Source organism: Kribbella sp. NPDC000426, from assembly GCF_040300265.1.
GTDB lineage: Bacteria > Actinomycetota > Actinomycetes > Propionibacteriales > Kribbellaceae > Kribbella.
On record NZ_JBEPDK010000006.1, the window covers coordinates 560,827 to 605,046 of the forward strand.

The following is a 44,220-nucleotide window of genomic DNA, read 5'->3' on the forward strand; positions in this document are numbered from 1 at the left end:
CGGTACGGCGATCGTGCCGGGGACGCTGAAGCAGACCCTGGTCGGCGGCGGCTGGGACGAGCTGCACAAGTACGTCGAGTTCAGCCACGCCGCTCCCGGCGGCATCGAGCGGTCGAACGTCTACTCGTTGATCAATCAGTTCACCGACGGCCTGATCGCTCGCTGGACGGTCACTCCGAGCGGCTGGAAGTACTACACGACGTTCGGCGGCTTCAAGGCGGTCAAGACGATGGCGCTGATCGGCCAGGGCAGCACGTACGACACGTTCCTGGCCACCACGAACGGCGGCGCGCTCTACACCGTCAAGGTGCCGACGGGCTCCGGGAAGCCGGTGGTGACCAAGGTGCGCACGTCGACCTGGCAGGGCTTCGAGACCCTGATCGCCGAGAAGTGCGGCAACTACGGCACCCTCCTGCTCGGTATCGACAAGGACACGGGCACCGGCTACCTGTACGCCGTCGGCCACGCCAACGGCACCGCCACCGTCATCAAGGGCCTCGGCAAGGTCCCGACGACCTTCCCCGCCACCGACTCGTACTTCCGCTACTACAACGCCGGCACCGTCCTGACTGGAGCGTGATCTGTGACAAGACTTCGGATTGCTGCCGGTGTGCTCGGCGCGGCGATGGCAGCGGCCGCGCTGGTGCCCGGGCCGGCTCAGGCCGGGCCTGCCCGGGCCAGTGCGGCCTGCAAGCTCACACTGGGCGCGGTGACGGTGCAGGGTGACCACAAGTTCCAGACGATCACTGCGACGTCACCCGTGACCGCCGGTACGCCGGTCGTCCGGCCGAAGGGGCTGTTCCCGGTGGACCAGGTGCGCCTGGCGAGCTCGCTGGGGTGGGAGCCGGATCCGCCGTCGGCCATGGTCAGCCGCGGGTACGCGACGATCGGGACCGACCTCTACCGGTTCAGCTACGCCATCGACAACACGACGGGCGAGCTGGACCCGACGTCGTACGTGAAGTCCAAGGTGGGTGGCGGGTGGATCCACCAGACGTACCTGGACCAGTCCACCTTCTTCACGGTCAACGGCCCGCGCACGCACACCTACGCCCTGCGGGACGACGTGATCACGCGCTGGACCGTGGAGGGATCGGCCTGGCGCAACAAAGCGACGTACGGCGGGTTCTCGGCGGTGAAGACGATGACGCTGATCAGCCAGACCGCGACGTACGACAGCTTCCTGGCCAACACCCGGGGCGGCGCGCTCTACACGATCCGGATCCCGCTGAGCGGCGCTCCGGTGGTCAAGAAGGTGCGTACGTCGACCTGGCAGGCCTTCGACACGCTCATCGCCGAGCGGTGCGGCAAGCAGAGCACTCTGCTGCTGGGCATCGACAAGGACACGCGTACCGCCTACCTGTACGCCGTCAGCCACGCCAACGGAGCCGCGACGGTCATCAACGGACTGGGCAGGGTGGGCAACCAGCTCGTCGCGCCCGAGGACAAGACGTACTTCCGATACTTCGCCGGCAGCTCTGAGGCCGACGACCTTCTCTACGGGGAGTGAGCAAGATGAAGAAACGTGCAGCTGGGCTGCTGGGGGTAGTGATGGCTGCCGGGGCGCTGGTCCAGGCCGCACCGGCCGGTGCGAGTACGACGGCGCCGCCGCCGTTCTGCCAGTTGGCTCTCGGCTCGACGACGAGCGGTGGAGACCTCATCCTGCGAGGCCTCTACGGGACCGTCCCGCCGAGCGCCAGCGCGAGCACCTGGGGCGGCAAGGACCTCCTGCCGGACGACGCGATCAAGGTAGCCGGCGGGCTCGGTCTGCAGGTCAACGCAGACCAGACCGGAGTCAGCCGGCGTCAGTACGTCGTACTGGACTCCACGCTCAACCTGCTGACGTACGACGTGAAGGGCTTCGGCGGCGAGGTCGATCCGGGCTCGGTGACGCGGACCCCGGTCGGCGGCGGCTGGAGCGCTGCCCGGTACATCGAGAACTCCCGCTACAACGTCGGCAGCAAGCTCGTCCGGAACAGCGCGTACGCCCTGATCGGCGACACCATCTCGCGCTGGAGCGTCAACGGCACGGCCTTCACGCACAAGGCGACGTACGCCGGGTACAGCGCGGTCAAGACGATGACGCTGATCAGCCAGACCGCCACCTACGACACGTTCCTCGCCAACACGTTCGCCGGAGCGCTCTACACGATCCGGATCCCGGTCTCCGGCAAGCCGGTGGTGAAGGTCGTACGGCGGACCACCTGGCAGGGCTTCGAGGCGCTCGTCGCCTCCAAGTGCGGCACCGGCACGATGCTGCTCGGCGTCGACAAGGAGACCGGAGCGCCGTACCTCTACACGATCGGGCACGCCAACGGGACCGCGACCGTGATCAAGGGCTTGGGCAAGGTGCCGCGCACGTTCGGTGAGGTCGCCTACTCGCGGTACTACGACGACACCCAGGACTACGACCAGCTGTCCGGCGAGTGAGGCCGATTGTCTGGTGAGTTTCCGGTGCCACACTGGAACTCACCAGACGATCGAAAGGCAAGACGTGACCCCCACCCGAGTGGCTGTCGCAGACGACGACGTGCTGCTGCGCGAAGGGCTGGCCAGTCTGCTGGAGCGCTCCGGCTTCGCTGTCCTCGGTACTGCGGGTAACGCCGAACAGCTCCTCGACCTGGTACGACGTGAGCGGCCGGAGCTCGTCATCGTCGATATCCGGATGCCACCGGGGCTCTCGACGGAGGGCCTCGACGCGGCCGACATCATCCGCCGGGAGCACCCGGAGACCGCCGTACTGCTGCTGTCTGCGCACGTGGAGGTCGATCACGCGCTTCAGCTGATGGCTGCGGGGCAGGGGGTCGGCTACCTGCTCAAGAGCCGGGTGACGGACGTCGACGAGTTCCTCGACAGTCTGCGGCGGGTCGCCCGCGGCGGCTCGGTGGTCGACCCCGCAGTGGTCCGGGAGCTGGTCGACACCCGGCGCCGGCACGACCCGCTGGCAGCGCTCACCGAGCGAGAGCGTGAGGTCCTGTCCCTGGTGGCAGAGGGCCGTTCGAACGCCGGTGTCGCGCGGCGGCTGTGGGTCGCCGAAGGGACTGTGGAGAAGCACGTCCGCAGCATCCTGACCAAGCTCGACCTGCCCGAGACCGACGACGACCATCGCCGCGTTCTGGCCGTCCTGACCTATCTGGACGGTGTCCGGCGCCCGGCGACGTGACCAGCCACGGGGGGACCAGCCGCGGCGGGACCGGGCGGGTGATCGGCGGGGTGGCCCGTCGGGTACTGGTCGCGAGCGGGCTGTTGATGGTGCTGGTCGGCTCCGGGTTCGTGGTGCTGCTGATCTCGGTGCAGGGACTGCGTGCGTCCGAGCACCAGGCCCGCCACACCGCCGCCGTACTGACCAGTGCTCATCAGGTGGAACGACTGGTGGCCGACCTCGCCTCCGGTCAGCGCGACTTCGTCATCACCGGTCAGGAGAAGTTCCTGCAGCCGTGGCAGACAGCACAGGAGCAGTTGCCTGCGCAGACCGCCGCCCTGCAGCAGTTGGTTGCCGGCAGCCCCGATGAGCTCGCCCGGGCGCAGGAGCTGAGCCGGAGCGTCACGTCGTACCTGCAGGACTACTCGATGCCGGAGATCGAGGCCGCGCGGCTCGACCCGGACGCTGCCCGCACCGAGGCGGCTACCGCGGAAGGTGCGCAGCGGGTCGCCCACATCCGCTCGGTGCTCGACCAGCTGATCGCTTCGGAGCAGCAGTTGTCGGTGGCCGAGCAGCGGCACTCGGACTCGGTGACCAACCAGGCGGTGGTTGCCGCGACGGTCGGGCTGGCCGGTTCCGTCGTACTCATCCTGGGCTTCACGATCTACCTCACGCGGGCGATCGTCCGGCCGGTGCGGGTCACGGCGGAGATGGCGAACCAGCTGGCCGCGGGCGATCTCGGCGTACGCGTGCCGGAGACAGGGGTCGGCGAGATCGGCACGCTGGAACGCACGTTCAACTCGATGGCGACCTCGCTCGGTGCGGCCAGCGCCGACGTCGCCGCGTCCCGGGCCCGGATCGTGCGGTCGGCGGACGAGACCCGGCGGCAGATCGAGCGCGATCTGCACGACGGGATCCAGCAACGACTCGTCTCGCTGACCCTCGACGTCCGGGCGATCCAGGCCGGCGCCCCGTTGGCCGAGCTCGACAACGTCGCCGACGGACTGTCGTCGACGCTGGACGAACTGCGAGAGATTGCCCGCGGCATCCATCCGGCGATCCTGTCCGAGGGCGGTATCGGCCCGGCGCTGCGGATGCTCGCCCGCCGCTCCAAGGTCCCGGCCGAAGTCACCGTCGGCTTCACCACCAGGCTCCCGGCGCCCATCGAAGCAGCCACGTACTACGTCGTGTCCGAAGCGCTCACGAATGCCGCGAAGCACGCCGACGCGTCCGTCGTACTGATCGATGCCGACCTCACGAACGATCGACTGGTACTCGTTGTCCGCGACGACGGTCGCGGCGGCGCGGACCCCGCGAACGGCTCCGGACTGATCGGGCTCGACGACCGCGTCCAGGCTCTCGGCGGCACGCTGGTGGTCGAAAGCCCAACAGGAGCAGGAACTACGCTCTCGGTCGCGCTGCCCGTCACGTCGTAGTACAGGCAGCAGGAATGCCACCAGGTTGCGTGCCTGCGATGCTTGATCCATGCGGTGCCTGATCGTCGACGACAGCCGGCACTTCCTCGATGCGGCGCGCGGCCTGCTGGTGCGCGAAGGCGTCACAGTCGTCGGTACGGCGACGTCGGCCGCCGAGGCCGGTGAGCTGGTCGACGACCTGCGCCCGGACGTCGTACTGGTCGACATCGACCTCGGCGGCGAGAGCGGCTTCGACCTCGTCGTACAGCTGCGGTCCGCCGGCTCGCCGCCGATGATCCTGATCTCCACACATGCCGAGCAGGACTACGCGGACCTGATTGCCGCGAGCCCTGCGATCGGCTTCGTGCCCAAGACGAGCCTGTCGGCCGCCGCGATCCAGAGGTTGCTGGACCGGGTCTAGGAGGAACGGCCGCGGCGTACGACGGCGTCGAATCCCGCAGCCAGCAAGAGGACTGCGCCCGTGACCACCCATTCGTAGCCCGACGAGTTCGAGCCCTGGATCAGGTCACTCATACCGTTGATGATGACGGCAACGACCAGGCCGCCGAGAACGGCATCGATCATCCGCCCGCGCCCGCCGAACAACGACGTACCGCCGATGACGGCTGCACCGACTGCGAGCAGCAGGGTGTTTCCGGCGCCTGCGTTCGACTGCACCGATTGCAGAAGCGACGCCGCGACGACGCCCGATACGGCCGCCATGCCGGAGCAGATCACGAACACGGAGATCCGGATCCGCGACACCACGACACCGGCGCGACGAGCAGCCTCCTCGTTGCCGCCAACGGCGTACACGTGCCTGCCGTAGCGGGTGCGGCTCAGGGTGAAGTGCCAGACCACGAACAGCAGCACCAGCAGTACGACGGCCCACGGCTCGCCCTGGGCCTTGTTGCTGAAGAACGCGTTGGTGATCAGGTTGCGGTTGATGCCCATCTCGTACGTGAAAGCGCTGCCCAGCAACGCGACCACGATCACCTTCGCCACGATCACGACGACCGGTGTCGCGGGGAGACCGCTCTGGCGGCGTCCGCGCGCATCAACCAGCTTGATCGCGGCGTACCCGAGGACGAAGATCCCCAGCAGGGTCCAGCCCAGCCAGATCGGGACGAAGCTGTTCTCCAACGAGATCAGCGGCGAACCGGTCGGAAGGATCACCGAGCCCTGACCGCCGATCAGGATCAGCGTCAGCCCTTGGAAGGCCAGGAACGTCGCCAGGGTGATCACGAACGACGGAATGCCGGCCCGCGCCCGCAACCACCCCATCACGAACCCGATGACCAGCCCGACCGCGAGACCCGCGAGTACGCCGATCCACCACGGCTGCCCGTGCCGCAACAACAGCACCGCCATGATCGCGGAACACAGCCCGCCGGTCGTCCCCGCGGAGAGGTCGATCTCCCCGAGCAGCAGAACGAAGACCAGCCCCATCGCCATCACGATGATCGGAGCGGCCTGGATCACCAGCGCCTCGAGGTTGTAGGCACTCAGGAAGCCCTGGTGCACGATCGCGAAGAACGCGGTGATCACGACCAGGCCGACGATCGCCGGAGCCGATCCGAGTTCACCGCCACGCAGTCTGGCGAAGTAGTCGCGGACGTAGCCGTTCAGCGGCCCCTGGACGCGTTTGTGCTGGGGTTTCTCGTCGGCGACCACCGGTTCGGCGTGCACGTTCACTGGGTCGCTCCCCTCGACTCGGCCGGCAGCCCGAGGTCCCCGGACCGGCCGCTGGTGATCAGCTCGACGACCTGCGTCTGGCTGACGTCCTTACGTCGTACCTGCGTGGCCATCCGGCCCAGGAACAGGACCGCGATCGAGTCGGCGACCTGCATGACGTCGTTCATGTTGTGCGAGACCAGTACGACGGCGACGCCGCGATCGGCCAGCCGCCGTACCAGCTCCAGCACCTGCTCGGTCTGGGCGACGCCGAGGGCCGCGGTCGGCTCGTCGAGGATGACGATCTTCGAGCTCCAGAGCACGGACTTCGCGATCGCGACGGTCTGCCGCTGGCCGCCGGACAGGCTCGCGACCCGTTGCCGGACCGACCTGACCGTCCGGACCCCCAACGAGGCAAGGGTTTGCGAGGCCAGCTGCTCCATCGTGTTCTCGTCGAGCGTGTGCAGCCGGCCGACCCGTTCGCGGCCCAGGAACATGTTGCCGACGACATCGAGGTTGTCGGCCAGGGCCAGGTCCTGGTGGACGATCTCGATGCCCAGCCGGGCCGCGTCCCGCGGCTCGTGCAGCTGCTGCGGCGTACCGTCGACGAGGATCTCACCGCTGTCGATGCGGTGGATGCCGCCGATGCACTTGACCAGCGTCGACTTGCCCGCCCCGTTGTCCCCGACCAGGGCGGTCACGTCGCCGGCCTCGGCGCTGAAGTCGACTCCCGACAGCGCCACGACCGGACCGAACGACTTGCCGACGTCTCGTAGTTCGAGTGTTTTCACGGGTTGGGGATACCGTTCTCGCCGCAGAGCTTCACCAGCGCGGGAGTCGGGCACACCGACGCCGCGGTCTCGTAGCCGTCCGTCACCGGCAGCGCCACGTTCTTCTTGGTGATCACCGTCGGGTCGGCCAGGTACGACGGGACCTCGCGACCGTCGGTCGGGTCCTTGACCGTCGCCGGGGCGGTCGGCTTCTGGCCGGACAGGATCTGGCCCGCGAGCTTGATCGCCACATCGGCCTCACCGGCGACCGGCTTGTAGATCGTGAAGCATTGGGTACCTGCCATCACGTTGTCCAGACCGCCGGCGGTGGCATCCTGTCCGGACACCGCGACCTTGCCGGCCAGACCTTGCGACTTCAGCACGTTGATGACCGATTGGGCCATGGTGTCGTTGGCAACCATCACCGCGTTCAGGTTCGGGTGCTGGCCCAGCATCGTGGTGAACACGGTCTGCGCGGTGGCCGGGTCCCAGTTGCCGGTCTGCTCGGCGAGCTTGGTCCAGCCGGCCTTCTTCGACAGCACCGAGTTGTAGCCCTGGGCAAACAACGTGGCGTTGTTGTCGGTCGGCGCGCCGTCGATGTCGACGTACCCGACGGCGCTCTTGCCGGCGACCTGCGGGCACGCGGTCAGCGCCGTACCCTGGTCCTCGCCGACCTTCACGTTGTCGTAGGACACGTAGTACTCCGCCGTACCGCCCGTGGTCAGACGGTCGTAGTCGATCGTCACCACGTTGTGCTGCTTGGCCAGCGACTCGATCGCCTTGCCGGACCCCGAGTCGAGGTTCGTCACCAGCAGGACGCCGACGCCCTGGTTGATCAGCGCCTGGGCCTGGGACTCCATCGTCGTCGCGCTGTTGTTCGCGTTGTCGATGTAGCAGGTGAGCTTGTTGTCCGCACACTGCTTGCGCAGCTCGTTCGGGTCGGCCGAGACCCAGCGGGGCGACGATGCGGTGTCGGGAAGCAGCACCCCGACCTTGGTGTTCGGCGGCGGCGTACTGCTGCTCCCGGACGAATTATTGTTGTTATTGCCGCAGGCAACCAGACCCGCCATCAGTGTTAGCGTGAGTCCGGCCAGTGCGACAGCTCTCGGTGGTGTTCGCATCTCGCGTCCTTCGTGATCGCCGCAGGTTCTCTCCTGCCCAGCATGCGATCGGCGCCGCGTCCCGTCGTCGCAGCAGGCACCCAACTCCGCTGCCCGGTCAGTTGGTACGGCGGATACCGGCTGGCAGGGGGCCGGGACGGCGGACAGCCTTACTGACCCGGCGGACCGGAGCGGGCCATGGTTCTGGGTATGGCCACATCTGCAGCAGTACCTTCCGCTCGGCAGAGCCGGCCGGGCCTGAAGCGTGACATCGGCTTCGTCGGCCTGATCTGGGCCTCCGAAGGATCGATCATCGGCTCCGGCTGGTTGTTCGGCGCCCAAGGTGCCCTGTCCACCGCCGGCCCCGCGGCGATCATCTCCTGGGTCATCGGCGGTGCGGCGATCCTGATCCTGGCGCTCGTGCACGCTGAGCTCGGCGGCATGTACCCGGTCTCCGGCGGTACGGCGCGCTTCCCGCACTACGCATTCGGCGGCGCAGCTGGTGCGTCGTTCGGCTGGTTCTCCTGGTTGCAGGCGGCCACCGTGGCGCCGATCGAAGTACTGGCGATGATCACCTACGGCCAGCACTACTCGTTCGCTTATGGGTGGCTCAAGACTGTCAACGGGCAGCACGTCCTGACGGGGTCGGGGATCGTCGTCGCCGTCCTCCTGATGGCCGCGGTCACCGCGATCAACTTCCTCAGCATCCGGCTGCTCGCGCGCACCAACAGCATCGCGACCTGGTGGAAGGTCGGCATCCCGCTGCTGACGATCTTCGCGCTCGCCGTGGTCCAGTTCCACGGCAGCAACTTCACCGCCGCGGACGGCTTCAACCCCTACGGCGCCAAGGGCATCCTGTCCGCGGTGTCGACCAGCGGCATCATCTTCGCGCTGCTCGGCTTCGAGCAGGCCGACCAGCTCGCCGGTGAGAGCACCAACCCGCGGCGCGACATCCCGCGCGCGGTGATCGGGTCGATCGTGATCGGCGCGGTCATCTACATCCTGCTGCAGGTTGTGTTCATCGCGGCGCTGCCGTCCGACCAGATCCAGGGGACCTGGGCGCACGCGGCGTTCACCACGATGACCGGGCCGTTCGCACAGGTCGCGACGCTGCTGAGTATGGGGTGGCTGGCAACGATCCTGTACATCGACGCGGTGGTTTCGCCTGGTGGCACAGGGCTGATCTACATCACCGGCAGCTCGCGGGTCTCGTACGGGCTGAGCCGGAACGGGTACGTCCCGTCGGTGTTCGAGCGGACCAACCGGCGCGGCGTACCGTGGGTCGGGCTGATCACCGCGTTCATCATCGGGTGCATCTGCTTCCTGCCGTTCCCGAGCTGGCGCTCACTGGTCGGCCTGATCACGAGCGCGAGCGTCTTGATGTACGCCGGTGCGCCGTTGTCGCTCGGGGTGTTCCGTCGACGGCTGCCGTCCGCGCACCGCCCGTACCGGTTGCCTGGGGCAACCTGGCTGTCGCCGGCGGCGTTCGTGGTCGCGAACCTGCTCATCCTGTGGTCCGGGTGGATGACCGACTGGAAGCTGGGCGTGGCGATCCTGCTCGGCTACGTGATCCTGATCGCCAACCGGGTCTTCAAACTCAACCCGATCATGCCGCAGCTCGACCTACGGGCCGCGCAGTGGCTGCCGGCGTACCTGGTCGGCATGGGACTGATCGTCTACCTGAGCGACTTCGGCCCACTGAAGCACCCCTGGTTCCCACTCTGGTGGGACATGCTCGCGGTCGCGGTCTTCAGCCTGATCATCTACTTCTGGGCAATGGCAGTCGCACTACCGGCCGAGCGCATCCAGCAAATGGTCGACCAGGTCGTCGTCCCCGAAGAAGCCAACCTGGGCTAGTGGGTCGCCACCGGCTGATCCGAGGGATCGTGGCGTTCGCCGTCACGGGCGGTCCAGCCGGTGGCGTCGGACTCCGCACCGACCTCAGAGACGTGCCAGACGACACTGCGAATGCCCGGGCGGTCGACTGCGCCCTGATCGAGCATCGCCTGGTGATAGCTGCGCGCGCTCGCCTCGTCCTCGTACACCTGGATCATGTGGCCGTCCTGCGTCCAGGTCCCGTGGACGAACCCCGGCAAGGCGATCTTGCTCGCCGCCATCAGCGGCACCTGGTCACGAAGCCCGTCGATCAGCTCCGGATCGATGTCCCACACCCCGATGACTGCCCACACGACTGTCTCCCCTCGTCGGGAACAGTCTGGGGCTGGAGGTCGATGAGGTCGAGGAGTTGACCCAGTCCTGTCTGGTCGACGCCGCGGAGCTCGCCGGTACGGAGGTCGCCACGGCGGGCGGCCACCGCCGCGGCGCCCGATTCGAGGGGTTGACCCCTCGGGTTGTGGGTTATCTCGCTGCATGCGAGGGGCGAACCCACCATCTGAGGGGTCGACCCCTGAGATTGCCCAGGGCGGTGGGACCTACAGTTCGACGAGGTCGAGGAGTTGGCCTAGTTCTTTCGGGTTGAGGTCGCGGAGCTCGCCGGTGTGGAGGTTGCCGCGGCGTACCGGGCCGATGGCGGTGCGGGTGAGGCGCTTGACCGGGTGGCCGACCGCGTCGAACATGCGGCGGACGATGCGGTTGCGGCCCTCGTGCAGGCTCATCTCGACGAGGGTGCGGCCGGGGACGGTGGAGACGATCTTGACCGTGTCCGCGCGGGCCGGGCCGTCGTCGAGTTCGATGCCGTCGAGCAGCGTCCGCAGTACTCCGGGTTTGACGTTGCCGTCGACCTCGGCGACGTACGTCTTGGACACCTCGTACGACGGATGCGCGAGCCGATGCGCGAACTCACCGTGGTTGGTGAGCAGCAGGAGCCCCTCGGTATCGGTGTCGAGCCGGCCGATGTGGAACAGCCGCTCGGGCCGATCCTGTACGTAGTCGGTGATGCACGGCCGCCCTTGCGGGTCGGACATCGTGCTGACGACGCCGCGTGGTTTGTTGAACACGAGGTAGACGTTCGCACTCACCGGCGGGATCCGCTCCCCGTCGACCCGGATGACCGCGGACTCCGGATCCACCCGTACCCCGAACTCCGTCACCACCCGCCCGTCGACCTCGACCCGCCCCTCCTCGATCAACAACTCCGCATTCCGCCGCGAAGCCACCCCCGCCCGAGCCAAAACCTTCTGCAGCCGAACCCCGCCCTCATCCCCCATCCCGCACACCTTCCCCAAACCTCACAACCCCACCCTGCCGCTCTCCCACACCGTCGCGGTCCTCGCCGCCCATGCCGCCCTCGCGGTCTTCGCGGTCCCCGCGGTCGCGGTCTTCGCGGTCCCCGCGGTCGCGGTCCTCGCGGTCCTCGCGGTCGCGGTCCTCGGCGTCCCCGCCTTCCGCGTCTCCCGAGTCTTCCGCGCCCTGACGCTCTTCCGCGTCCCCACGGTCTTCGGCGTGCTCGCCGTCCCGGCGGTCTTCCACATTCTCGTGGTCCTCGCCGTCCTCCGCCTGCTCGCCGTCCTCGGACGTCGCGGCGTCTGCCACCGACTCCGGGCGCTCGACCGACGCCGGGTACTCCGTCATCCCTACGTGCGCATCGGTTTCCGCATCCCCGACGTGCTCCTCGGCATCGTCTGCCGCGTCCTCCGCCTCACCAGCGGATCCCGCAGCTTCCTCGCCGCCGGCGTGCTCCCCGGCATCCGCGGACTCGAACGACGAGTCCTCCGCAGGGGTCCCGGGCTCGTCGGTGTCATCCGCAGAGCCGGCGTACTCAGCCTCGTCGGCGGTCTCCGCAGACACGGGGTACTCCGCGTCCTCGCGATCTCCGCCGGACTCCGCAGGCTCGCGGTCATCCAGGTAATCCGCCGCCTCGTCCGACTCGGTCGACTCCAGTTCGACGTCCTCCGCGTCCCCTGCGGAGACTGCAGTTTCGTCGCCCGCGGCGAACTCCCCGGCGGCCGTGCCCTCAGCCTCGTCGGCGTACTCCGCATCCTCCGTGGAGACTGCAGGTTCGTCGCCCGCGGCGTACACCCCGGCCTCCGCGGGCTCGGCCCCGGCGGCGGCGCCCGCATCCTCCGCGGAGACTGCAAGTTCGTCGCCCGCGGCGTACACCCCGGCCTCCGCAAGCTCGAGCTCGGCGGCGGCGTCCGGATCCTCTACGGAGACTGGAGATTCGTCGCTCGCGGCGTACTCGCCGGCCTCCGCGGGCTCGGGCTCGGCGGCGTTGTTCGTATTCTCCGCGGAGGCAGCGTCTTCGGCGTCTGCAGCGGGAGCGGCCGGTGCCGTCGCCTCGGTGGAGTCTGTTGGTTCTTCGGAGGTGGGGGTGGGTGGGAGGGTTTGGGCGGCTAGTTCCTCCTCGATGTCGTCCATGTCGGGGAGGTACGGGGCGAGTTCCGGGAGGTCGTCGAGGGACTGCATGCCCATGCGTTCCAGGAAGTATGTGGTCGTGCGGTACAGGGTGGCTTGGGACTCTGTGTCGGCGCCGGCTTCCTCGACCAGGCCTCGGGCTACCAGGGTGCGCATGACGCCGTCGACGTTCACCCCACGGATGGCGGACACGCGCGCTCGGCTGACCGGTTGCTTGTATGCGACCACCGAGAGAGTCTCCAGCGCGGCCTGTGTGAGACGTGCTTGCTGGCCGTCCAGTACGAAGCGTTCGACGTACGGCGCTGCCTCGGCTCGCGTGTAGTACCGCCAGCCGCCGCCGACCTCGCGCAGGTCGAACCCACGCCCTTGGTCGGTGTACTCCTCGGCCAGCGCCGCCAGCGCATCCGCGACATCACCCGTCGGCCGTCCGACCGCCCGCGCCAACGTGAGCACCGGCAACGGCTCGTCCGTCACCATCAGAATCGCCTCGAGCGCCCGCCGCATGGTGTCGTCATCAACAACAACCTCATCACCCACCGGCACCTCAGTCTGCCCCGGCGGCAGATGGTCCTCATCCTCCCCCCGTACGCCGCTCGCCCCGTCCGCACCGTCGGCCCCGTCCGCACCGTCGGCCCCGTCCGCACCGTCGGCGTCGCCAGCACCGTCGGCGTCGCCCGCGTCGCTCGCCCCGTCCGCGTCGTCCGCGTCGCCGGCACTGTTCGCGTCAGCGTCCGCGTCCGCATCCTCAGCCCCAGCAGGCCCGACCTGGGCGCTCGTTGCCTCGGGGGGTTGGGGAGCATCTTCGACCGATTCGGGTGCAAAATCCTCCCCAACCCCGTCAGCGTCCGCAGCCTCAGCCGACTCCTCCTCGGCGTCTAGCGCCTCGGGGGGTTGGGGAGCATTTTCGACCGATTCGGGTGCAGGATCTTCCCCGACCTCGACGGCGTCCTGCGACACGGACTGGGCACCAGCGGGCTCGTCCACGGGGTCCACTGGGTTCTCGGTGGACTCGTCCGTTGGCTGCTGGGCGAGCGTGCTTGCTTCCGCGTCCGGGTCGCGGGGAGGGGTGGGGTCGTTGGTCACTGGTTTGCCGTCTCGTCTGGGGCGGGGGGTAGGTCGGATTCGTCGGTGGCGCTGGCGCCGGGCTCCAGGAAGTCGGTGTCGTCGGCAACTACCGGGGCCTCGCCGGACTCGTCGGCGGGTTTGGCTTCTTCGTCGAACTCGTCGCTGACGTCGATCTCGCCCTCGTCCGTACCCGTCCACCGGATCGTCAGCTCACCCAGCGGCGTCACCTGGTCGAACGACACCGCGGCCTCACGGAACAGCTCCAGCAACGCCAGGAACCGGCACACGGTCGTCACCGTGTCCGGCGAATCGGACACCAGCGCGCGGAACGTCGTACTGCGCTGCCGCCGCAACCGGTCCACGATCACGATCGCCTGTTCGCGCACCGTGACCGCCGGCGCGTGCAGGTGGGCGAGCGAAACCCCTTCAGGTACGTCGTTCTTGGGCGCCATCGCCCGGGCCGCGAGCGCCGCCAACCCGGCCGGATCGAGCCCCAGCAGTACCTCGGGCAGCAACTCCGCGAACCGCGGCTCAACGCCGACCGCCCGCGGGAACCGCCGCGACTCGACCGCCATCCGCTCCTGCACGAGCGCCGCGATCTGCTTGAACGCCCGGTACTGCAGCAGCCGCGCGAACAGCAGGTCCCGCGCCTCGAGCAGCGCGAGGTCCTCGTCGTCCTCGACCTCGCCCTTCGGCAGCAGCCGCGCCGCCTTCAGGTCCAGCAGCGTCGCCGCGATCAGCAGGAACTCCGACGTCTGGTCGAGGTCCCACTCCGACCCCAGCGCCTTGATGTGGGCGATGAAGTCGTCGGTGATCACCGAGAGTGCGATCTCGGTGATGTCCAGCTTGTGCTTCGAGATCAGCTGCAGGAGCAGGTCGAACGGCCCCTCGAAGTTCACCAGGTGAACGCTGAACCCCTTGCCCTCGGCAACAGCAGGCTCACCGTCGGACAGGTCCAGCGGTAACGAGTCCGAGGACACGGTCACTCCGTGCCCTTGAGCTCCGCGGCCCGGTCCTCGGACGCGCGCAACCGCCGTACCAGCACCGAGTCCGGCCCGTGGTCGACGAAGTCGGCCAGCAGTACGTCGATCGCCTCGCGGACGATCCGGCCGCGGTCGGCCGTCAGGCCGTGTTCCGCGCGCAGCGCAAGTCTGGTCTGTTCCAAGCCGAGCAGCTCCTCCTCCGTCACGTACACGGTGATCTTCGTGTCGTGGCGGATCCGACCACTCGACTTCCGGTCGTCGACGACCGTCGTACGGGACCGCACAGTGGACGGTCCGTCAGTGGTGGTGCGCTTCTCGGGTCTGGTCTGCTTCGGTGCCGCACCCCCGAAGAGTTCACTGGCACCTGGCAGGCTCACCCGGCGGGACAACGCGCCAGCACCTCCTTGGCAAGGTCGCGGTACTGCGTGGCCGCGCTAGAGGACGGGGCGTACGTCGTGATCGGTTCGCCGACGACCGTGGTCTCGGGGAACTTGACGGTACGCCGGATGACGGTGTGGAAGACGCGTTCGTCGAAGGCCTGGACCACCCGGTCGAGGACCTCCCGGGCGTGCGTCGTCCGCCCGTCGAACATGGTGCCGAGGATCCCGACGATCTCGAGCTTCGGGTTCAGCCGGTCCTGCACCTTGGCGATCGTGTCGGTCAGCATGGCCAGGCCGCGGAGCGCGAAGAACTCGCACTCCAGCGGTACGACGATGCCGTTCGACGCGGTCAGCGCGTTGACCGTGAGCAGACCGAGCGACGGGGCGCAGTCGATCAGGATCACGTCGTACAGCGGGATGATCGGGTCCAGCACCCGCTGCAGCGTGTACTCGCGGGCGACCTCCTGGACCAGCTGCACCTCGGCCGCGGACAGGTCGATGTTGGCCGGCAGCAGGTCGAGGTTCTCCACCCGGGTCGGCTGGATCACCTCGTCGGGCGTGATGTCGCGCTGCATGAGCAGGTTGTAGACCGACAGCTCGAGGTCGTGCGGCTGGACACCGAGGCCGATCGAGGCGGACCCCTGCGGGTCGAAGTCGATCAGCAGCACCTTGCGACCGGTCTCGGCGATCGCCGCGCCGAGGTTGATCGTGGTCGTCGTCTTACCGACGCCGCCCTTCTGGTTGCACATCGCGATCACCTGCGCCGGGCCGGTCTTGGCGGGTGGCAGCGGCACCGGCAGGTCCGGCAGCGGCCGGCCGGTCGGCCCGATCTTGTGACGCGGGCCGTTCGGGTCGTTCACGGGTGCAAGGTCCTCCGCGGTGAGCTTGGCCGTCGGCTTCGGCATCTCCGCATAGTTGTCGGGCAGCGCCCGGGGCGTCGTCACCGGGCGGGGTGGCGTGCTGAACGGCTGGGCCGGCTCCGGGGTCGGCTGGTGCCCCGGGATGCGGCCCGAAAGGTGGTCGGTCACGTGCTCGGTGCCCGGGAATGTCGACTCGTTCATGACTCGTCAAACCTTTCAACCGATACGGGCGATCCCAGCGACTGTAAGCGTGCATTCAAGCACTCTCAACCAGCCACTCCGCACCGGGGTGGGGCTGTTTGTCGACAAAGCTCCGAACCTGGCCGATCACTCACCTGGAGTCACCGGCCGTGAGCAGATGATCGCACACCGTCTCCGCTTACCCGACACCGGGGTCTAGCTTTTCACGATCCGGTTGTAGCTGTAGAACCACGTCGGTACGGCGGCCGCGACGACGGCGAGCACCCAGGCGGGCTGCGAGTGCGCCAGCACGGCGACGAGGACCGAGACGAGCAGACACGGGATCTGCCAGCCGAGGAACCAGCGCAGCCGCACCCTCCCGATCACGCCGGCCACGCCGCTGATCACGAAGTACAGAGCGAGCCCTCCGAACAGGTACCAGCGCTCCTTGGTCTCCAGGTGCTCCCCGGCATGCGGGATCAGACCGCCCAGTCCGGCCGCCATGGCCACGATTGCCCCGGTGACGACGAGGTGAGCGAGCAGTGCGGCCCACGGCTCGAGCGGAGTGGTACTGCGGGGCGCCGGGGTGAACCCGTACAGCGTCGTGAGCTGCCAGAGCTCGATCATCAGCCAGAACGCCGCCAGCGAGGCCAGACCGACCTTCCAGTCCCAGTCCAGCTCGGTGTTGGCGTCGACGACCTGCGCCAGCGCCTCTCCGAGCACGATGATCACGAACAGCCCCAGCCGCTCGTCCAGATGCCCCCGCTCGACCTGCGCGGTCGTGATCAGTGGCGGTTTCGCCGGCGCTTGGTCAGCACGCCCGTGCCACAGGCGGCGCAACAGCCTGTCCCGGAGCTGCTCCTGCTCCTGCTGACGGCGGATGCTGGTCGCCCGCTGCTCCATCGCCTTCGGGTTGCGGGCTCCCATCACGGAGAACATCAGGTCGGCAGCGATCCCGCCCGCCCAGAGCCAGTACGCCGTCTCGGCCGGCACGAAGAGCGCGACGACCCAGGGCGCAGCCATGACACCCTGCGTAGCCGGCCAGAAGCCGATCACCTTCCCGTCGCGGCTGGCCGACCCCGCCGCGATGCCCCGGCAGACCAGGAAAGCCACAGTGAACGCCACGGTCCGGCTGCCACCGTGCGGTTCGTCGCTGTGGCCGGGCAGCAGACCAGGCCACACGCCCGGTACGGACGCGGCCATCACGCCGATGCCCAGCATGGTCCGCAGTACGGAGCGCCGCCGGGTGTGCTCTCCCGCGACGTTGGCGTAGACGCTGGTCGCCGTCCAGACACTCCAGATCGCGTAGAACATCGCCGCACAGATGGCGACCTGCCCGATCGTCTCGGCGCCGTGCAGCCGGTGCGAGATCTGCGCGGCCGCAGCGACCACGGTCAGGTCGAAGAACAACTCCAGCCAACTCGCGTGCCGCTCCTCGGCAGCCCCCGTCTGTTCACTCACGCGGTGAACCTTAAGAGGAGAGCGCCCGGGGGTGCGAGGTCGCGTAGACCTCGCGGAGCTTGTCGACCGTCACCAGCGTGTACACCTGGGTAGTCGTGACGGATGCGTGTCCGAGCAGTTCCTGGACCACGCGTACGTCGGCCCCGCCGTCCAGCAGGTGGGTGGCGTACGAGTGACGCAGCGTGTGCGGGGAGATCTCCTTCGCGATCCCGGCCCGCTGCGCGGCACGACGCAGTACCGTCCAGGCGCTCTGCCGGGACAGGCGGCCGCCGCGGGCGTTCAAGAAGAGCGCATGGGTCCCGCGTCCGCGTGACACCAGGTCAGGGCGACCACGGACCTGGTACGCCGACAGGGCGTCGCGCGCGTACGACCCGACGGGTACTACGCGTTCCTTGCTGCCCTTACCGCGCAGCAGTACCGCACCGGCCTCCAGGTCGATGTCGTCCACGTCCAGGCCGACAGCCTCCGAGATACGGGCTCCAGTGCCGTACAGGAACTCCAGCAGGGCAGCGTCCCGAGTGGCCAGTACGGCGGGCTCGGCCTCGGCTCCTGCGGCCGCTGTGAGGATCCGGGTCACCTCATCGACAGACAGGGCCTTCGGCAGCCGCTGCGGCGGCACAGGTGGCTTCACGGCCGCCGCAGGGTCCACAGCGGCCAGCCCCTCGCGTACGCAGAACTTGTGGAACCCGCGCACCGCCACAACCGTCCGCCCGGCGCTGGAAGCGGTCAGCGGCGGATGGTCCGCGTCGCCTTCGCGCAGCCGCATCAGGAAGTCGCTGACCACGGCCTCCGTGATCCGACCGAGGTCGTCGATCCCGGCGGAGGCGAGGTAGCCGTCGTACCGGCGCAGGTCACGCCGGTACGACGCCAGGGTGTTGGCGGCCAGGCCGCGCTCCACCGTCAGGTGGTCCAGGTAGGTGCCAACTGCCCGGGTGATGCTCAGACCAGCACCTCGTCGAGCTTCAGCTGTGACAGGTCGTGAGCTTCGGCCACCGGACCGTAGGTGACGTGACCGTCGAACGTGTTCAGGCCGAGCGCCAGGCTGTGGTCCGACTTCAGCGCCTCGCGCCAGCCCAGGTTCGCCAGCTCGATCGCGTACGGCAGCGTCACGTTGGTGAGCGCGTACGTCGACGTGTTCGGCACCGCACCGGGCATGTTGGCGACGCAGTAGAACAGTGAGTTGTGCACCCGGTACACAGGGTCGGCGTGCGTGGTCGGACGCGAGTCCTCGAAGCAGCCGCCCTGGTCGATCGCGATGTCGACGAGCACGCTGCCCGGCTTCATCCGGCTGACCATGTCGTTGGTGACCAGCTTCGGCGCCTTCGCACCGACCACCAGCACCGCGCCGATGACCAGGTCGGCCTCGAGCACGGCACGCTCGATCTCGTACGCGTTCGAGGCGATCGTCAGCAGGTGGCCCTGGTAGATCTGGTCGGCCTGCCGCAGCCGCGCGATGTTGCGGTCGAACAGCTGCACCTGCGCCTGCATACCGAGCGCGATCGCGGCCGCGTTCATCCCGGACACACCCGCACCGAGGACGACCACGCGGGCCGGGTGTACGCCGGACACGCCGCCGAGCAGCACGCCGCGCCCGCCGCCCTGCGCCATCAGGTGGTACGCACCGGACTGCGGCGCGAGCCGGCCGGCCACCTCGCTCATCGGCGCCAGCAGCGGCAGCGTGCCGTCGGGAAGCTGCACGGTCTCGTAGGCGATGCCGGTGATACCGGACGTCAGCAGCGCGTCGGTCGTCTCCTGACTGGCGGCCAGGTGCAGGTACGTGAACAGCACCTGGTCCTTGCGCATCCGGTGGTACTCCTCCGCCACCGGCTCCTTCACCTTGAGCACCAGCTCCGCGTCGGCCCAGACGTCGTCCGCCGTCGGCACGATCCGCGCCCCGGCCGCGACGAACTCCTCGTCGGGGATCAGCGAACCGTTGCCTGCCCCCTGCTCGATCAGCACCTCGTGCCCGCTGCGCACGAACTCGTGCACACCGGACGGGGTGATCGCCACCCGGTACTCGTGGTTCTTGACTTCCTTCGGTACTCCGACCTTCACAACTCGCCCTTCTTTCACGTTCCAGGTGTGCGGCTCACGTCGTTGTGTCCGCGGGCCCGGCGGTTGAGGGGTGTGCCGCTAGGTCGCTGCCGAGTGTAAGCCTGTCCGGTTCATACCACCCGACCGGATGGTCTGATCTTGACAGTACCTTTCCCAGAAGATGATCCGACGGAGAAGAAGTGACGTCCGGCTACCGTCGGTCACCGCTGATTCGGCAACGATCATTGACGGCTATTCGTTGCCGTCAGGGATGCTTGGTGCTGGAGCCCGTCCGCCCCGGGTTGCACGCTGAGGTCGATCGACGAGAGGAGTACGGCGTGGCAGTCGAACTGGGACGGTACGGGGTCTGGCACGGACCCCAGCACTTCGGCCCGGAACTCGCGGCAGGACTGGAGCAGGCGGGGTACGGCGCGCTCTGGCTGGGCAGCTCGCCGGAGGCCGGTCTGCGCGACGCCGAGGTGTTGCTGGCCGCAACGACTTCGGTTGCCGTCGGCACCAGCATCGTGAACATGTGGAAGTCGCCGGCGGCGGACGTCGCGGCGTCGTACCACCGGCTGGAGGACGAGCACCCGGGACGGTTCCTGCTCGGGGTCGGGATCGGGCACCGGGAGGCCACCGGCGAGTACACGTCGCCGTACCAGAAGATCGTCGGCTACCTGGACGAGCTGGACGACGCGAAGGTGCCGGCCGACCGGCGCGCGCTGGCCGCGCTCGGGCCGAAGGTGCTGCAACTCGCGGGCGCCCGGACCGCCGGAGCGCTGCCGTACCTGACGACGCCGGAGCACACGAAGGAAGCGCGCCGGGTCCTCGGCGGCGGCGTGCTGCTCGCGCCGGAGCAGATGATCGTGCTGGAGACCGATCCGGAGGTCGCGCGGGCAACGGCGCGGGACCGGCTCGCGTCGTACCTGCAGCTGTCGAACTACACCAGGAGCTTCAAGCGCCTCGGCTTCACCGACGACGACATCGCCGACGGCGGCAGCGACCGCCTCGTCGACGCGATGGTCCTGCACGGCTCCGCCGTAGAGGTCGCCGAAGGCCTCAAGGCACACCTCGACGCCGGCGCCGACCACGTCGCCATCCAGCAACTGGGCCGCGAAGGCATCGACCTGCTCCCCGGCTACGAGGCCCTGGCAACTGTGCTCGTGTAGCCGGTTATCGCAGGGTGAAGTCGGCGTAGTCGAAGCCCGGCGAGACGACGCAGGACACGAGCACAGGTTCGTCACCGGCCGGCCGGGCTGCTTGCCATGCGCCGGCCGGGATGACCACCTGCGGACGCTGACCTGCTTGTACGTCGGAGCCGAGTAGGACGGACTCGTCGTCGTACTCCAGCGTCAACGGCCCGCCCGAGTGCCACAACCAGATCTCCGCGGACCGCACCCGGTGCAGTCGCGACTCCTCCCCCGGCGCCAGCAGGAAGTAGATCGCGGTGGCGCTGGCCCGGGGTCCGCCGTAGCCCTCGGGCTCGAACTCGATCGCCGAGCGCCATGTCTCCTTGAACCAACCGCCCTCCGGATGCGGTTCCATCCCCAACAGCGTCGCGAGCTCCGGCTTCTCCATGAACCGATTCTCCGGCAGAGTGCGGTGCATGCTGCCCTCTGACTACCACCGCAGGCTTCCGTACGGCGAACGCATGTCGGCCGAGCCGCTGCTCGGACACCCGTTCTTCCCGTTCGAGGGCGACGTACAGGTCGTGCCGCTGGCCGAGCCCGCGCTGCCGGAGCCGCCGCGGGGCGGCGAAGCCGGTGGCAAGCCCTGCATGAAATGCGCCGATCCGGACGGGGCGGTGATCTGGCGGGACGGGCAGTGGTCGTTGAAGTCGTTCGCGGCGACCGGTCTGCCGTTGGTGGCGGTGCTCGAGCCGTACGAGCACTACCGGCTCGACAACCTGCCGCCGGAGTTGACCGCGACGCTCGGCCCGATGATCCAGCGGGTGGCGAAGGCGATCCAGGGGATCGACAGCGTCGCGCGCACGCACTTCAACCGGTGGGGTGACGGCAGCGAGCACTTCCACTTGTGGTTCATGGCGCGGCCGCTCGGGATGATGCAGCTCCGCGGCGCGATGATCGCGGCCTGGGACGACATGCTGCCGACGATCCCCGACGACGAGTACACGGCGAACTGCCGGCTGGTCGCCGCCGCCCTCGCGGAGGACGGCGGCGAGGCTTTCGGCCGCGGACTACCAGCTGCCTAGCGACCGGGCGATCAGGATGTCGGTCTTCCGCACCGGCGTCCCGTCGACCGGAGCCGGGTCGTCCGGTGTGGGCACGATCCCGCCGGCTGCGACCCGGTCGAGCGTGGCCAGGCCCAAGCGGTCCACCGAGCCGAAGATGGTGTAGTTCGGCCGCAGCCGCGAGTCCCCGAAGACGAGGAAGAACTGCGAGCCGTTGGTGTCCGGTCCGGCGTTCGCCATCGCGACCGTGCCGCGGGCGTAGACCTTGCTGACACCTGTCGGATCGGTCGGCCAATTCGGCAGATCGGTCGGCAACTCGTCCTTGTACGAGTAGCCCGGGCCGCCTTCGCCCGTACCGCTCGGGTCACCGCACTGCAGCACCTTCAGCGTCGGGTAGAGCGTGAGCCGGTGACAGGTGGTGAAGTCGTAGAACCGGCTCTTCGCCAGGTGCAGGAAACTCTGGACTGTGCACGGCGCCTTCGCCCGGTCCAGTGACAGCAGCATCGGTCCCTGGTTGGTCGCCACGAGAACCTTGACGATCCCCTTGTCCGGCGTGTGCTTCGGATCCGGTGGCAGCGACACCGGGCGAGCCGGCGGATCGTCCGGAGTCGCCGTGTAGCCACATGGGCCGTTAGTGGTTCCCGGCGTACCGGCTGCGTCGGCCGGTGCCGCAGCGACCAGCAGGCTGGCCACCGCCAGCACCGCGCACGCGATCACGCTTGTCTTCCTCATGAACAGTCCCCTCCCTAGCCTGCTGCCACTGTGAAGAGCCGCAAGTCACGGTTCTCCGGCAGAGTGATGCTCACTGGTGTTTGGGTCAAGGTCACAGGCGCAGTGGCGAAGATGTGCGTGGTGACGTTGTCCTTGCCGCTGCCGGATTCGTTGCGGTACGGCGTGGTCGCGACGATCACGTTGCCGTAGTGCAGGGTGTCGCCGCCACCACCCAGCGTCCAGTCGCTGAAGGACAGGTCGATCGGCGACGAACTGCCGTCGGCGTAGTTCAGCGTCGCCGTCGTCTGCTGGTTACCGTTCACAGCGCTGCCGATGAACGACAGCTTCGTCGTACCGGCGGGCAGGTTCAGGTTGAGCAGCTGACCGTCCGCCGGCACGTTGTCGGGGTCACCGGCCGGTACGTCGGGCCACGTGAACGCAAGGCCCTGCACGGTTCCGCTGCCACCCGGTGTGAGGCCTGCGGCCGCTAGCGCCTGGCGGGAGTAGCTGACGCCGCCGCCGTCGTAGTCCGCCTCGGTGTGGTCCCCGTTGTCGTCGGAGATGCCTACACCTTCCCGCAGTACGAAGAAGGAGTTCGGCAGACCTACGACCACGGTGAAACCGACCTGTGGCAACGCAGTACCGTCCGCGGCCTTCATCGACACCGTGACCGGGTAGCGGCCGTCCGGCGTGCCAGCTGCTGCTGCGATCGTCACTGAGGCACTGCCGACCTTGTCAACGTGGAAGGTGCCAGTAGTCGGTGTCGCGGTGAGGCCTGCGGGTGCGTTGATCGTGTAGGTGACGTCCTGTGCGGTCCCACTCAGTCGGTGAGCTTGCACAGCGATCGGTGCGCTGGTGGTGCCTGGAGCAACAACGACCCGGCTCGTGTCCGTGGACGTCTGGAACGGGATCTCACCGGTCCGCCACGACGGCGGTGCGTCCTTGGCTGCAGATCCCCAGGAGGTGTTGGCCGCAGTGCCCAGCTTGAAGTCCAGCGTCCCGCCATCCTGGACGAACGACTCCGGCAGCCACGGCTTGGTCGTCGACTTCCCGTTGACCTTCAAGGACTGCACGTACTGCGCATCCGCACCCGGAGCGTTGATCCGGATCGTCCGGCTGCCCCGGTGGATCACTGCCCGCGGGAACAGCGGTGCGGCGACCTGCAGTTCCGCCCGGCTCGGCACATCCGGGTAGAGACCCAGTGCGGTCCAGACGAACCAGGATGACATCGCACCGAGGTCGTCATTGCCGGGAATCCCACCGGTGCTGGTGTTCCACAGCTGGTTCATTGCCTGCCGCAACGTCTCCTGCGTCTGGTACGGCCGGCCGGTGTAGTTGTAGATCCACGGTGTGTTGATCGACGGCTCGTTGTCCATCTCGGCGTGCAGCTCGCCCGCACCGGTCAGTGCCCACGTCCCGTCCGGGTTCTTGAAGAACGCGTCCAGCCGCTGGTTCGTCGCGTCCACACCGCCGATCGCGTCGACCAGTCCGGCCCGGTTGTGCGGGACCATCCACGTGTACTGCGCACTGCTGCCCTCGGCGAACCCGTCGTACGTCGACGGCGTGAACGCCGGCCAGGCGCCGTTGTCGTCGCGGTTCTGCACGTAGCCGCCGTTGTCCGGGTTGAACACGTTCTGCCAGTACTGCGACCTGCCCAGGAACTGCTTGTACGTCGACTTGTCGCCGGTGCGCTGTGCCAGTTGGGCCAACGCGAAGTCGTCGGTCACATCCTCGAGCGTCTCGACAGCGCCGCCCCACGCGTTGGACTTGGTCGGGACGTAGTGCAACGCGAGGTACTTGTCGAGCGACGGCCGCTGGCCGATCGTCATGACCGGCTTGCCGGCGGAGCTGAGGTCCTTCGCGGTCGGAACGGTCGCCGCCTTCACCAGCGACTTCAAAGCCTTCTGTGCGTCGAAGTTCGTACCGCCGAACGCGTAGATCCCTGCCACCGCGGGAGCTGACGGGTCACCGGTCATCACCGACGTACTGCCGGAGGCATGTGTCCACCGGTCCCAGATGCCGTCGTTCTGGGTGGCCTGGTTGAGCAGCGACTGCGCGATGTCCCCGGCCCGATCCGGATCGAGCAATGTAACTAGTTGCAGCTGCGACCTGTAGACATCCCACCCAGAGAACGTCGCGTACTGCGCTACCTGTCCGCGTGCCACGGAATGCGGCTTCTGGTCGAAACCCCAGTACTGGCGATTGACGTCGCTGAACACGTTCGGGTGCAGCGACGCGTGGTACAGCGCGCTGTAGAAGGTCGTGCGCTGGTCCGTCGTACCGCCGGTGATCTCGATCCGGTCGAGCTGCTTCCGCCATGCCTGCTTGGCTTTCAGGGCAGTCGCACCGATCGACGTACCGCGAGGGTTCTCGGCCCTGAGGTTGGCGGCAGCGTTGGCGGCGCTCACGTAGGAGATGCCGATCCGCATCGTCACTCGATCGCTGTCGAAGCCGACGTACCCACCGGAGCCCTTGTTCGGCGGCATCCAGCCATCCGTGCCGTACGTCGTACCGCCGTGCGCCTGCGTGCTTCCCGGCGTGACCGTGGTGTCGGTCCAGGTGCCCTGGTTCTTGAAGGGCTGGTCGAACTCGGCGACGAAGTGCAGCGTGTAGTAGCTGCGCTGCCCGACGCTGGCCAGGTAGCCGCAGAAGTTGCCGCTCGTCACCGATCCGCTGACGGTCCGGTGCGCCGGGTCGATGCTGACCTGTGCGTCGCTCGATCCGACCTCGGAGTTCGACGTACGGAACAGCAGCGTCTTGGCCTTGTCGGCCGGGAACGTGAACGCCGCCGACCCGGTCCGCGTCGTCGCGGCCAACTCGGCCGTGACGCCGGAGTCGAGCCCGACCTTGTAGTACCCGGGTTTCGCGACCTCCTGGGCATGGCTGAAGGTCGACGCGTAGACCGCGTCCTTCGCATCGCTCTGCGGCGAGCTCGTCACCTCACCCGCCATCGGGAAGATCGGGATATCCCCCGAACCACCGGCACAGCCGGTCCCGCTCATATGCGTGAGGCTGAACCCGCGGATCCTGTTCGCGTCGTACAGATACCCACCGGGTGCAGCGGTCCGATAAGCATTCCCCCGACTCGTCTCCGGACTGAACGAGAACATCCCGAACGGCAACACCGCCCCGGGAAAGACGTTCCCCGCATTGGACGTCCCGATCAACGGATCGACCTGCTCGGTCGGATCGGCAGAACTCGCGGTGATCCGGCTACTCCCGACTACCTCAGGCCCCCGAAGCCCAGCAACCAGCGGATCAGGCGGCGAGGCAGTGGTCGGATGAGCACCGGCTCCGGTCGGCGACGGCGAGGGCACCACCTGAGCCGCCGACGCGGCTGCCGGGACAAGACCTGCGATCACAACACCAGCCAGCAGCAAACGGGCAGGCCGGAACAACACAGAACGACGCATGGGCGGACCAACCTTCAAGGATGGGTGACATCGTTGTCAGCTACAAATACCCGCCTACAGACCGCACGTCAAGAACTACAGACAGTTCCGCAACTCCGCAGCGCGCCGGCACGACACCAGCCACGAGGCAGAGCACTTCCGCCACAGAGCCCGCCAGAAGCTCTGAAAAGAAGTAACAGCAAAGAACAGAAGAGATTTCGAGTGGTTGCCGGCTGAGGTGGCCGGCCGCAGGTTGACGGTGCCGCCTGGCTGCTCGACCAGGTGCTCCGCCGGCATGAACCCGAGCCGACCAGCGCGTTCGACAACCGCGAGGTACTGGCGACGAAACAGCTCGTGTCAGCCCTCCTGGGCAGTCCACCCAAGAGCCGAGGCCAGCCAGGCACCCAACTCCCTCTATATCCTTCTGTCTTTGGCCGGCCAAGGCGAGTTGGCCGGGCGGAGGGTGTCGAAGCCGGGGCCGTTGAGGGCGGTCCAGGCGGCCAGGGAGCCCATCACGAGGATCGGGTTCTGGAGCTGGCCGGCCAGGACGGCGCCGACCACGTCGATGAGCGGCGCCCAGACGGTCTCCATGTCGGCCTCTTCGGCCTCACGCTGGAAGGTCTCGTCGGCGGGCGACAGGTCGCGGGCCAGGAAGATCCGGACCGCCTCGTTGGTGAGCCCGGGCGAGGTGAAGGCGTCGACCAGGATCCGCCAGTCGGCGGCCTTGGTCGCGGTCTCCTCCCACAGCTCGCGCTCGGCGCCCAGGCGGTACTGCTCCCCCTGCACGTCCAGCAGGCCGGCCGGCGGCTCCAGCAGCTTGTAGCCGACCGGATGCCGGTACTGGCGCACCAGCAACATCCGGTTCGCCGAGTCCAGCGCCACCACACCGACCGCACCGGGATGTACGACGACGTCCCGCACGAACGGCTCGGCGCCGACCGGAGCGACCGTGTCCCGCCGTACCGAGATCACCCGGCCGGTCTCGTGCACGACCTCGGACGAGGAGACCGGCCAGTGCTCCGGCTGGTCGGCGAGCCCAGCGCCGAACCGCAGCTCAGGGTGGTCCGTCATCGGGCCTTGACCGGCGTCTTCTTGGCCGCTGCCGGCTTCGGCTCCTCGACCGGCAGCCGGGACTCACGCTGACGGTCCAGCGCGGCCGCGACCAGGCCGGAGAACAACGGGTGCGGCTTGGTCGGCCGCGACCGCAGCTCCGGGTGCGCCTGCGTGGCGACGAAGTACGGGTGCACGGACCGGTCCAGCTCGATGAACTCGACCAGCTCGTGGTCCGGGGACAGCCCGCTGAACACTAGGCCGGCGGTCTCCAGCTTGTCCCGGTACGCGTTGTTCACCTCGTAGCGGTGCCGGTGCCGCTCCTGGATCGACGGGGCGCCGTACAGGCCGCGGACGATCGAGCCGTCGGCGAGGTTCGCCGGGTACAGCCCGAGCCGCATCGTGCCGCCCATGTCGCCGGTGCCGGAGACGATGTGCTTCTGCTCCTCCATCGTCGCGATCACCGGCTGCTCGGCGTCCGGGTCGAACTCGCTGGAGTTCGCGTCCACCAGACCGGCCAGGTCGCGGGCCACCTCGATCACCATGCACTGCAGGCCCAGGCACAGCCCGAGGATCGGGATGCCCTGCTCGCGGGCGAACCGGATCGCGCCGATCTTGCCCTCGATACCGCGCACCCCGAAGCCGCCGGGGATGCAGATCGCGTCGACGTCACCGAGCAGCCGGGCCGCGGCCTCGGGCGTGGCGCACTCGTCGGAGGCGATCCAGCGCAGGTTCACCCGGGCGTCGTTGTCGAACCCGCCCGCACGCAGCGCCTCCGCGACCGACAGGTACGCGTCCGGCAGGTCGATGTACTTGCCGACCAGCGCGACGGTGACCTCGTCCTTCGGGTGGTGCACGACCCGAAGGAGCTCGTCCCAGCGGGTCCAGTCGACGTCGCGGAACGGGAGGTTCAGCCGGCGGACGACGTACGCGTCGAGGCCCTCGGCGTGCAGCACCTTGGGGATGTCGTAGATCGACGGCGCGTCCGGGGCGGCCACCACGGCCTCCTGGTCGACGTCGCACATCAGCGAGATCTTCCGCTTCACGCTCTCCGGGATCGGCCGGTCCGCCCGGCAGACGACCGCGTCCGGCGCGATACCGATCGAGCGCAGCGCGGCGACCGAGTGCTGGGTCGGCTTGGTCTTCAGCTCGCCGCTCGGCGCCATGTACGGGACCAGCGAGATGTGCAGGAAGAACACGTTGTCGCGGCCGACGTCGTGCCGGACCTGCCGCGCGGCCTCGAGGAACGGCAGCGACTCGATGTCACCGACCGTGCCGCCGATCTCGTGCAGTACGACGTCCACGTCGGGGCCCGCCATCGCGAGCATCCGTTCCTTGATCTCGTTGGTGATGTGCGGGATGACCTGCACGGTGTCGCCGAGGTACTCGCCGCGGCGCTCCTTGGCGATCACGCTGGAGTAGACCTGTCCGGTGGTCACGTTGGCGACGCCGGAGAGGTCCCGGTCGAGGAATCGCTCGTAGTGCCCGATGTCCAGGTCGGTCTCGGCGCCGTCGTTGGTGACGAACACCTCGCCGTGCTGGAACGGGTTCATCGTGCCGGGATCCACATTCAGATACGGATCCAGCTTCTGCATCGTGACGCGGATGCCCCGAGCCGTCAGCAGGCTGCCGAGGCTGGACGCTGTCAGTCCCTTGCCGAGACTGGATGCCACGCCACCGGTGACGAATACGTGCTTGGTCTGCTGGGAAGTCGAAGCCCTGTCCACGGGTCTCCAGCCTACCTCTTGTCAACCACCGGTCGCGACGAGACCCGCGTAGATGTCGAGCAGATTCTTTGCCACCGCGTCTTCGTCCATCCACCGGGCGGACAACTCCCGGCCTCGTGTCCGCATAGCGTTCGCGGTCTCCGGCTCGGCCAGAACCGCCCGGACCCCATCTGCCAACCCGTCGGCGTCGCCGGGAAACGCCAGTACGGCGCTGTCCCCGACCAGCTCGGGCACGCCACCCACCGCGGTCGCCACGACCGGTACGCCGACCTGCATGGCCTCCTGGAGGACCAGCGCCCGGGCCTCCCAGTGCGAAGTGAGCAAGAACACGTCGGCCGCACCGAGCAGGTCGGCCACATCGTTGCGGTGTCCCAGCAACTGCACCGGCAGCTGCTCGGCGTCGATCCGCGCCTGCAGGTTGTCCCGCAACGGTCCGTCCCCGACGACGACGAAGACGACGTGCGGAGTGGACTCGTGGACCCTCGCAGCCACCGACAGCAGCGTCGGGTAGTCCTTCTGCGGCGCCAGCCGGCCGATGGTGAGCACCATGGGCCGGTTGCCGACCCCTAGCTTGTCCCGGACTTCAGCGCGCGGCGTACGGATCCGGGGCATCGCAGGAGCGGCCACTGGAGCCAGCTGAGCGTTGCGGGCGCCCAGGCTCTTCGCCAGCTCCACCAGGTCGCTCGAGGCACCCAGCGTCAGATCCGCGCCCCGGGCAACCAACCGCTGCCCCATCCGCATCATCAGGCCACGCGGCCCCGGCGCGATCACTGCGTTGTGCCAGGTGACGACGAGTGGGCGTAGCCGCGACCGGTCCCGCAGCGCGGTCATGCCGGCGCGGTACCCGTGTGCATGGATCACGTCGCAGCCGCGCAGCCCGGCCGCCTGCGTGACCACTGTCGCCGGACCGAACTCGAAGTGCTCGGCGGTCCCGGGCGGTGCGCACACGATCACCTCGTGCCCGGCGCTCACGAACCGCGGCACCAGGGAGGCGACGTGCTGCCCGATGCCGCCCCGCGACTCCGCGAGCAGCAGCCCGATCCTCATGGCTTCTCCCGTCGAACGAGTGCGCGAGCATCCGCGCGATCCAAGACAAGCACGACACCGGCGTACAGTCCGACGACGGCCAGGCCGGAGAGGATTGCGAACACGACCGCCTTCGCCGGTCCGGCGTCACCGGCCGGCACCGAGACCAGCCAGCCTGCCGCTCCTGCCAGCGCGGCACCGACCAACGCTGCAAGGGTCGCACGGGCGAATCCGGCCAGCACAGTGGGGCCCGCCTCCCTTCGCAGTACTCCGAGCAGCACAACCGCGCCGATCACCATGCCGACCGACATCGCTGCCGCCAGTGCGGGCACCGCTGCCCACCGTGCAGTCAGCGCCACACCGGCCAGGGCCACCAGTACCCACGCCCCAGACGTCACAACAGCCACCTCACGACCACAGTGCCGCGCATACAGCACCCGGCCGACATGCATCAGTACGGCGAAGCCGATCGCCGCTGGAGCGAAGAAGATCAGCCCGTCGACGAGCAGGGTCGCTCTAGCCTCCTGAACGGCGCCGTCGTCGTACGCGAAGATCCTCGCGACCGGTACGGCGGTGCCGACCAGCAGCGCGGCACCCGCACCGCCCGCCAGCATCACCGCGCGGGTCGAGGTCGCCGCGTAGTGCTCGAACCGCTCCCCCGCGTCGAACGCGGCCGCCAACCGCGGGAACACGGCGGTCGTGATCGGAACGGCGAGCACGGCGTACGGCAACAGGTAGACCGCGTTGGCCCACGTGTAGACCGCAATGCTGCCCGGCACACCACGATGGTTGGCCAGGTACGTCGTCACGACGAAGGTCAGCTGCTGCGCGACGAGTACGGCGAGACCCGCGAGCGCGAGCCTGCGCAGGACCGGGCCGACGCCGGGATCGAGCCGCAGCGTCGGCCTGATCGGAAGCCGCAGGAACAGCATCGGCACCAGCACCGTGAGGGCGAGCGCCGCGACGCCGGCCGTCGTACCCCAGGCCAGCAGGTCGGTCGCGCTCCGCGCGGCACCGTCCGCGTTCGGTGCCGCGGCGGCGAACACGAAGTAGGTGGCAACGACCACGAGACTCGAGATCAGCGGCGCCATCGCCCCGGCCGCGAAACGCTTGTGGGACTGGAGTACTGCGGTCGCGATCACCGCCACGGCGTACCCGAAGACCTGCGGCACGAAGATCGCGAGCATCCGGGTCGCCGTCGCCGTCGTGCTGCCGCAGTCGGCGCCGGGGTCGAGCATCGCATCGGTGTAGCGGCCTGCCAGAACCCAGGCCAGCAAGGCGACCGGCGTCAGCAGCACGAACGACCAGGACAGCAACGCCCCGATGATCCGCCCCTGCGCCGCTCGATCCCCGCGCGCCACCGGCCCGGCCAGCACCGGGATGACGGCACCCGCCAGGGCACCGCCGGCGACGACTTCGAAGAGGATGTTCGGCAGCTGGTTCGCCGTCGTGTAGGCCTCGGCCAGGCAGCCGGCACCGACGGTCTTCGAGAACACCAACCACCGGGCGAACCCGACCACCCGCGCCAGAACAGTGATCGCCGCGACAACCAGTGCGGCGCGGGCGACCCGACTCACCTGGGTCGTCGGCCCCACTGGTCGATCTTGTCGAGGACCGGGGTGTCGGCGATGACCTTGGTGAAGCTGACCTTCTCGCTGGCCAGGTTCAGCCCGACGACCGCCGCGAGCACGAGGGTCTTCAGCGGGCGCGGCAGCGACGCGGCCAGCGCCGTACCGGTGATCGCGCCGAGGCCGTTCGCGCCGCAGTCGCCGAGCATCGAGCGCTCGCCGAGGTCGGAGGGCGCGGACGCACCTGCAGCGCCGACGACGGCGCCGGCCGGACCACTCACGACGGCGAGCGGGGCGTTCAGCGCCGTGACCGCCTTGAGCGCGCGGCCCGGGCGCAGGTCGAGCAGGTTCGTGAGGTTCGCCGTGCCGGCGATCAAGGCGCCGTCGGCAACCACTCCGGCGAACGCCTTCACACCGCTGGACTTGCGCGGCAGCAGCGCGGCGGCCGCGAGACCGGCGGCGCCGACGCCGAGGATCTTCACCGCTCCGCTGGTCACCTCGCCGCGCTTCAACGCGCTGAGGTGGCCGCGGAAACCCTTGGCCTGCGTGGTCCCACGGAGATCGTCGTACGCACCGACCGCGCCGGACACCGCTCCGGCCACCAGCGCGGCAGCCTTCACCTTGCCGTTGCCGCGCGACGCGGCGACGCCCGCGAGCGCGCCGAGCACCGCGACCGGGCCCTCGAGCAGCGTCACCGACTCACCGCGGTGGTTGGTGCGCTCGAACGGCTCCCGGTTCTCCTTCGGCAGCTTCTTTGCCGCACGCTCGAGCCCGGCAGTAGCGGCCGCCGCAACGACGGCGCTCAGAATTCCCACGTCAGTTGTCCTTCGTCTGTACGGCCGACGGCGCGACGCCGTCCTTCGCGTTGATCGCGCCGTACTGCCCCGCCTTCCCGGTGACCTGCTCGGCCAGCGCGAAGACGACCGTCATCTGCCCGGCGGGGAGATCGGCCACGTCCACCGAGGAAACGATCTTGGTGGCCTCGGAGTCACTCCGCAAGGCCTTGATCAGTCCGCCGTCGCTCGCACTGGCCGGCGTCCCGGCGAGAACGACCCCGCCGCTGCCGATGTCCAGCCCCTTGATGAAGTCGACGGCGTCGGCGTACGTCGAGTTGTCCGGCGCCGGTGTCGGCGGCTTGGCGGCGATCACGACGATCAAGCTGGCCCGGTCCTTGGGCGAGGACGGCTTCAACGACAGCAGCTTCGCGCCGGTCAGCCCGCTGACCACCTTGGTCGAGTCGGCGTCGGCGGTCTTGCCCTCTTCCTTCGCCGCGATCCCGCGCGCCAGCAACAGCCCGGCCCGCTGGTACGTCGTACTGTCCTTCGGGAAGTCCATGTCGGCGGTGACGAGCTGGTTGACCAGCGACTCGACCAGCTGCCGCTGACCGGTGTCGAACAGCTTCGCGTCCAGCGCGACCTTCGTGTTCACGACGCCGCCGGCCTTCTCCAGCTCGCCCTGCACGCCGTCGCTCAGGTCGCTGTCGGCGTTCGGCATCGTGACGATCGCGATCTTCTTGCCCGCGAGCTTGTCGTGCGTCAGCCCGGCGGTCACCTTGGCGACGTAGTCGTCGCGGTACTTGTCGAGCGCCTTCATCTGGGTCAGCTCGTCGCGCGTGTCGGCGAGCTGCTGACGATCCTTGTCGGCCTGGGCCGCGACGACCTCGCTGGCGGTGCCCTTCAGCGGGCCGGCGCCGAGCACCACACCGGCGCCCAGGGCGAAGAAGATCGCCACGATCGAGACGATGTGGTAGCGAAAGTCGATCACGTGAACAGCTCCCGGATCCAGTAGACGAAGTCGCTCCAGCGCGCCCGCAGGATCGACCAGAGCAAGTCGTCGGCGCCGATCGCGACCAGCGCCATGCCGAGTGCGAACAGGCCGGCCGCGGCGAGCGCGACGACCTGAAGAGTAGAGACCCGGCTTCGGTACAGCCGGCCGACGCCCTTGGCGTCCACCAGCTTGGCACCGACCCGCAACCGGGTGATGAACGTGCTCGCCATCCCGGAGCGGCCCTTGTCCAGGAACTCCACCAGCGAGTTGTGGGTGCCGACCGCGACGATCAGCGAGGCGCCCTTGGAGTCGGCCAGCAGCATCGCGACGTCCTCGCTGGTGCCAGTGGCCGGGAACTCGATCGACTCGACCCCGAGGCGTTCGAGCCGCTCCGAACCGGGAGCGCGGCCGTCGCGGTAGGCATGCACGACCACCTCGGCGCCGCTCTTCAGCGTCTCGTCCTTGACCGAGTCCATGTCGCCGACGATCAGGTCCGGGACGTAGCCGTTCTCGACCAGCGCGTCCGCGCCGCCGTCGACGCCGATCAGCACCGGCCGGTACTCACGGATGTACGACTTCAGCGCGACCAGGTCGTCGCGGTAGTCGTACCCGCGGACCACGATCAGGACGTGCTTGCCCTCCATCGACGTGTGGATGTGCGGTACGCCGACGCCGTCGAGCAGCAGGTCCTTCTCGCGCCGCAGGTACTCCAGCGTGTTCGCGGTGAACGCCTCGAGCTGGGTCGACAGGCCGGCGCGGGCGTCGTCCATCAGCTCCGCGACCGACTTGCTGTCCTGGGCCATGCCCTTCGCGACCGCCTCGGTACCGCGGTACAGCGTGCCGTCGTCGAGCCGGACGTGCTCGCCCTCGTGCAGGACCGAGAACACCTCGCGGCCGACGCCGTCGACGAGTGGGATACCGGCTTCGACCAGGATCTCCGGGCCGAGGTTCGGGTACCGGCCGCTGATCGAGTCGGCCACGTTCACCACCGCGGCGACCTTGCAGTCGACCAGCGCCTCGGCGCTCACCCGGTCCAGATCAACATGGTCGATGACCGCGATCTCGCCCGGTTTGAGACGTTTGGTGAGATTCTTGGTACGTCGATCCAGCCGGACCACTCCGGTGACTCCGGGCAGTTCAGTGGGTCGTGCTCTCCGCAGGCTGGGCAGTCTCATCGCCCTCTCATCCTGCCATGTCAAGAGGCACCTTCCGGTTCATTTACCCGGGCAGGCCCTTGTTAACGCACTGAAATAACAGTGACTGTGCGTCAAATCATCCTTTGGAACGACTCTTCTTGCGTGGTTTGTGCCGTTCCGCGGCCAGTGCGAGCAGCTCCTCGGCGTGCGCCTGGGCGGCGTCGGAGTTCTCCAGTCCGGCCATCATCCGGGACAGTTCCTTCAACCGGGCGTCGTCGTCGAGCGCGACCAGACCGCTGGTGGTGACCGAGCCGTCGTCGCTCTTCAGCACCACTGCGTGACGGTCCGCGAACGCGGCGACCTGCGGCAGGTGGGTGACCACGATCACCTGTGCCTTCTCGGCCAATCGCGCCAGCCGCTTGCCGACCTCGACCGCGGCGCGGCCGCCGATACCGGCGTCGATCTCGTCGAACACCAACGTGGGCACGGGATGTGTGTCGGACAGGATCACCTCGAGCGCGAGCATCACGCGCGAAAGCTCACCGCCGGACGCGGCCTTCTGCAGCGGGCGGGCCGGGCTGCCCGGGTTCGCCGCGAAGCAGAACTCGACCTCGTCGATGCCGAACGGACCGGCCGCGGTCTCGTGCACCTCGACCGAGAGCTTCGCGTGCGGCATCGCCAACCCGGTCAGCTCTTCGGACACCGCGACGCCGAGTCGTTGCGAGGCTTCGATCCGGGCATCCCGCATCTGCTGACCGAGCTCGGCCAGCTTCGCGTCCAGCTCGGCGCGCTCCGCGGTCAGCTGCTCGACCCGCTCGTCGCTGCCGTCGAGATCGGCGAGCCTCGCCGCCGACCGCTTCGTCCAGTCCAGTACTTCGTCCACGGTGCCTTGCTCAGCGCCGTACTTGCGCACCAGTCCGTGCAGCAAGGAACGTCGCTCGCTGACCACGGCCAACCTCGCCGGATCGGTGTCCACATCAGCGGCGTACGACGAGAGCTCCTGCGCCAGGTCGGCCGCGAGGTACCCGAGCTCGCCCGCGCGGTCGGCCAGCTCGGCCAGCTTCGCGTCGTGGTCGCGCTCGCCGTCCAGCACCTGCTTCGCCAATGCCAGCAAGCCGAGTACGTCGTTCGGCCGCGTCGAGTCCAGGTCTTCGGAGGCCAGCGCGTCGCCGGCCGACGTGGCCGCAGTACGCAGACCGTCGGCGTATGCGAGCCGCTCCTCCTCGGCGGCGAGCTCGGTGTCCTCGCCGGACAACGGCTCGGCCTTCGCGATCTCGTCCAGACCGAAGCGCAACAGGTCGGCCTCGGCGAGGCGGTCACGCTCGCGCGTGGTCAGCTCGGTGAGCTCGGCCTCGACCTCGCGGTGCCGCTTGTACGCCGCGGAGTACTCCTGCAGGGGGACGAGAACCGCCTTACCTGCAAAGGTATCCAGCGTTTCGCGCTGCCTTGCCGGCTGCAGCAACCGCCACTGGTCGGCCTGCCCGTGGATCGCGACCAGGTCGCCGGACACCTCGCCGAGCACGGACACCGGCACCGACGCACCGCCGAGGAACGCCCGCGAGCGACCCTCGGAGGAGAGCTCACGCGCGATCAGCAACTCGTCGTCGTCCAGCTCGCCGCCGCGGTCCTCGGCCTGCTGCACGATTGCCCGCGGTACGGCGCTGGCCCGGCCCTCGACCCGCGCCCGGCGGGTCCCGTGCCGCACCAGGCCGCTGTCGGCGCGACCGCCGAGCAGCATGTTCACGCCGGTCACGACCATCGTCTTGCCGGCGCCGGTCTCACCCGTGACGGCGGTGAATCCGGGGTCGAGGTCCAGCGTCGCGTCCTCGATCACACCCAGCCCGGTGATGCGGATCTCTGACAGCATGGCTCTAGTTTCCGTTTCCGTTGCGTTTGCGCTCGGCGGCCCCACGCCAGCCGAGCACCGGGAGGTCGAACTTCGCCACCAGCCGGTCGGTGAACGGGGCCTCGTGCGCCCGCGCCAGCCGGACCGGCGTCGCACCCCGGCGGACCGTGATCTCGGCGCCGGGCGGCACCTCGACCATCCGCCGGCCGTCGCACCACAGCACCCCGCGCCCGTTCCAGGTCGGGACCAGCTCGATCGACAGCCGCGACGTCGGCGCCACCACGATCGGCCGGGAGAACAACGCGTGCGCGCTCAGCGGGACCATCAGGATCGCCTCGACCTCGGGCCAGACGATCGGTCCGCCCGCGGAGAACGCGTACGCCGTACTGCCGGTCGGGGTCGCGACGACGACGCCGTCGCAGCCCCAGCGCGACAGCGGGCGGTCGTCGACCTCGACCAGGACCTCGAGCATCTTCTCGCGGGCGGCCTTCTCGACACTCGCCTCGTTCAGCGCCCAGGTCTCGAAGATCAGGTCGTCGTTCATCCGGACGTCGACGGCCAGCGTCATCCGCTCCTCGACCGCGTAGCTGCGGTTGACGACCACCTGGACGATCCGCTCGAGGTCGTCGACCTCGGCCTCGGCCAGGAACCCGACGTGGCCCAGGTTCACCCCGAGCACCGGCGTACCGTGCGGGCGGGCCAGCTCGGCGCCGCGCAGGATCGAGCCGTCGCCGCCGAGGACCATGATCAGCTCGACGTCGTTGGCCGCCTTCTCCGGGTCGTCGACCACCTCGACCGGGTCCAGCTTGAGCGCCTCGGCCTCGACGCCGAGCAGCCGGACCAGCATCCCGGCGCCGGTCAGCAACCGATGCGCCTCGCGGGCGACCTCGACCGCCTGCTCCCGGCCGGTATGCGTCACCAGCAGCACGCGCCTTGGCTCGTGCACCCTGCCTCCTTACTGCGGCCCGCGCTCGATGGCGCTTTGCAGCATCGTCTCATCGAGAGCCGGCGCTTCCCGGCGTATCCACAGGAAGTATTCGACATTTCCTGACGGACCAGGCAGTGGGCTGGCCGCCACCCCTTCGATTCCCCACCCCAGGTCGTGAGCCTTCGCTGCCACCGAGCGTACGGCGTCGGCCCGCAGCTCCGGGTCGCGGACCACTCCGCCCTTGCCGAGCCGGTCCTTGCCGACCTCGAACTGCGGCTTCACCATCAGCACGAGATCGCCGTCCGGATCGACCACACCGATCAGCGCGGGCAGCACGAGCGTGAGGCTGATGAAACTCAGATCGCTGACGACGAGATCGACCGGCTCACCGCCGATGTCGTCCAGCGTCAGCGTCCGGACGTTGGTGCGGTCCATCACCGTGACCCGCTCGTCGGTCTGCAACGCCCACACCAGCTGGCCGTACCCGACATCGACAGCGATCACGTGTGCGGCTTCGTTGCGCAGCAGTACGTCGGTGAAACCGCCCGTCGACGCACCGGCGTCGAGGGTACGGCGGCCTTTGACGCGGACCGCCGGGAACGCCTCGAGCGCCCCGATCAGCTTGTGCGCACCGCGGCTCGCGTAGCCGGGATCCTCGTGCTCGGACGTGTCGACGACGATCGGTGCGTCCGAGCCGACCCCGGTCGCGGGCTTGCCGGCCACGGTGCCGGACACCTTCACCTTGCCGGCCGCGATCAGCTCGCTCGCATGCTCACGTGACCGCGCCAGGCCACGTCGTACCAGCTCGGCGTCGAGCCGCGAACGCTTGGCTGCCTTGGCCACTCAGCTCCGGTCGCCCTGCTCGGCGTCCGCCTCCACCAAGGCACTCTGCAGCCGGTCGTGCAGGTCGGCATACACCTCGCCGTGGTCACTCACCGGCCGGTCGCGCAGCTCGTCGAGCCGGGCCATGGTCTCCTCGACCAGCGGGTGACCGCCCTCGCTCTCGGCGGGGTCCTCGGCCGATTCGGCTTCGAAGGAGTGCTCGTACTCCTGTCCCGGCGGCCGGGCGAACTCCGGGCCGAACTCCACGGCGGCCGGGTCCACATGCTCAGCTGTTTCGGTGTGCTCGGCGGCGTCCTGGCCGCCGGGCTCGGTGTCGTAATCGGGGTGGGCGGGCGTCTGCTCGGACTCGTACGGGTCGACGCCGGGCTCGACGTCAGGGTCCATGTCCGGTGGGAACTGCTCGCCAGGATGCTCGGTCACGTCAGGCCTTCTTCGCCGTCTTCTTGGCAGCCTTCTTCGCGGCGGCCTTCTTGGCCAGCGGCACCGCCTTCTTGGCCGGCACCTTCTTCGCGGCCTTCTTGGCAGCCGCCTTCTTCGCCAGCACCGGCGCGTCCCCGACCAGCGGGTCGGGAACCGGGCCGCCGGCGTGCGCCTCGGCCAGCTCGGTCTCCAGCGCCTTCACCCGGCGGGTCAGCGCCGCAACTTCCTCAGAACGAACGAAACCGAGCCGCGCGACCGCGCCCTCGACCTCGTTCGACACGATCGCCTGCAGCAGCTGGCGATTGCTCTTGCTGGTGGCAACGATCTCGTCGGCCAGGTCGCTCACCTTGGTGGTCAGCGTGTCCGCCCCGGTCTGCTGCAGCAACGCTTTCGCAGCCGCCTGGGCCTTCTGCTTGGTGACCTCGGTCAAACCGCTCGCCAGCTGTACGTAGCCGCGCACTGCGTCCATCACCATGACTGCCTCCTCGCATCGTTCCCAGCAACGGTATCGCCTCGGACCTGGGATACCAGCCAGCAGCACCTACTTGTCGAGGCCCACCCGGTGCAGGGCGGCGTCGATCGCGATCGAATCCGCCGTGGGCGCAGGCTTCGGGCGGGGGCGACGGCTGCGCGCGGCCGCCTTGGCCGGCTTGGCCGGTTCGGCCGGCGCGTCGACGGCGGTCCACACCGCGGACAGGATCGCGCGGAGTCCGTCGTACGGCTTGCCCTCGCCCTTGACCGCGACCGCGTTGTTCACGATCTCGGCGGTCCAGCCTTCGCAGGAGTGCTTCCCGCCGTCGACGGTCACGCCGGGCTGCTTCTCGGCCAGCGCGCCGAGCCCGGCGGCGAGGTACGTCGGGCGCTGGTTCTTCGGCGCCCGCGCCAGGTCGTACGGGTCGTTGACGCCGGTCGCGACCCACAGGCTCGCGATCCCGACCGCGTTGGCGCCCTGGATGTCGGAGTCCAGTCGGTCGCCGATCATCAACGGGTGCTTGGCTTTCAGCCGCTCGATGCTGGTCTCCAGCAGCGGCGGCTCGGGCTTACCGGCGACGACCGGATCCACGTCGACCGCGGCCCGGACCGCCTGCACGAGGGTCCCGTTCCCGGGCGCCTTGCCGGCCGCGGTCGGGATGGTCAGGTCCAGGTTGGTCGCGAACCACTTCGCGCCTTCGTGGATCGCATGCGCGCCGTCGGCGAGCATCACCCAGTTCACGTCCGGGTGGAATCCCTGGACGACGGCGACCGGGTGGGCGTCGCTGCTGCGGACCGGCGTCAGGCCGTACTCCTCGAGCGCGACATACAGCCCTTCGCCGCCGACGACCAGGACCGGCGAACCCTTCGGATACTCGCTCGCGATCAGCTTCGCGGCCGCCTGCGCGGACGTCACCACGTCGTCGGCGATCACGTCCAGCCCGAACGATGCGAGGTGCTCGGCAACAACCCGCGCCGGCCGGCTCGCGTTGTTGGTGATGTACCCGATCCGCATACCTTCCTTGGCCGCTTTGCGCAGGTTCTCCGGTGCGTCCGGTACCGGGTCCGGGCCGACGTACACGACACCGTCGAGGTCGAGCAGCGCCACGTCGTACCGGCTCGCGAGCGGTTCGTCACACGCCGACAGCGGTTCGGGCGGCGTACTCATGCCGCACCCCGTACGATGCCGCGCATGCCGGATGCTAGGGGGGTGCTGAGACTCGACCCACTGCGGGCCTGGCGGTTCGTGGCGGGCAAGGTGAGCGCGCTCGGCGCGGTCACGTCACCGCCGTACGACGTGCTGGAACCCGCCATCGTCCGGCGGCTGACTGACTCTGATCTGCACAACATGGTGAGGCTCATCCTTCCACGCGATCCGGACCTCGGCCCGGCCCGGTACGACGAACCCGCGCAGCGGCTCGCCCGGTGGCAGCGGGACGGGGTGGTCGTACAGGACGAGCGGCCCGCGCTGTACGTGTACGAGCAGCGCCTGGGGAACGCCGTACTGTGCGGACTCGTCGGCTCGCTGCGGCTGGACCCGGCCCGCACAGTGGTGCTGCCGCACGAGGAGGTCATGCCGCACTGGGTCGACGACCGCCTACGGCTGATGGAGGCGACCGACGCCGACCTGGAGCCGATCCTGCTGGCGTACGCCGGTGGCAGCGTGGCCAGCGATGCCGTGGACGCCGCGCGGGCCGGTGAGCCATGGCTGGAGGCCGAGACGTACAACGGTGCCGAGCACCGCATCTGGCGCATTGACGACCCTGAGGTGCTCTCGGCGATCTCGGTGGAGCTGGCCAAGCATGAGGCTGTTATCGCGGACGGGCACCACCGGTACGCGGCGTACCTGGAGAGGCAGCTGCGGGAGCCTTATCGGCCTGGTGCAGAGGTCGGTCTGGCGATGCTGGTGGACTACATCCGCCATCCGCTGACGCTGGACCCGATCCACCGCGTCGTACCAGGTCTGGATCTGGAGACTGTGCAGACACATACGCCGACCGGTTGGCAGATACAGCCTGGCCGGGTGGAGGGCGATCCGGGCCGTATCTCAGTCACCGACGGCACCAGCTGGCTGACGCTCCACTCCGATGGGGAGACGCCGACGGTCGCGCTACTGCACGAGGTGCTGCTGCCTGCCTGGGGTGTGGTGGAGGACGACATGAGCTTCCATCACACGCTCGCAGACGCACTGGCGTTGGCTGGGCCTCAGCAGGCGGCTGTGGAGCTCACGGCGCCCAGGATGGACCAGGTACTGCGTTCCGCGGCGCAGGGCGTCGTACTGCCGCAGAAGGCCACGTCGTTCGGGCCGAAGCCGCGGGTGGGGCTGCTGTTCCGGATGCTCTGAGGGTCAGGGCCGGTGGTAGAGCGCCAGGAACTGCTCCCGGAGAGGCCTGCGAGCCGCGCGGTGGCGCTCTGTGAGGCGTCCGAGCGTGAAGGAGAGCTCCGGGTCGTCCTGGGCGGCCGCGTCGGCAGCCATACCGGTCAGGGCGTCTGCTGCAGCGCAGTGGTCCTGGTGCTGACCCAGGAGCTCCTGGTACGTCGCTGCTTGGGTCGCGGTGGCTTTTGCTTCCTCACCGAGCACTGCGGCGGTGGTGTCGGCGGCGTACCGGACTCGTTTGGCCAGGAGGCGGACCTCGTGCCAGTCGTCGTCAGGGGTCCAGGGCTTGAGCTTGCCGGCTTCCTGGGCGAACTTCGCGGTGGCCGACTGCAGGAGCTCGGGTAGAACTTCGCCGCACGGCCTGTCTGCATTGGGCTTCAGATCCGGGGCTGCCGCGATCGACTCGATCGTGGTGAGCAGGTCCTTGGTGGTCTCGCCCAGCACCACCTCGGCGGAGCGTGCGGCGGCGCGGTCGAGTCCGAGGGTGAGCGTGGTGAGGATCGTGTCGACGTGTTCCTCGTTGTCCTCGCTGGTCGCGTTCTCGCGGACGAGGGCGGCGATCACTTCCAGGTCGCGCGCCTCACCGCAGGCTTGTGCGAGCGCCGCCAGGTCGGCGCGGAGCTCGGGCGCCCAGTCGCCGGCCAGGAGTTTGCGGAACAGCTTGAGGTCGCTGCGGAGGCGCCGGCAGGAGACGCGGACCTGGTGGATGGCGTCGTCCTCCCCCGCCGACACCATCGCCACAGACTTCTCGAGCCGGCGCGCACCCCTCGCGAGGGCCACGCCGACCAGCATGCCGACCGGGCTCTCAGCCACTACCAAGTCCCGGTCAGCCACAGCCCTACTCCTCAGCGTCCTTGGAAGTCTCGTCGGCCGAGTCCTTCACGCCCTCAACAGCGTCGCCGAACTCGTCGACCCCATCCTCGTCCAGATCGTCCCCGGCTTCATCCGCAGCGTCCTCAGCCTCGTCAGCCGCATCCGCCGCCTCATCAGCTTCGTCGTCGGCTTCGTCAGCCTCGTCCTCGGCCTCGTCGGCTTCATCCTCGGCCTCGTCGTCCGCCTCGTCGGCTTCGTCGGCCAGGTCCTCGTCGGCGTCCTCCTCGACCTCGTCCTCTTCCTCGAAGTACTCGTCGTCGAGGACGGTGTCATCTTCGTCGAGGTCGGTGAACTCGAGACCTTCCAGCTGTGCAGCGCGCTCGGCGGCGCCGGTCAGACCGTCCCCGTCGACACCAGCCGCCCGGTGGAACCAGACGAGCGCCTCGTCGGTACGACCGGCCTCCTCCAGCGCGTCGGCGTACGCGTACCGCAGCCGCGGCAGCCACTCGGCCCGCGTCCGCTTGGTCAGCTCCGGCACGTCGAGCGTCTGGATCGCCGCCGCGGTCTGTCCCATGTCACGCCGGGCGCCGGCCGCGACGATCAGCAGCTCGATCTGCGTCGGCTCCGACAGTTCGGTGACGTGCTTGTCCTTGGTCAGCGCCAGCGCCTTGTCCGGCCGCCCGAGCGCACGTTCGCAGTCGGCCATCATCGCGATGACCTCGTGGTTACCCGTCATCCGCCGTACGGCCCGGAACTCGGTCAGCGCCTCGTCGTAGTGCTCAGCCAGGTACGCCGTGATCGCGACAGCCTCACGTACTCCGCCAAGCCGCGACGCCAGCCGCCGCGCAACCCGCGCGTGCTGGTACGCCAACTCCGGATCGTCGTCCAGGAACCGCCCCGACGCGACCAGGTGCTGCGCGACCAGATCCGCCAACGTCCGCGGCAACGACCGCAGCTCGGCCTTCACACCACGATCGAGCTCGGCACCCGTGATCCCTTCCGGAATCTTGGGGTCGTCCCGACGAGGCCCGGCCTTCTCCTCGCGGTCCTCCCGGCGAGGTCCGCCACGCCGCTCATCGCGCCCCGCGGGCCCACGCCGATCGTCCCGCCCACGCCCCCGCGAGTCACCGCCCCGGTCATCCCGGTTGTACCCACTGCGCGAGTCACCGGACCGCTCATCCCGCCGGTACCCGCCACGAGCCTCGCCCGCACGCTCGTCCCGCCGGTAGCCACCCCGCGAGTCACCGCGGTCATCACGGCTGTACCCACCACGGTCGTCGCCGGAGCGCTCGTCCCGCCGGTACCCACCGCGCTCGTCCCGCCGACCATCGCCACGGTCATCCCGCCGGAAAGCTCCACGCTCCCCACGCGCCGGCCCACCACTACGAGCCGCACCAGGACCGCGCCCACGCGAGTCACCCGACCGGTCATCCCGGTTGTACCCACCACGCGAATCGCCGGACCTGTCGTCCCGGTTGTACCCACCGCGCTGGTCGCCCGACCGCGCGTCCCGATACCCACCGCGCTCGCCACCAGCACGCTCATCGCGCCGGTAACCACCACGGTCATCACCCGACCGCTCGTCACGCCGGTACCCGCCACGGTCGCCACCAGAGCGGTCATCCCGCCGGTATCCACCACGATCGTCCCGCTGGCCGCCGCGGTTTCCTCCACGATCATCCCGCGGGTACGAGCCACGCCCGTCGCCACCGCGATCGTCCCGCCGAGCCCCACCGCGGTCATCGCGCTGGTATCCACCGCCGCCACCGGACCGATCATCACGTCGGTCGTCGCCACGATCATCCCGCCGGTATCCGCCGGACCGGTCACCGCGCCCAGCGCCGCGACCGCCGTCTCCGCTCAGCTGACCACGGAACGGATCCCGCTGACTCTTGTCATCACCACGGGACCCGACATACCCACGCCTGTTCTCCGGCGCACCGTCTTCCCGGTACGACGAGTTGCCGCCCGAACGCGGTCCACCGGACCGCCCGCCCGAACGCCCGCCGGCAAACCCACCCGGACGACTCGGAGCACCACCGGAACGCCCGCCGGCACCGCCGCGCGCACCATCAGAACCCGCACGACCAGCCCCGGAGCCACTCGCTCCAGAACCCGAACGGCCACCGCCCGAGCTCGAGCGACCCGCTCCAGAGCCCGTGCCACCGCTGTAGCCGGAACGCCCGGCACCAGAACCGGAACGACCGCCGCCGGAACCCGACCGACCAGCCCCGGATCCGGAACGGCCGCCGGACTCGGGACGTCCACCTCCGCTGCGGCCGGAACGGCCGGCGCCTCCGGAGGAACCGCGGCGGTCCCCTGAGCCGGAGCGAGGATTGCGAGGTGGCGTCGCCACGGTGACTCCTAACGATGCTGAAGAGCAGTAATCGGACAAACGTTACCGCGTCCGCAGCGGGGGTGAGGCCCTGGCCGCCAGTCAGACACTGACCACGGCACCAGGCAGGACAACAAGCCAGAAACTGGCTGTATATATGTTAAGGGCCACCCCGGTGCGGGGTGGCCCTTAACAGTGTGAATGTCCGGCGGCGTCCTACTCTCCCACGACCTCCCGGTCG

General features: G+C 68.9%; 41 protein-coding genes (1 of these 41 only partly in view). 10 read left to right on the forward strand and 31 right to left on the reverse strand.

The features are described 5' to 3' along the window. The 6 genes from ABT313_RS31365 to ABT313_RS31390 all read left to right on the forward strand — a co-directional run. Positions 1–580: the 3' portion of a hypothetical protein gene (locus ABT313_RS31365; RefSeq protein ID WP_350861243.1), read on the forward strand. Its footprint begins 353 nt before the window's first position; 580 of the gene's 933 nt are visible here — the last part of the coding sequence; the start codon falls outside the window, past its left edge; it ends in the stop codon at positions 578–580. Between the two features lie 3 nt (positions 581–583). Beyond that, a complete protein-coding gene (locus tag ABT313_RS31370; protein ID WP_350861245.1) occupies positions 584–1,510 on the forward strand; it encodes a hypothetical protein in 927 nt (308 codons plus the stop codon). 5 nt (positions 1,511–1,515) lie between these two features. Then, positions 1,516–2,430, forward strand: coding sequence for a hypothetical protein (locus tag ABT313_RS31375; RefSeq protein ID WP_350861247.1), 915 nt, complete (start codon positions 1,516–1,518; stop codon positions 2,428–2,430). A gap of 79 nt (positions 2,431–2,509) precedes the next feature. Then, complete coding sequence (locus ABT313_RS31380) at positions 2,510–3,163, forward strand: response regulator transcription factor (RefSeq protein ID WP_350861248.1); 654 nt, start codon at positions 2,510–2,512, stop codon at positions 3,161–3,163. Continuing rightward, entirely contained in the window at positions 3,160–4,578 is a 1,419-nt protein-coding gene (locus tag ABT313_RS31385; RefSeq protein WP_350861250.1) for a sensor histidine kinase, read from the forward strand. The genes ABT313_RS31380 and ABT313_RS31385 overlap by 4 nt, the downstream gene beginning before the upstream one ends. 49 nt (positions 4,579–4,627) lie before the next feature. Further along, positions 4,628–4,978, forward strand: a complete 351-nt coding sequence (locus ABT313_RS31390) for a LytR/AlgR family response regulator transcription factor (protein ID WP_350861252.1) — start codon at positions 4,628–4,630, stop codon at positions 4,976–4,978. Here the strand turns inward: ABT313_RS31390 and ABT313_RS31395 are convergent. The 3 genes from ABT313_RS31395 to ABT313_RS31405 are packed head-to-tail and all read right to left on the reverse strand — an operon-like array spanning position 4,975 to position 8,071. Continuing rightward, positions 4,975–6,252 (reverse strand): sugar ABC transporter permease, encoded by a 1,278-nt coding sequence (locus ABT313_RS31395; RefSeq protein WP_350861254.1) that lies wholly within the window; start codon positions 6,250–6,252, stop codon positions 4,975–4,977. The genes ABT313_RS31390 and ABT313_RS31395 overlap by 4 nt on opposite strands. Further along, on the reverse strand, positions 6,249–7,022 hold the full coding sequence (locus ABT313_RS31400) for an ATP-binding cassette domain-containing protein (protein WP_350861256.1): 774 nt from the start codon (positions 7,020–7,022) through the stop codon (positions 6,249–6,251). The genes ABT313_RS31395 and ABT313_RS31400 overlap by 4 nt, the downstream gene beginning before the upstream one ends. Then, complete coding sequence (locus ABT313_RS31405) at positions 7,019–8,071, reverse strand: sugar ABC transporter substrate-binding protein (RefSeq protein WP_350861258.1); 1,053 nt, start codon at positions 8,069–8,071, stop codon at positions 7,019–7,021. The genes ABT313_RS31400 and ABT313_RS31405 overlap by 4 nt, the downstream gene beginning before the upstream one ends. A gap of 240 nt (positions 8,072–8,311) precedes the next feature. On the opposite strand from ABT313_RS31405, the gene ABT313_RS31410 reads away from it, so the two are divergent. After that, positions 8,312–9,958, forward strand: a complete 1,647-nt coding sequence (locus ABT313_RS31410; protein WP_350861260.1) for an APC family permease — start codon at positions 8,312–8,314, stop codon at positions 9,956–9,958. On the opposite strand, the gene ABT313_RS31415 is transcribed toward ABT313_RS31410, so the two are convergent. The 9 genes from ABT313_RS31415 to ald form a co-directional block, all read right to left on the reverse strand. Then, a complete protein-coding gene (locus ABT313_RS31415; protein ID WP_350861262.1) occupies positions 9,955–10,290 on the reverse strand; it encodes a hypothetical protein in 336 nt (111 codons plus the stop codon). The two genes, ABT313_RS31410 and ABT313_RS31415, sit on opposite strands and share 4 nt — an antisense overlap. A gap of 243 nt (positions 10,291–10,533) precedes the next feature. Beyond that, positions 10,534–11,268: a pseudouridine synthase gene (locus tag ABT313_RS31420; protein WP_350861264.1), complete on the reverse strand. Its 735-nt coding sequence runs from the start codon at positions 11,266–11,268 to the stop codon at positions 10,534–10,536. Continuing rightward, complete coding sequence (gene scpB, locus ABT313_RS31425) at positions 11,258–13,498, reverse strand: SMC-Scp complex subunit ScpB (RefSeq protein WP_350861265.1); 2,241 nt, start codon at positions 13,496–13,498, stop codon at positions 11,258–11,260. Before scpB ends, ABT313_RS31420 begins: the two co-directional genes overlap by 11 nt. After that, complete coding sequence (locus ABT313_RS31430) at positions 13,495–14,460, reverse strand: segregation and condensation protein A (protein WP_350861267.1); 966 nt, start codon at positions 14,458–14,460, stop codon at positions 13,495–13,497. Before ABT313_RS31430 ends, scpB begins: the two co-directional genes overlap by 4 nt. 2 nt (positions 14,461–14,462) lie before the next feature. Then, entirely contained in the window at positions 14,463–14,852 is a 390-nt protein-coding gene (locus tag ABT313_RS31435; RefSeq protein ID WP_350861269.1) for a hypothetical protein, read from the reverse strand. Continuing rightward, complete coding sequence (locus ABT313_RS31440; RefSeq protein WP_502884042.1) at positions 14,837–15,748, reverse strand: ParA family protein; 912 nt, start codon at positions 15,746–15,748, stop codon at positions 14,837–14,839. Before ABT313_RS31440 ends, ABT313_RS31435 begins: the two co-directional genes overlap by 16 nt. A gap of 351 nt (positions 15,749–16,099) precedes the next feature. After that, complete coding sequence (locus ABT313_RS31445) at positions 16,100–17,344, reverse strand: low temperature requirement protein A (protein ID WP_350861273.1); 1,245 nt, start codon at positions 17,342–17,344, stop codon at positions 16,100–16,102. A gap of 10 nt (positions 17,345–17,354) precedes the next feature. Beyond that, positions 17,355–18,281, reverse strand: coding sequence for a site-specific tyrosine recombinase XerD (xerD, locus tag ABT313_RS31450; protein ID WP_502884043.1), 927 nt, complete (start codon positions 18,279–18,281; stop codon positions 17,355–17,357). A 2-nt stretch (positions 18,282–18,283) separates the two neighbouring features. Then, positions 18,284–19,399: an alanine dehydrogenase gene (gene ald / locus ABT313_RS31455; RefSeq protein ID WP_350861275.1), complete on the reverse strand. Its 1,116-nt coding sequence runs from the start codon at positions 19,397–19,399 to the stop codon at positions 18,284–18,286. 317 nt (positions 19,400–19,716) lie between these two features. Here ald and ABT313_RS31460 point away from each other — a divergent pair, with 317 nt between their 5' ends. After that, a complete protein-coding gene (locus ABT313_RS31460) occupies positions 19,717–20,547 on the forward strand; it encodes an LLM class F420-dependent oxidoreductase (RefSeq protein ID WP_350861277.1) in 831 nt (276 codons plus the stop codon). A gap of 4 nt (positions 20,548–20,551) precedes the next feature. Here ABT313_RS31460 and ABT313_RS31465 read toward each other — a convergent pair whose 3' ends face one another. Beyond that, positions 20,552–20,956 (reverse strand): cupin domain-containing protein, encoded by a 405-nt coding sequence (locus ABT313_RS31465; protein ID WP_350861279.1) that lies wholly within the window; start codon positions 20,954–20,956, stop codon positions 20,552–20,554. Between the two features lie 28 nt (positions 20,957–20,984). Between ABT313_RS31465 and ABT313_RS31470 the strand changes: the two genes are divergently transcribed. Beyond that, positions 20,985–21,590 carry a hypothetical protein gene (locus tag ABT313_RS31470; protein WP_350861281.1) on the forward strand — a complete coding sequence of 202 codons (606 nt, stop codon included), beginning with the start codon at positions 20,985–20,987 and terminating at the stop codon, positions 21,588–21,590. Here ABT313_RS31470 and ABT313_RS31475 read toward each other — a convergent pair. The 15 genes from ABT313_RS31475 to ABT313_RS31545 all read right to left on the reverse strand — a co-directional run bounded on the left by ABT313_RS31475 (position 21,576) and on the right by ABT313_RS31545 (position 39,622). Continuing rightward, complete coding sequence (locus ABT313_RS31475) at positions 21,576–22,301, reverse strand: peptidylprolyl isomerase (protein ID WP_350861282.1); 726 nt, start codon at positions 22,299–22,301, stop codon at positions 21,576–21,578. The two genes, ABT313_RS31470 and ABT313_RS31475, sit on opposite strands and share 15 nt — an antisense overlap. A 14-nt stretch (positions 22,302–22,315) precedes the next feature. Continuing rightward, positions 22,316–25,693, reverse strand: a complete 3,378-nt coding sequence (locus ABT313_RS31480; RefSeq protein WP_350861284.1) for a GH92 family glycosyl hydrolase — start codon at positions 25,691–25,693, stop codon at positions 22,316–22,318. A 393-nt stretch (positions 25,694–26,086) separates the two neighbouring features. Continuing rightward, positions 26,087–26,743, reverse strand: a complete 657-nt coding sequence (locus ABT313_RS31485; RefSeq protein WP_350861285.1) for an NUDIX domain-containing protein — start codon at positions 26,741–26,743, stop codon at positions 26,087–26,089. Continuing rightward, positions 26,740–28,449 (reverse strand): CTP synthase, encoded by a 1,710-nt coding sequence (gene pyrG, locus ABT313_RS31490; protein ID WP_350861287.1) that lies wholly within the window; start codon positions 28,447–28,449, stop codon positions 26,740–26,742. The genes ABT313_RS31485 and pyrG overlap by 4 nt, the downstream gene beginning before the upstream one ends. 21 nt (positions 28,450–28,470) lie before the next feature. Further along, positions 28,471–29,496, reverse strand: coding sequence for a glycosyltransferase family 4 protein (locus tag ABT313_RS31495; RefSeq protein WP_350861289.1), 1,026 nt, complete (start codon positions 29,494–29,496; stop codon positions 28,471–28,473). After that, positions 29,493–31,070 carry a murein biosynthesis integral membrane protein MurJ gene (murJ, locus tag ABT313_RS31500; RefSeq protein ID WP_350861291.1) on the reverse strand — a complete coding sequence of 526 codons (1,578 nt, stop codon included), beginning with the start codon at positions 31,068–31,070 and terminating at the stop codon, positions 29,493–29,495. Before murJ ends, ABT313_RS31495 begins: the two co-directional genes overlap by 4 nt. Then, on the reverse strand, positions 31,049–31,858 hold the full coding sequence (locus ABT313_RS31505; RefSeq protein ID WP_350861293.1) for a hypothetical protein: 810 nt from the start codon (positions 31,856–31,858) through the stop codon (positions 31,049–31,051). Before ABT313_RS31505 ends, murJ begins: the two co-directional genes overlap by 22 nt. A gap of 1 nt (position 31,859) precedes the next feature. Further along, on the reverse strand, positions 31,860–32,807 hold the full coding sequence (locus ABT313_RS31510) for a copper transporter (RefSeq protein WP_350861295.1): 948 nt from the start codon (positions 32,805–32,807) through the stop codon (positions 31,860–31,862). Continuing rightward, positions 32,804–33,985 (reverse strand): putative cytokinetic ring protein SteA, encoded by a 1,182-nt coding sequence (gene steA, locus ABT313_RS31515; RefSeq protein ID WP_350861297.1) that lies wholly within the window; start codon positions 33,983–33,985, stop codon positions 32,804–32,806. The genes ABT313_RS31510 and steA overlap by 4 nt, the downstream gene beginning before the upstream one ends. A gap of 97 nt (positions 33,986–34,082) precedes the next feature. Further along, positions 34,083–35,813, reverse strand: coding sequence for a DNA repair protein RecN (gene recN, locus ABT313_RS31520; RefSeq protein ID WP_350861299.1), 1,731 nt, complete (start codon positions 35,811–35,813; stop codon positions 34,083–34,085). Positions 35,814–35,817: 4 nt separating this feature from the next. Next, positions 35,818–36,738 (reverse strand): NAD kinase, encoded by a 921-nt coding sequence (locus ABT313_RS31525; RefSeq protein ID WP_350861301.1) that lies wholly within the window; start codon positions 36,736–36,738, stop codon positions 35,818–35,820. 9 nt (positions 36,739–36,747) lie between these two features. Further along, positions 36,748–37,563, reverse strand: coding sequence for a TlyA family RNA methyltransferase (locus ABT313_RS31530; RefSeq protein ID WP_350861303.1), 816 nt, complete (start codon positions 37,561–37,563; stop codon positions 36,748–36,750). Beyond that, complete coding sequence (locus ABT313_RS31535; protein WP_350861305.1) at positions 37,564–37,983, reverse strand: hypothetical protein; 420 nt, start codon at positions 37,981–37,983, stop codon at positions 37,564–37,566. Between the two features lies 1 nt (position 37,984). Further along, positions 37,985–38,458, reverse strand: coding sequence for a phasin family protein (locus tag ABT313_RS31540; protein WP_350861307.1), 474 nt, complete (start codon positions 38,456–38,458; stop codon positions 37,985–37,987). A gap of 66 nt (positions 38,459–38,524) precedes the next feature. Then, a complete protein-coding gene (locus ABT313_RS31545; protein WP_350861309.1) occupies positions 38,525–39,622 on the reverse strand; it encodes an HAD-IIA family hydrolase in 1,098 nt (365 codons plus the stop codon). Positions 39,623–39,646: 24 nt separating this feature from the next. On the opposite strand from ABT313_RS31545, the gene ABT313_RS31550 reads away from it, so the two are divergent. Continuing rightward, complete coding sequence (locus ABT313_RS31550; protein WP_350861311.1) at positions 39,647–40,798, forward strand: DUF1015 family protein; 1,152 nt, start codon at positions 39,647–39,649, stop codon at positions 40,796–40,798. Between the two features lie 3 nt (positions 40,799–40,801). Here ABT313_RS31550 and ABT313_RS31555 read toward each other — a convergent pair whose 3' ends face one another. The 3 genes from ABT313_RS31555 to ABT313_RS31565 are packed head-to-tail and all read right to left on the reverse strand — an operon-like array spanning position 40,802 to position 43,474. After that, a complete protein-coding gene (locus ABT313_RS31555) occupies positions 40,802–41,665 on the reverse strand; it encodes a CHAD domain-containing protein (RefSeq protein ID WP_350861313.1) in 864 nt (287 codons plus the stop codon). Between the two features lie 4 nt (positions 41,666–41,669). Beyond that, positions 41,670–42,611 carry a tetratricopeptide repeat protein gene (locus tag ABT313_RS31560; RefSeq protein WP_350861315.1) on the reverse strand — a complete coding sequence of 314 codons (942 nt, stop codon included), beginning with the start codon at positions 42,609–42,611 and terminating at the stop codon, positions 41,670–41,672. Beyond that, positions 42,608–43,474: a hypothetical protein gene (locus ABT313_RS31565; protein WP_350861317.1), complete on the reverse strand. Its 867-nt coding sequence runs from the start codon at positions 43,472–43,474 to the stop codon at positions 42,608–42,610. The genes ABT313_RS31560 and ABT313_RS31565 overlap by 4 nt, the downstream gene beginning before the upstream one ends. Between the last annotated feature and the right edge of the window lie 746 nt (positions 43,475–44,220).

Bases quoted from the DNA above. Each gene is read 5' to 3' on its own strand.
- ABT313_RS31375 (WP_350861247.1), top strand. From the start codon at position 1,516: ATGAAGAAACGTGCAGCTGGGCTGCTGGGGGTAGTGATGGCTGCCGGG.
- ABT313_RS31390 (WP_350861252.1), top strand. From the start codon at position 4,628: ATGCGGTGCCTGATCGTCGACGACAGCCGGCACTTCCTCGATGCGGCG.
- ABT313_RS31405 (WP_350861258.1), bottom strand. From the start codon at position 8,071: ATGGCGGGTCTGGTTGCCTGCGGCAATAACAACAATAATTCGTCCGGG.
- ABT313_RS31410 (WP_350861260.1), top strand. From the start codon at position 8,312: ATGGCCACATCTGCAGCAGTACCTTCCGCTCGGCAGAGCCGGCCGGGC.
- ABT313_RS31420 (WP_350861264.1), bottom strand. From the start codon at position 11,268: ATGGGGGATGAGGGCGGGGTTCGGCTGCAGAAGGTTTTGGCTCGGGCG.
- ABT313_RS31440 (WP_502884042.1), bottom strand. From the start codon at position 15,748: ATGCCGAAGCCGACGGCCAAGCTCACCGCGGAGGACCTTGCACCCGTG.
- ABT313_RS31465 (WP_350861279.1), bottom strand. From the start codon at position 20,956: ATGGAGAAGCCGGAGCTCGCGACGCTGTTGGGGATGGAACCGCATCCG.
- ABT313_RS31470 (WP_350861281.1), top strand. From the start codon at position 20,985: ATGCTGCCCTCTGACTACCACCGCAGGCTTCCGTACGGCGAACGCATG.
- ABT313_RS31475 (WP_350861282.1), bottom strand. From the start codon at position 22,301: ATGAGGAAGACAAGCGTGATCGCGTGCGCGGTGCTGGCGGTGGCCAGC.
- ABT313_RS31480 (WP_350861284.1), bottom strand. From the start codon at position 25,693: ATGCGTCGTTCTGTGTTGTTCCGGCCTGCCCGTTTGCTGCTGGCTGGT.
- ABT313_RS31485 (WP_350861285.1), bottom strand. From the start codon at position 26,743: ATGACGGACCACCCTGAGCTGCGGTTCGGCGCTGGGCTCGCCGACCAG.
- ABT313_RS31495 (WP_350861289.1), bottom strand. From the start codon at position 29,496: ATGAGGATCGGGCTGCTGCTCGCGGAGTCGCGGGGCGGCATCGGGCAG.
- steA (WP_350861297.1), bottom strand. From the start codon at position 33,985: ATGAGACTGCCCAGCCTGCGGAGAGCACGACCCACTGAACTGCCCGGA.
- recN (WP_350861299.1), bottom strand. From the start codon at position 35,813: ATGCTGTCAGAGATCCGCATCACCGGGCTGGGTGTGATCGAGGACGCG.
- ABT313_RS31540 (WP_350861307.1), bottom strand. From the start codon at position 38,458: ATGGTGATGGACGCAGTGCGCGGCTACGTACAGCTGGCGAGCGGTTTG.
- ABT313_RS31545 (WP_350861309.1), bottom strand. From the start codon at position 39,622: ATGAGTACGCCGCCCGAACCGCTGTCGGCGTGTGACGAACCGCTCGCG.
- ABT313_RS31550 (WP_350861311.1), top strand. From the start codon at position 39,647: ATGCCGGATGCTAGGGGGGTGCTGAGACTCGACCCACTGCGGGCCTGG.